General features: G+C 62.8%; 49 protein-coding genes and 2 riboswitches (1 of these 51 cut by a window edge). Of the genes, 17 read left to right on the top strand and 32 right to left on the bottom strand.

Features of this window, described 5'->3' with window-relative positions:
• Positions 1–1,246, top strand: the 3' portion of a protein-coding gene (locus AC0IW7_RS10700) for a PQQ-dependent sugar dehydrogenase (RefSeq protein WP_471817774.1). The gene continues 65 nt to the left of window position 1, outside the view; the window shows 1,246 of its 1,311 coding nt (coding positions 66–1,311); the start codon falls outside the window, past its left edge; it ends in the stop codon at positions 1,244–1,246.
• Here AC0IW7_RS10700 and AC0IW7_RS10695 read toward each other — a convergent pair.
• Positions 1,230–2,519: an MFS transporter gene (locus AC0IW7_RS10695; protein WP_471817772.1), complete on the bottom strand. Its 1,290-nt coding sequence runs from the start codon at positions 2,517–2,519 to the stop codon at positions 1,230–1,232. The two genes, AC0IW7_RS10700 and AC0IW7_RS10695, sit on opposite strands and share 17 nt — an antisense overlap.
• 303 nt (positions 2,520–2,822) lie before the next feature.
• Between AC0IW7_RS10695 and AC0IW7_RS10690 the strand changes: the two genes are divergently transcribed.
• From AC0IW7_RS10690 to AC0IW7_RS10680, 3 genes are all read left to right on the top strand, one after another.
• Positions 2,823–3,221 carry an acyl-CoA thioesterase gene (locus tag AC0IW7_RS10690; protein WP_108095192.1) on the top strand — a complete coding sequence of 133 codons (399 nt, stop codon included), beginning with the start codon at positions 2,823–2,825 and terminating at the stop codon, positions 3,219–3,221.
• Between the two features lie 160 nt (positions 3,222–3,381).
• Positions 3,382–4,284 (top strand): D-hexose-6-phosphate mutarotase, encoded by a 903-nt coding sequence (locus AC0IW7_RS10685; RefSeq protein ID WP_471817770.1) that lies wholly within the window; start codon positions 3,382–3,384, stop codon positions 4,282–4,284.
• Positions 4,285–4,372: 88 nt separating this feature from the next.
• Positions 4,373–5,422 (top strand): GGDEF domain-containing protein, encoded by a 1,050-nt coding sequence (locus AC0IW7_RS10680; protein ID WP_471817769.1) that lies wholly within the window; start codon positions 4,373–4,375, stop codon positions 5,420–5,422.
• A gap of 5 nt (positions 5,423–5,427) precedes the next feature.
• On the opposite strand, the gene AC0IW7_RS10675 is transcribed toward AC0IW7_RS10680, so the two are convergent.
• From AC0IW7_RS10675 to AC0IW7_RS10630, 10 genes are all read right to left on the bottom strand, one after another.
• Positions 5,428–6,348 carry a ZIP family metal transporter gene (locus AC0IW7_RS10675; protein WP_463384381.1) on the bottom strand — a complete coding sequence of 307 codons (921 nt, stop codon included), beginning with the start codon at positions 6,346–6,348 and terminating at the stop codon, positions 5,428–5,430.
• 99 nt (positions 6,349–6,447) lie between these two features.
• On the bottom strand, positions 6,448–6,978 hold the full coding sequence (locus AC0IW7_RS10670; protein ID WP_122492349.1) for a DUF3299 domain-containing protein: 531 nt from the start codon (positions 6,976–6,978) through the stop codon (positions 6,448–6,450).
• Between the two features lie 37 nt (positions 6,979–7,015).
• Positions 7,016–7,780 carry a sulfite exporter TauE/SafE family protein gene (locus AC0IW7_RS10665; protein ID WP_471817766.1) on the bottom strand — a complete coding sequence of 255 codons (765 nt, stop codon included), beginning with the start codon at positions 7,778–7,780 and terminating at the stop codon, positions 7,016–7,018.
• Positions 7,781–7,838: 58 nt separating this feature from the next.
• Positions 7,839–8,084, bottom strand: a complete 246-nt coding sequence (locus AC0IW7_RS10660) for a GlsB/YeaQ/YmgE family stress response membrane protein (protein ID WP_122449990.1) — start codon at positions 8,082–8,084, stop codon at positions 7,839–7,841.
• Between the two features lie 118 nt (positions 8,085–8,202).
• Complete coding sequence (locus AC0IW7_RS10655) at positions 8,203–9,282, bottom strand: 5-(carboxyamino)imidazole ribonucleotide synthase (protein WP_471817764.1); 1,080 nt, start codon at positions 9,280–9,282, stop codon at positions 8,203–8,205.
• A gap of 62 nt (positions 9,283–9,344) precedes the next feature.
• Complete coding sequence (gene purE, locus AC0IW7_RS10650) at positions 9,345–9,836, bottom strand: 5-(carboxyamino)imidazole ribonucleotide mutase (protein ID WP_122449988.1); 492 nt, start codon at positions 9,834–9,836, stop codon at positions 9,345–9,347.
• Between the two features lie 220 nt (positions 9,837–10,056).
• Positions 10,057–10,554, bottom strand: coding sequence for an acyl-CoA thioesterase (locus AC0IW7_RS10645; protein ID WP_122492345.1), 498 nt, complete (start codon positions 10,552–10,554; stop codon positions 10,057–10,059).
• 123 nt (positions 10,555–10,677) lie between these two features.
• Positions 10,678–11,475: a substrate-binding periplasmic protein gene (locus AC0IW7_RS10640; RefSeq protein ID WP_471817762.1), complete on the bottom strand. Its 798-nt coding sequence runs from the start codon at positions 11,473–11,475 to the stop codon at positions 10,678–10,680.
• Between the two features lie 47 nt (positions 11,476–11,522).
• Positions 11,523–12,890: a glutamine synthetase family protein gene (locus AC0IW7_RS10635; RefSeq protein WP_471817760.1), complete on the bottom strand. Its 1,368-nt coding sequence runs from the start codon at positions 12,888–12,890 to the stop codon at positions 11,523–11,525.
• 4 nt (positions 12,891–12,894) lie between these two features.
• A complete protein-coding gene (locus AC0IW7_RS10630; RefSeq protein WP_471817758.1) occupies positions 12,895–14,295 on the bottom strand; it encodes an aspartate aminotransferase family protein in 1,401 nt (466 codons plus the stop codon).
• A 203-nt stretch (positions 14,296–14,498) separates the two neighbouring features.
• Between AC0IW7_RS10630 and AC0IW7_RS10625 the strand changes: the two genes are divergently transcribed.
• Positions 14,499–15,209, top strand: coding sequence for a GntR family transcriptional regulator (locus AC0IW7_RS10625; RefSeq protein ID WP_471817756.1), 711 nt, complete (start codon positions 14,499–14,501; stop codon positions 15,207–15,209).
• A 616-nt stretch (positions 15,210–15,825) separates the two neighbouring features.
• Here AC0IW7_RS10625 and AC0IW7_RS10620 read toward each other — a convergent pair.
• The 4 genes from AC0IW7_RS10620 to uvrD form a co-directional block, all read right to left on the bottom strand.
• A complete protein-coding gene (locus AC0IW7_RS10620; RefSeq protein WP_110615634.1) occupies positions 15,826–16,233 on the bottom strand; it encodes an SMI1/KNR4 family protein in 408 nt (135 codons plus the stop codon).
• Between the two features lie 128 nt (positions 16,234–16,361).
• Positions 16,362–17,231, bottom strand: a complete 870-nt coding sequence (locus AC0IW7_RS10615; RefSeq protein WP_471817754.1) for a Tim44 domain-containing protein — start codon at positions 17,229–17,231, stop codon at positions 16,362–16,364.
• A gap of 96 nt (positions 17,232–17,327) precedes the next feature.
• Positions 17,328–19,151 (bottom strand): hypothetical protein, encoded by a 1,824-nt coding sequence (locus tag AC0IW7_RS10610; protein ID WP_471817751.1) that lies wholly within the window; start codon positions 19,149–19,151, stop codon positions 17,328–17,330.
• 126 nt (positions 19,152–19,277) lie between these two features.
• On the bottom strand, positions 19,278–21,467 hold the full coding sequence (gene uvrD, locus AC0IW7_RS10605; protein ID WP_471817749.1) for a DNA helicase II: 2,190 nt from the start codon (positions 21,465–21,467) through the stop codon (positions 19,278–19,280).
• A 223-nt stretch (positions 21,468–21,690) separates the two neighbouring features.
• Between uvrD and AC0IW7_RS10600 the strand changes: the two genes are divergently transcribed.
• Positions 21,691–24,573, top strand: coding sequence for an EAL domain-containing protein (locus tag AC0IW7_RS10600; protein WP_471817746.1), 2,883 nt, complete (start codon positions 21,691–21,693; stop codon positions 24,571–24,573).
• A 288-nt stretch (positions 24,574–24,861) separates the two neighbouring features.
• Entirely contained in the window at positions 24,862–26,055 is a 1,194-nt protein-coding gene (locus AC0IW7_RS10595) for a type IV pilus assembly protein FimV (protein ID WP_471817744.1), read from the top strand.
• Between the two features lie 364 nt (positions 26,056–26,419).
• On the opposite strand, the gene AC0IW7_RS10590 is transcribed toward AC0IW7_RS10595, so the two are convergent.
• From AC0IW7_RS10590 to AC0IW7_RS10575, 4 genes are all read right to left on the bottom strand, one after another.
• Positions 26,420–29,569: an autotransporter outer membrane beta-barrel domain-containing protein gene (locus AC0IW7_RS10590; RefSeq protein ID WP_471817741.1), complete on the bottom strand. Its 3,150-nt coding sequence runs from the start codon at positions 29,567–29,569 to the stop codon at positions 26,420–26,422.
• Positions 29,570–29,872: 303 nt separating this feature from the next.
• The gene (locus AC0IW7_RS10585; RefSeq protein WP_471817739.1) at positions 29,873–30,553 is read right to left on the bottom strand and encodes a GNAT family N-acetyltransferase; all 681 of its coding nucleotides are present in this window, start codon (positions 30,551–30,553) and stop codon (positions 29,873–29,875) included.
• A gap of 17 nt (positions 30,554–30,570) precedes the next feature.
• Complete coding sequence (locus AC0IW7_RS10580; protein ID WP_471817737.1) at positions 30,571–31,017, bottom strand: GNAT family N-acetyltransferase; 447 nt, start codon at positions 31,015–31,017, stop codon at positions 30,571–30,573.
• Between the two features lie 10 nt (positions 31,018–31,027).
• Positions 31,028–31,666, bottom strand: a complete 639-nt coding sequence (locus AC0IW7_RS10575; protein ID WP_471817734.1) for an FMN-binding negative transcriptional regulator — start codon at positions 31,664–31,666, stop codon at positions 31,028–31,030.
• A gap of 123 nt (positions 31,667–31,789) precedes the next feature.
• Between AC0IW7_RS10575 and pdxR the strand changes: the two genes are divergently transcribed.
• Both pdxR and glsB read left to right on the top strand, forming a co-directional pair.
• Complete coding sequence (pdxR, locus tag AC0IW7_RS10570; protein WP_471817731.1) at positions 31,790–33,265, top strand: MocR-like pyridoxine biosynthesis transcription factor PdxR; 1,476 nt, start codon at positions 31,790–31,792, stop codon at positions 33,263–33,265.
• 65 nt (positions 33,266–33,330) lie between these two features.
• Positions 33,331–34,239 (top strand): glutaminase B, encoded by a 909-nt coding sequence (gene glsB / locus AC0IW7_RS10565; protein ID WP_463384364.1) that lies wholly within the window; start codon positions 33,331–33,333, stop codon positions 34,237–34,239.
• Between the two features lie 239 nt (positions 34,240–34,478).
• On the opposite strand, the gene aspA is transcribed toward glsB, so the two are convergent.
• Entirely contained in the window at positions 34,479–35,909 is a 1,431-nt protein-coding gene (aspA, locus tag AC0IW7_RS10560) for an aspartate ammonia-lyase (RefSeq protein WP_122450102.1), read from the bottom strand.
• 172 nt (positions 35,910–36,081) lie between these two features.
• Between aspA and AC0IW7_RS10555 the strand changes: the two genes are divergently transcribed.
• The 3 genes from AC0IW7_RS10555 (at position 36,082) to AC0IW7_RS10545 (ending at position 39,464) form a co-directional block, all read left to right on the top strand.
• Positions 36,082–37,002, top strand: a complete 921-nt coding sequence (locus AC0IW7_RS10555; protein ID WP_471817729.1) for a LysR substrate-binding domain-containing protein — start codon at positions 36,082–36,084, stop codon at positions 37,000–37,002.
• 216 nt (positions 37,003–37,218) lie between these two features.
• On the top strand, positions 37,219–38,898 hold the full coding sequence (gene ybaL / locus AC0IW7_RS10550) for a YbaL family putative K(+) efflux transporter (RefSeq protein WP_471817726.1): 1,680 nt from the start codon (positions 37,219–37,221) through the stop codon (positions 38,896–38,898).
• Positions 38,899–38,987: 89 nt separating this feature from the next.
• Positions 38,988–39,464: a DUF3301 domain-containing protein gene (locus AC0IW7_RS10545; RefSeq protein WP_463540652.1), complete on the top strand. Its 477-nt coding sequence runs from the start codon at positions 38,988–38,990 to the stop codon at positions 39,462–39,464.
• Between the two features lie 10 nt (positions 39,465–39,474).
• On the opposite strand, the gene AC0IW7_RS10540 is transcribed toward AC0IW7_RS10545, so the two are convergent.
• Both AC0IW7_RS10540 and AC0IW7_RS10535 read right to left on the bottom strand, forming a co-directional pair.
• On the bottom strand, positions 39,475–40,359 hold the full coding sequence (locus AC0IW7_RS10540) for an alpha/beta fold hydrolase (RefSeq protein ID WP_471817724.1): 885 nt from the start codon (positions 40,357–40,359) through the stop codon (positions 39,475–39,477).
• 65 nt (positions 40,360–40,424) lie between these two features.
• Entirely contained in the window at positions 40,425–41,387 is a 963-nt protein-coding gene (locus tag AC0IW7_RS10535; RefSeq protein ID WP_471817722.1) for a CobW family GTP-binding protein, read from the bottom strand.
• Between the two features lie 120 nt (positions 41,388–41,507).
• Here AC0IW7_RS10535 and AC0IW7_RS10530 point away from each other — a divergent pair, with 120 nt between their 5' ends.
• Positions 41,508–41,861: an NADH:ubiquinone oxidoreductase gene (locus tag AC0IW7_RS10530; protein WP_471817721.1), complete on the top strand. Its 354-nt coding sequence runs from the start codon at positions 41,508–41,510 to the stop codon at positions 41,859–41,861.
• A gap of 7 nt (positions 41,862–41,868) precedes the next feature.
• Here the strand turns inward: AC0IW7_RS10530 and zigA are convergent, their stop codons facing one another.
• Positions 41,869–43,074: a zinc metallochaperone GTPase ZigA gene (gene zigA, locus AC0IW7_RS10525; protein ID WP_471817719.1), complete on the bottom strand. Its 1,206-nt coding sequence runs from the start codon at positions 43,072–43,074 to the stop codon at positions 41,869–41,871.
• A 201-nt stretch (positions 43,075–43,275) separates the two neighbouring features.
• Positions 43,276–43,797 (bottom strand): DUF3617 domain-containing protein, encoded by a 522-nt coding sequence (locus tag AC0IW7_RS10520; protein WP_471817717.1) that lies wholly within the window; start codon positions 43,795–43,797, stop codon positions 43,276–43,278.
• Between the two features lie 135 nt (positions 43,798–43,932).
• Between AC0IW7_RS10520 and cls the strand changes: the two genes are divergently transcribed.
• Positions 43,933–45,372 (top strand): cardiolipin synthase, encoded by a 1,440-nt coding sequence (gene cls / locus AC0IW7_RS10515; protein WP_471817715.1) that lies wholly within the window; start codon positions 43,933–43,935, stop codon positions 45,370–45,372.
• A 180-nt stretch (positions 45,373–45,552) separates the two neighbouring features.
• On the opposite strand, the gene AC0IW7_RS10510 is transcribed toward cls, so the two are convergent.
• From AC0IW7_RS10510 to AC0IW7_RS10475, 8 genes are all read right to left on the bottom strand, one after another.
• The gene (locus AC0IW7_RS10510; protein ID WP_471817713.1) at positions 45,553–46,053 is read right to left on the bottom strand and encodes a GNAT family N-acetyltransferase; all 501 of its coding nucleotides are present in this window, start codon (positions 46,051–46,053) and stop codon (positions 45,553–45,555) included.
• A gap of 76 nt (positions 46,054–46,129) precedes the next feature.
• Entirely contained in the window at positions 46,130–47,311 is a 1,182-nt protein-coding gene (gene cfaB, locus AC0IW7_RS10505; protein WP_471817711.1) for a C17 cyclopropane fatty acid synthase CfaB, read from the bottom strand.
• Between the two features lie 124 nt (positions 47,312–47,435).
• On the bottom strand, positions 47,436–48,191 hold the full coding sequence (gene cobM, locus AC0IW7_RS10500) for a precorrin-4 C(11)-methyltransferase (RefSeq protein WP_471817709.1): 756 nt from the start codon (positions 48,189–48,191) through the stop codon (positions 47,436–47,438).
• The gene (locus tag AC0IW7_RS10495) at positions 48,188–48,601 is read right to left on the bottom strand and encodes a cobalamin biosynthesis protein (RefSeq protein WP_471817706.1); all 414 of its coding nucleotides are present in this window, start codon (positions 48,599–48,601) and stop codon (positions 48,188–48,190) included. Before AC0IW7_RS10495 ends, cobM begins: the two co-directional genes overlap by 4 nt.
• 82 nt (positions 48,602–48,683) lie before the next feature.
• Positions 48,684–49,403, bottom strand: coding sequence for a CbtA family protein (locus AC0IW7_RS10490; RefSeq protein WP_471817704.1), 720 nt, complete (start codon positions 49,401–49,403; stop codon positions 48,684–48,686).
• Between the two features lie 43 nt (positions 49,404–49,446).
• A complete protein-coding gene (locus tag AC0IW7_RS10485; RefSeq protein ID WP_122492316.1) occupies positions 49,447–49,632 on the bottom strand; it encodes a CbtB domain-containing protein in 186 nt (61 codons plus the stop codon).
• Positions 49,633–49,742: 110 nt separating this feature from the next.
• Positions 49,743–49,920: riboswitch (cobalamin riboswitch) on the bottom strand.
• 59 nt (positions 49,921–49,979) lie between these two features.
• Entirely contained in the window at positions 49,980–50,258 is a 279-nt protein-coding gene (locus tag AC0IW7_RS10480) for a helix-turn-helix domain-containing protein (protein WP_471817701.1), read from the bottom strand.
• Positions 50,255–50,722 carry a HipA domain-containing protein gene (locus AC0IW7_RS10475; RefSeq protein ID WP_471817699.1) on the bottom strand — a complete coding sequence of 156 codons (468 nt, stop codon included), beginning with the start codon at positions 50,720–50,722 and terminating at the stop codon, positions 50,255–50,257. The genes AC0IW7_RS10480 and AC0IW7_RS10475 overlap by 4 nt, the downstream gene beginning before the upstream one ends.
• A gap of 293 nt (positions 50,723–51,015) precedes the next feature.
• Positions 51,016–51,224: riboswitch (cobalamin riboswitch) on the top strand.
• A 111-nt stretch (positions 51,225–51,335) separates the two neighbouring features.
• On the opposite strand from AC0IW7_RS10475, the gene cobW reads away from it, so the two are divergent.
• The 3 genes from cobW to AC0IW7_RS10460 form a co-directional block, all read left to right on the top strand.
• Positions 51,336–52,388, top strand: a complete 1,053-nt coding sequence (cobW, locus tag AC0IW7_RS10470; protein WP_471817697.1) for a cobalamin biosynthesis protein CobW — start codon at positions 51,336–51,338, stop codon at positions 52,386–52,388.
• Between the two features lie 142 nt (positions 52,389–52,530).
• On the top strand, positions 52,531–56,274 hold the full coding sequence (cobN, locus tag AC0IW7_RS10465) for a cobaltochelatase subunit CobN (RefSeq protein ID WP_471817694.1): 3,744 nt from the start codon (positions 52,531–52,533) through the stop codon (positions 56,272–56,274).
• Between the two features lie 594 nt (positions 56,275–56,868).
• A partial coding sequence (locus AC0IW7_RS10460; RefSeq protein ID WP_471817692.1) for a beta strand repeat-containing protein occupies positions 56,869–57,671 on the top strand: 803 nt, incomplete at its 3' end.

The raw sequence follows: 57,671 nt of genomic DNA, 5'->3' as shown, positions 1-57,671 counted from the left end.
GCCAACCGCCGATGCGCTAAAGGGCTACGGGCCGAAGCCGACCCTGCCGGAACCCGAGTCGGGCCTGCTGCCGACGGTGAACATTGCCAACGCGGTCGGCTGGCCCGTCGGCGGCACACCGGAGGCGGCGCCGGGCACCAAGGTCAATCTGTTTGCCGAAGGGCTGGACCATCCGCGCTGGCTGCACGTGTTGCCCAACGGCGACGTGCTGGTGGCCGAGAGCAACGCGCCGAAGCCCGAAGATGAAGGCGATTTCAAAATCAAGGAATGGGTGGCCAAGAAGATCATGGCCAAGGCCGGTGCCGGCGTGCCGAGTGCCGACCGCATCACCTTGCTGCGCGACGCCGACCACGACGGCATCGCCGAAGTGCGCACCACCTTTTTGAAAAACCTGCACTCGCCCTTCGGCATGGCCCTGGTTGGCAACGACTTGTATATCGCCAACGCCGACGCCGTGGTGCGTGTGCCGTACGTGACGGGTCAGACCGAAATTAGCGCCGAGCCGACCAAAATCACCGCGCTGCCGGCCGGCCTGAACCATCACTGGACGAAAAACCTGATCGCCAGCCAGGACGGTAAAAAGCTGTACGTCACTGTCGGCTCCAACAGCAACGTCGGCGAAAACGGCCTGGATATAGAAGAAGGCCGCGCCGCCATCTGGGAGCTGGACCCCAGCAGCGGCGACAAACGCCTGTTCGCCACCGGTCTGCGCAACCCCAACGGCCTGGCCTGGGAACCCACCACCGGTGCGCTGTGGGTGGCGGTGAATGAGCGCGACGAAATCGGCAATGACCTGGTGCCGGACTACATCACCTCGGTGAAGGAAGACGGTTTTTATGGCTGGCCCTACAGCTACTACGGCCAGCACGTCGACGAACGCGTAGAGCCGCAGCAGCCGGACCTGGTCGCCAAAGCCTTGGTGCCCGATTACGCGCTGGGCTCGCACACCGCGTCGCTGGGCATCACCTTTGGCGACAAAAGCGCACTGCCGGACTACAAGGAAGGGCTGCTGGTGGCGCAACACGGCTCATGGAACCGCGAGCCGCGCGCGGGCTACAAGGTGATCTTCGTGCCGTTCAGCGGCGGCAAACCCAACGGCATGCCGCAAGACGTGCTCACCGGTTTCCTCAACCCTGAAGGCGAAGCGCAAGGCCGGCCGGTGGATGTCGCCATCGACAGCCAGGGCGCCCTGCTGGTGACGGACGACGTCGGCAACAAAGTGTGGCGGGTCAGCGCTTCGAAATAAGCAGGTACAGCCCCACGCAAAACCCCAGGCCGCATAACGCGGCCACGTAATAGGCCGGCCCGAGGGGGTCGGTCTTGAGCAGCAGGGTGACGAGCATCGGTGTCAGCCCGCCGAAAATGGCGTAGGCCAGGTTGTAGGAAAACGACAACCCGGAAAAACGCACCACCGGCGGGAAGGCATTGACCATCACAAACGGCACCGCGCCGATGGTGCCCACGAACAGGCCTGTTAGCGCGTAGAGCGGGAACAGCCATTCGGGATGAGCGCTGACCTGCGTGTAGAACGTCCACGAACTGGCCAACAGCAGCAAGCTGCCGACGATAAACACACGGCCCGCGCCGAAGCGATCGGCCAAGGCACCAGCCGCTACGCATCCAATACTCAAAAACACGATGGCCAGGCTATTGGCCTGCAGCGCCGTGGCCGCGTTGAAGTGGTAGAGGGTTTGCAACAGCGTGGGCGTCATCAGGATGACCACGATAATGCCGGCCGACAGCACCCAGGTGAGCAGCATCGACAGCAGAATCGCGCCCCGGTGATCGCGCACCACGGCCTTGAGCGGCACCTCTTCGGCCAAGGCTTTGCGTTGCTGCAGCTCGGCGAACACCGGCGTTTCGTGCAGCCAGCGGCGCAGGTACACCGAGAACAACCCAAACACGCCGCCAAGCAGGAACGGCCCGCGCCAGCCGTAGGCCAGCAGTTCTTCGGGCGTGAAAATGCTGTTGAACAAGGTGGCCACCAGCGAGCCCAGCAGAATGCCGGCGGTCAGCCCCGAGGTCAGCGTGCCGCAGGCATAACCGATGTGCCGTGGCGGCACGTGCTCGGCGACAAACACCCAGGCGCCGGGCACTTCACCGCCAATGGCGGCCCCCTGAATCACCCGCAGCACCAGCAAGGCGATGGGCGCCCAGATACCGATCTGCGCGTAAGTGGGCAGCAAGCCCATCAGCAAGGTGGGCACGGCCATCATGAAAATGCTCAGGGTGAACATTTTCTTGCGCCCGAGCAGATCGCCGAAGTGCGCCATGACGATGCCGCCCAGCGGGCGGGCCAGATAGCCGGCGGCGAAGATGCCGAAGGTTTGCATCTGCCGCAGCCATTCGGGCATTTCGGCCGGGAAGAACAGCTTGCCGACCACGGCCGCGAAGAACACGAAAATGATGAAGTCGTAAAACTCCAGCGCACCGCCCAAGGCAGACAGCGAGAGGGTTTTGTAATCGCTGCGAGTCAGCGGTCGGGTCGGGACAGGAGCGGGCGATGCGGCGGTGGACATAAAAGAGGGCTTCTCAATCGGCTGAAAGCGCAGCCACAGCGGGCGCGAAGCCCCGCGCGGCAGGGCGGCACGATAGCAAATTGCGACAGTTCGACACAGCAATGTAATCATCTCGGTCAATTCTGGAACCCGGCAGTCGTGCTAGGACAAAACCCCCGATATACTGCGGCCTGTCCGCGTCTGGCCCCAGCTAGAGCGGCCGGGTCTCCTGCGAACCCAACTTGCGGCCTGTTAGCCGAGTGAGCAGTCAAGCCCGAGACTGACCACAACCAATAAGAGTGACGGGTAAGAGGCACCCTAGGCATGATCGAACTCGAACAAGAAGACCCAACGCCGCAAGGCGATCTGGCGCTGCAAATTACCGCCCTCCCCCGCGAAACCAATGGCTTCGGCGACATTTACGGCGGCTGGCTGGTCTCGCAGATGGACCTCGCCGGCACGGCCATGGCGAGCAAAGTCGCTGGCGGCCGGGTATCGACTGTCGCCATCGACCGCATGGCGTTTCTGGTGCCGGTGGCCGTAGGCGCGCAGCTTTCCTTCTACAGCCAAACCCTGGAAATCGGCCGCAGCTCGATTCAGATGCTGGTCGAGGTGTGGAGCGATGACCCGCTCTCCAGCGAATGGCGCAAGGTCACCGAGGCGGTGTTTGTGTTCGTGGCTATCGATGGCAGCGGACGTACGCGGCCCGTGCCACGGCGTTAAGCATTGCTGCATTGAACTCCCCTCGCCCACTTGTGGGAGAGGGGCTGGGGGAGAGGGCCGGCCGTCACGCCATGTTCAATCGAGTCGCCTGCTGCCCTCTCCCTAACCCTCTCCCATACACGGGAGAGGGGACTGATCTTCGTACGTCAGGAGTTCCCGAATGTCTCTCGCCACCACCGCCCCCCACGTTGAACGCATCGAACTGGACGAACTGGTGTGCTGGCGCATTCGCACCGCCCACGCCAATTTGCTGATCGCCCAACAGGGCGCGCAGGTGCTGACTTACCAGCCCCACGATCAACAACCGGTCATTTGGCTGAGCGAGCAAGCCGCCTATAAAAAAGGCCAATCGGTGCGTGGCGGTGTGCCGGTGTGCTGGCCCTGGTTTGGCGACCTGGCGCGCAACCCCGAACCGATTCAGCAGCAACACGCCGGCGCGCCGGCACCCGCTCACGGCCCAGTTCGCGGCCTAGACTGGCAGTTGCAAGGCATCGACAACGATGACCAGCGCGTGACCCTGCGTTTCACCCTGCCGGCCAACAGCCTGCCCGCGCTGCCCGCCGGCATCGAACTGAGCCTGGACGTTCAGTTGGACGAACGCCTGACCCTCAGCCTGACCACCCGAAACGGCAGCGATCAGCCGTTGGCGCTGAGCCAGGCGTTGCATACCTATTTTGCTGTGGGTGACATCCACCAGACGCGCCTCGAAGGCTTCGACCAGACCCGCTACATCGAAACACTGGCGAACTGGGAGCAGCGCACCCAGCACGGCGACATCACGTTTACTGGCGAAACCGACCGCATCTATCTCGATGTGCCGGCGCAGGTGAGCATCTTTGATCCGCTGTGGAACCGACGCATTCACCTGGCCAGCAGCGGCTCGCGTTCGGCGGTGGTGTGGAACCCGTGGACCGATAAAGCCCAGCGCTTGAGCCAGTTCGCCGACGACGCCTGGCCCGGCATGTTGTGCATCGAAACCGCCAACGTGCTGGACGACCACCTCACCCTCGCGCCCGGCGCCGCGCACACCATGGCCGTCACGCTCTGGGCTGAATCCGCCTAAATACGGGGGCTCCCGCTCAAGCGCCCCTTGCCAATCGCCCGGCACTGTATTGCAATGCGCCATCACTCTTCGCCAGTGCCCGGCTCCCATGCTCAGAAAATTCAGCGCTTCGGCGGGTAAGAACGGCCTGGAAGACACCGGTAAGCGCACGCTGATGCGCCTGATTCTGGTGAGCACGGGCGTCACGCTGAGTTGCTTCGCCGTGCTGCAGTTTCTGGCTTCGCATCCCGCCATCGCCGTGTTCGAGCTGGTCACCAGCGCGCTGCTGGTTTGGGGTGGCTGGAAGATTGTGGCGGTGCGCAACCTGGTGCCGTGGATTTACCTGTACCTGATCCCGACCTTCTTTTTTCTTCTGTACATCATCGTCATGCCCGAGGCGTCGAGCGCCGCCTACGTGTGGATTTACATCATTCCGCTGCTCTCGTATTTGCTGCTGGGCCGGGTGCGCGGGTTCCTGTTGACCATGCCGTTCACGCTCACCGCCATTGCCCTGTATTTCGACAAATACCCGCTGCCGGCCGATTCCGCCGCGCTCATCGATGTGCTCAACGCCGTGCTGTGCGGGGTGATGATCATCATCTTTGTGCACCTGTACGAATTCCGCCGCGCCGTTGCCTACGACCAGCTCGAACGCCAGGCGCAAACCGATGCGCTGACCGGGGTGGCCAGTCGCGGCAGTTTTCAGCAGGCGCTGGAGCGCAGCATTCTGGAAGCGGAACGCAGCAGCTTGCCGGTGGTGTTGGTGATCATGGATGTCGACCATTTCAAACGGGTCAACGACACCTGGGGCCACGACGCGGGCGATCAGGCGCTCCAACATATCTGCAACGGTTTGCGGCTAAGGCTGCGGGCCACCGACAGCCTGGGCCGACTGGGTGGCGAAGAGTTTGGGCTGATTTTGCCCAACACCGAGCTGGCGGCGGCGACGCCGTTGGTGGAAAACCTGCGTGAGCACATCGCCAGCCATCCGCTGTGCTATGGCGACGAGGTTATCGCCCTGTCGGCCACCTTCGGCCTGGCCCAGTGGCCGATCGATGGCCTCAGCGCGGCCGAACTCTACCGCTGCGCTGACCAGCGCTTGTACAGCGGCAAAGCGCTGGGGCGTAACCGCCTGGTAGATACCGACACCAGCACCTGAACCCGTTAGCCCAGCGCTGTATCGAGGAACATCATTACCGCGAAGCCCGCCATCAAGCCCAGCGTGGCCGGGGTCTGGTGGCCGTTGCGGTGGGTTTCCGGAATCACTTCGTGGGACACCACAAAAATCATCGCGCCAGCGGCCAGGCCCATGCTGATCGGATACGCCAAGGCGAAGCCGCTGGAAACGCCAATGCCGATCAACGCGCCCAACGGCTCCATGGCACCGCTCAGAACGGCCAGCAGCGCGGCTTTCATCGACGACATACCGGTGGCCCGCAGCGCCATGGCCACGGCGAGGCCTTCGGGAATGTCTTGGATGGCGATGGCGGTGGTCAACGGCAGGCCCACGCTCATGTCGCCACCGGAAAAGCTCACGCCAATCGCCATGCCTTCGGGGATGTTGTGCAGCGTCACGGCCAATACAAACAGCCACACGCGGTTAATGCGCTCGGCTTCCGGGCCGCAGGGGCCGGTGCTGTCGTGTTCGTGCGGGGTAAAACGGTCGAGGCCGAGCATCAGCAACACGCCCAGGCCGAGGCCGACAACCACCGTTAAGGCGGCCATCGGGCCGTTGCCGGTAATTTCTTTGGCGGCGGCCAGGCCCGGCAAAATCAGCGAGAAGGAACTGGCGGCGAGCATCATGCCGGCGGCGAAGCCGAGCATGGTGTCTTGGGTGCGGGCTTTGATCGAGCCCAAGGTCAGGGCGAAAATCGCGCCCAACGCCGTAGCGCCGAAACCGGCCATGCCGCCGTAGAAGGCGATGTGCAAGTGCCCGGAGCCGTCGCCCTGAAAGGCGTTGTAGATGCTCATCACCAGCAACACCAGCACCGCGACGGCAGCGGCGCCGAAACCCAGGGTGGTGAACGGGTGGTTGTGCGCCTGGTTAACCCAGGCGTTTCGCATGGCAAGAATGGAAGTCGGCATAGCAGTGAACCGGCGCTGAAAAATGTAAACGCAGATTAAAAGCTATCGCCGCTTGATGGCCATAAGAAAAAATCTATCGTGACGCACCGGCTACGGCCATTACAGGTCGGCCTCGGTCACCGCTCGCACGTTGCTGGCATCCAGTGCATAGGCGGCGTCGGCCAGGTCGTTGCTGACCTTTTCCACTTTCAAGGTGCCGGTCACCCAGAGTGGGTTATAGATGTCGTCGAGCTTCAGGCCTTTGGGATAACGCACCAGCACCATTTGGTTCGGCGGTGGTGGCGGCACGTGGATGCAGGCGCCGGGGTACGGGACGAGGAAGAACAAGGTGCTGCGGCCTTTGGCGTCGGTTTCCAGCGGCACCGGGTAGCCGCCGATGCGGATGGTCTTGTTGTTCATCGCCGCCACGGTGTGGGTGGAATACATCACCGCTGGCAGGCCTTTCTCCTGCTTCAAGCCGCCTTTACTGGTGAACGTACCGTCGCCTTCGGGAGTGTTGTGGCTAATTTCCGGCATGGCCTCCAACGCCTTTTGATCGGCTTTGGGCATCAGCGACAGCCAGTCGGTTTCGGGCAATTGTGCGTGGGCAAAACCACTGAGTAGCAACAAGCTGAACAGTAAGCGGCGCATGGAGAAACTCGGGGGAAGTCGGAAGCCGGCGAGTCTATCAGCCGCTAATTGCCAGGTGCAGACCGAGCAGCGCCAAGCCGATAAAGAACAGGCGCTTGAACAGCTGCGCGCTGATGCGCTGCCGCAACCATTGGCCCAACGCCATGCCCAGTAGCGCAGGCAGCAGCGCCAACAGCGAGGCGCCCAACTCAGCGCTGCCCAGCTCGCCACGCCAAAACAGCGCCGCGCCGAGCGCCAACGTGGACACCGTAAACGACAGCCCCAACGCCTGCACCAGCGCATCGCGCTGCAACCCCAGGGCTTGCAGATATGGCACAGCGGGAATCACGAACACGCCGGTGGCGGCAGTGACCACGCCGGTCAGCAGACCGCAAACCGGACCCAACCAAGGCTCCCATGCGGCAGGCACGCGCAGGGTCGGCAGCAGCAAACCGCTCAAGGCATACACCAGCAACGCAGCGCCCAACGCATGGGTCATCCACTGACCCGAGCCCAGCCCTAGCCACCAGGACCCCAACGCCGTGCCGATGACGATCGTCAGCAGCAATGGCCACAAGCGCAGCCACAACGGACGCAACGCGCCGCCGATTGCCAGCTGCCAGATATTGGTGACGGTGGAAGGAATGAAAAGCAGAGCCGCAGCTTGCGGGGGCAGCATCGCCAGCCCCAGCAAGCCCATGGCCACGGTGGGCAGGCCAAGGCCGATTACGCCTTTGACGGTGCCGGCCAATACGAACGTGGCCAGTCCCAGCAAGGTAAGGGCCACGCCAAGGTGCTGATAAAACGCGAAGAAGTCAGTCATCGCGCCATGCTGCGCGAATCATGGGCGGCGAATCAACCGACCGTTGCGGCAATACGGCTTAGCGCTTCTTAACCATGCCGTAGATGACCAGCAGAATGATCGCGCCGACTACCGCGCCGACAAAGCCCGCCGCTTCGCCCGCCTGATACAGGCCCAGCGCCTGGCCGCCGTAGGTGGCTGCCAACGAACCGGCGATACCCAGCAGGATGGTCATGATCCAACCCATGCTGTCGTCGCCCGGCTTGAGGAAGCGCGCGATCAGGCCTGCGAAGAAACCAATAATGATGGTGCCGATAATGCCCATGGAATTCCCCTCTCAATGGCAAAGGTGCCAACGCTGGCACCTGAAATCAGAGAGTACGCGAACGGGGAGGTTCCATGTTTCAGGTCCAGGCACAAACGGCCCGGGCGAAAGGCAGCGCTTACTTGATCAGCGCTTGAACCTTGGCCACTTGCGCATCCAGCGTGGCGCGGTCGACGCTGCGCACGGTGGCGTGGCCTACCTTGCGGCCAGCCTTGAACGCTTTGCCATAGTGGTGCACGTGGCAGTCATCAATGGCGATCACTTGCTCAACCGCCGGCACTTCGCCGATGAAGTTGAGCATGGCGCTCTCGCCCAGCTTGGCGGTCGAGCCCAACGGCAGGCCGGCGACGGCGCGCAGGTGGTTTTCGAACTGGCTGCACTCGGCGCCTTCAATCGTCCAGTGCCCGGAGTTGTGCACACGCGGCGCGATTTCGTTGGCCTTGAGGCCGCCGTCTACTTCAAAGAATTCGAAGGCCAACACACCCACGTAATCGAGCTTTGTCAGCACGCGGCTCACGTAGTCTTCAGCCAGCGCTTGCAGCGGGTGAGCGGTGCTGGCGATGGACAGGCACAAAATGCCGTTCACATGGGTGTTGTGCACCAGCGGGTAGAAACGGGTTTCGCCATCGCGGGCGCGCACGGCCACCAGCGACACTTCGCCGGTGAACGGCACGAAGCCTTCGAGCAAGCACGGCACGCTGCCCAACTCGGCGAAGGTGCCGACTACATCTTCAGGCTTGCGCAGCACTTTCTGGCCTTTACCGTCGTAGCCCAGGGTGCGGGTTTTCAGCACCGCAGGCAGGCCGATGGTGGTGACGGCGGCGTCGAGGTCGGCTTGCGACTGAATGTCGGCGAACGCAGGCGTGGGAATGCCCAGGTCTTTGAACATGCTTTTTTCGAACCAGCGGTCGCGGGCGATGCGCAGGGCGTCGGCGCTGGGATAAACCGGTACGAACTGCGACAGGAAGGCCACGGTTTCGGCCGGTACGCTTTCGAATTCGAACGTCACCAGGTCCACTTCATCGGCCAGTTGGCGCAGGTGGTCCTGGTCGTTGTAATCGGCGCGCAAGTGCTCGCCCAAGGCAGCGGCGCAGGCATCTGGCGCCGGGTCGAGAAAGGCGAAGTTCATGCCCAGCGGCGTGCCCGCCAGCGCCAACATGCGACCCAGTTGGCCGCCACCGATTACACCGATTTTCATCTTTACCGCCCCATTCGAAACTCAGACACAGCGGCACCAGGCCGCATAAAACCGGCGTGGCATCAGGCGATGCGCGGATCCGGGTTATCCAGCACGCTGTCCGTTTGCTCGGTACGGAATTGCTTCAGCGCGGCGTGGAACTGCGGGTGTTGATGGCCAAGAATGCTCGCCGCCAACAAGGCCGCGTTCACCGCGCCGGCCTTGCCGATGGCCAGGGTGGCGACCGGAATGCCGGCTGGCATTTGCACAATCGACAACAGCGAATCGACGCCCGAGAGCATCGACGACTGCACCGGCACGCCCAGCACCGGCAGGTGCGTTTTGGCCGCGCACATACCTGGCAAATGGGCCGCGCCGCCAGCGCCGGCGATGATCACCTGAATGCCACGGCCTTCGGCTTCTTCGGCGTACTGGAAAAGCAAATCCGGGGTGCGGTGAGCGGACACAACCTTCACTTCGTAAGGAATGCCCAGCTTCTCCAGCATATCGGCGGTGTGGCTAAGGGTGGACCAATCGGACTTGGAGCCCATGATCACGCCAACCAGTACGCTCATCGTCGTGCCTCTTCTCATTGGCGCCTGGCGGCGCGGCAAAAACTAACAAGCCACGCTGGAAAACCAGGCGTGGCTTGTATGCGAGACCGGAGCGAAGCCGGCCAAAGGCCGCGCAGTATAACGTAAAGATTCGGGAAAACAGTACCCGCCAAAAGCGACCGTTTGGCGGGGCATTCGCGCCACGTTCACGTCATTTGAAAGCGGCGCGGGCACTGGCCTGTCAGGCCTTGGCGGGGTCGCCGTCTTCACGAATCTCTTGGTAGCGACGCTCCAGTTCCTGGCGCAAATCGCGGCGCTGTTGCGCTTGGCGGAAGCGGCGCTTTTCATCGGCGCTTTCCGGCTCCAGCGGCGGCACCACGGTTGGGCTGCCGTTATCGCCCACGGCCACCATGGTGAAAAAGCAGCTGTTGGTGTGGCGCACCGACTTTTCGCGGATGTTTTCGGTGACCACTTTCACGCCGATTTCCATCGACGTGCGCCCGGTGTAATTCACCGAGGCCAGAAAGGTAACCAGCTCACCGACATGCACCGGCTCGCGGAAAATCACCTGATCCACCGACAAGGTCACCACGTAAGTACCGGCATAGCGGCTGGCGCAGGCGAAGGCCACTTCGTCGAGGTATTTGAGCAGCGTGCCGCCGTGCACGTTGCCAGAGAAGTTGGCCATGTCGGGCGTCATCAAGACGGTCATTGTCAGCTGGGAGTTTCCGGGTTCCATGGTCGTCTCGTTTGCCCTGGGAAAGTGAGCGCGCAAGCCTGACGGCAAACGCGCACTGGCGCTGTTTAGCATTGGCTATGGGAACGATGCAACGGCCTTGCGCGTCACGTCCGGGCGAACCGCTTAGCGGCTGCCGGCCAGACTGCGCGCCCGGCAGGCGGGCAGTTCTTCGATCAGGTCGCTGGCGCTGCAAGCCAGGCCATAGCGTTCGCGCAACGCCGCCAGTTCGCCAGCGTGTTGCTCAAGGAAGCGGTTGAAGCGTTCCAGCAACTGCGGATGCTCGAGCGTGCTCAGGTGAAAACTGGTGCGCGCCAGCGGCAACTGCGGGTCGGCCATCAGGCGCTCACCCGGCTCGCCCATTTCCTGCAACTGCAGACGCACCACCTCGGCGTTGGCGTACACCGCATCAATGCGCCCGCGCAGCGCCATGCGAATCAGCCCGCCAATGTCGTTGGCTTCGAGCAACTCCACCTCACCGCTGGCCACCTGCTCGGCCCACGCTTGCGCCGTGAACCCGCGCACCGTGCCGAGCCGCTTCACCACTGCGCGGCCCATGCCCAAGCGCTCATGCAGCACCAGCGTGGCGTCCACCACATTGATGGCGGCATGGCTGTAATACATGCGCCGGTCGCCCTTTAACTCGCGCGACCACTGCGGGTTGTCGGGAAAGATCACGTCGAGGTTTTCGCTATTGAGCAGATCGTGGTGCAGGCGATTGAGCGGACGCGGCAGCAAGTGCAGCGTCATCTTCTGGTCATCGGCAAAGCGCTGCAAAAGCTCCACCGCATAGCCCTCCACCGGCTGCCCAGGCTGGGCGCGGAAGTACGGCATGTAGTCGTGGCTCTCGATGCCCACACGCAGGGTTTCGGCTTGCGCCGAGCCCACCGTCAACACCATTGCCAGCCACCAACACCACCGCATACGCCTGCTCCGAAACGACTGATTAAAACGTAGCAGCTAACACGCCGTCAGGCATGCACCAGATACCAGCGCCAATCCTGCTCGCCGACCTCGCCCATGAACTCGCGGTATTCGGTGTACTTGATGGCCAGATACACCTTCAGGTACGCCTCGCCGAACGCCTCTTTGGCCCAGTCGGATTGCTCCAGCGCTTTCAACGCCGTCAGCCAGTCGGTGGGCAAAAACTCCGTGGCCTGGGCGTAACCGTTGCCGGTAATCGGCGCGCCGGGGTCGATTTGCTGGCGAATGCCGTGCTGCATGCCCGCAAGAATCGCCGCTGCCGCCAGATACGGGTTGGCGTCGGCGCCGCAAATACGATGCTCGATATGCCGACTCACCGCCGGCCCGCCTGGAACCCGCAGCGACACGGTGCGGTTATTAATGCCCCACGTCAGCGCCAGCGGCGCATAGCTGTTGGCCTGGAAGCGGCGGAACGAGTTGGCGTTCGGGCAGAACAGGGCCAACGAATCGAGCAGCGTGTGCATCATGCCGCCGATGGAATGGCGCAACAGCGGCGTGCCGGCCGGGTCTTCGCTGGCGAACAGGTTATTGCCCTCGGCATCGGCGAGGCTCACGTGCATATGCATGCCGGTGCCGGCCAGATCGCCAAACGGTTTGGCCATAAAGCACGCCTGCAAACCGTGTTTATTGGCCACGCCTTTGACCAGCCGCTTATAGCGCACGCCTTCATCAATGGCTTGCAGCGCGTCGAAGCGGTGTTCGAGGGTGATTTCCACCTGCCCGGGCGCGTACTCCGAAATGGCCGTGCGCGCCGGCAAGCCCTGGGCTTCGCAGGCGTCGTACAGATCGTTAAGAAACGGCTGCAACTGCTCCAGCTCGTAGACGCCATACACCTGAGTGGCGTGGGGACGCGCGCCGTTGGCCTGACGCACCGGCAACGGTCGACCGTTCTCGCCACGCTCGCGGTCGAGCAAATAAAATTCCAGCTCCACCGCCATCACCGGATAAAAGCCGTCCGCTTTCAGGCGTTCGATCACGTTCACCAGCACGTGACGCGGGTCGGCCACCGCAGCCGGCAACCCCTGCTGCGGATGCATGCTCACCTGCACCTGACCGGTGGGCGGTGTGCGCCACGGTTGCAAGGTCAGGCTGCTGGGCAGCGGATAGGTCCAGCAATCGGCATCGCCCACTTCCCAGACCAGACCGGTGTCTTCAACGTCGTCGCCATTAATGGTCAGGCCAAGAATGGTGCTCGGCAGCGGTCGGCCGTTGGCGTACATCGCCAGCAGTTCGTCGCGGTGCAACAGCTTGCCGCGCGGCACGCCGTTGCTGTCGATAAGGAACACTTCGATGCTGCGCACCTGCGGGTTGGCGGCGAGAAAATCGTGGGCTTCCTGAATGTTGGCAAAGTCCATGGGGTTACTCGCTCTGTTCGCGGGCGCCGGGCAGAGCCAGCAATTCGGTGAGTGCCTGATCGAGGGTGGCGAGCAGGCGGTCGACGTCAGCGGCCGTGGTGTCCGGGCAGCACAAGGTCATGTTGTGGAACGGCGTGATCAGAATGCCGCGGTTGATCAGGTACAGGTGCAGAGCCATTTGCAGCGCATCGTGGAACGCCGCCTCGGCTTCAGCCCCGGTGGCCGGCAGCCGCGTGCAGAACTGGAACTCGCAGCGCGCGCCCAATTGCGTCACCGACCAGGCCAACTGGTGCTTGCCGATCAGCGCCGCGAAGCCCTGCGCCAGGCGTTCGGCCAGCGGCAACATGTGGGCGTAGGCGCGTTCAGTCATCACGTCTTCAAGGTTCACGCGCATGCAGTGCATCGCCAGTGCGTTGGCCGACAACGTGGTGCCCATGCCGCTGTGGCCGTGGCTTTGCCCATGGCTGCTGGCACGGCTGCGCGCTTCGATCATGGCCTGGGCCATGGCGGCGGTGCAGCCATACACCGAACACGGCACGCCGCCGGCAATCGGTTTGCCGAGGGTGATGAAATCCGGCTCCAGGTTCCACACGCGGGTGCAACCGCCAGGGCCGGTGGAGATGGTGTGGGTTTCGTCGATGATCAGCAGCGTGCCGTAACGGCGCGTGAGTTCACGCAGCTTCGCCAGGTAACCGGGCGCGGGCAGCACCATGCCGATGTTGGTCATCGCCGGTTCGCACAACACGGCGGCGACGTCTTCGGTTTGCAGCGCCGCCTCCAGCGCGGCCAGGTCGTTGAACGGCACGCTGCGGCTGTGTTCGGTGAGGTCGTAGGCCTGGCCGAGCAAACCAGGGCGGTGCACGGTGCGGCCGTCCTGGCAGCGCACCATCACGTCATCGACGGTGCCGTGGTAGCAGCCGTCGAACACCAACAAGGTGTTGCGCTGGGTGATCGCGCGTGCCCAGCGCACCACAAAACGGTTGGCGTCGGTGGCGGTGGTCGCCACCTGCCAATAGGGCAAACCGAAACGCTCGGCGAGCAATTCGCCCACCACCACGGCGTCTTCGCCGGGCAACATGGTGGTCAGGCCATTGGCGCCCTGCTCGGCCAGCGCGCGAGCAATCGGCGCGGGGGAATGGCCGAACATACTGCCGGTATCGCCGAGGCAAAAATCGACGTACTCATGGCCGTCGACATCGTAAAACCGAGCGCCTTGCGCGCGGCTGACAAACAGCGGCGAGGGCGTCGACCAATCGCTCATCCAGTGCATCGGCACACCGCCAAACAACGAGCCGCGCGCTCGTTCGGCAAGGGCAACGGATTTCGGATTAGCGGCGAGAAAACGCGCCCGCTCGTGGGCGGCAAATTGTTCGATTACGCGGTCACTGATGCCACTGGCAGTCATGGGAAACGTCTCGTTAGAAAGTTGCCACATGCTGATTTGTGATCACAGCTGTGTCAAGCAAACTCCGTATTGCGTATTTCTGGCTAAATTCTTAAAGTCTGTGATCACAAACATCAGCCATAGAGCGACCGTCATGACCCACGAATGCAGCCTGACCCTGAACCAACTGCCGGCGCCGCCGGTTCTGGCCGAGTAACGCACCCATGGCCGAGAACCTCCAGGACCTGCTCTATCAGCAACTGCGTGCCGGCCTACTGGCCGGGCAATTCAAACCCGGCGAACGCCTGAAAATCCGCGACCTCGCCGCCGCGCTCGGCACCAGCCCCATGCCTGTGCGTGCTGCGTTGCAACGGCTGGTCGCCGAAGGCGCCCTGGAGGGCGAACCGCAACGCTCGCTGCGGGTTCCGGCCATGACCCGCGAACGCTTTCTGCATATTTTCCAGGTGCGTTTGGCCCTGGAAGGCCTGGCCGTGGAACTCGCCGCTAGCCAACTGAGCGCCGATGACATGGCCGTGCTGCAAGGCTGCGTCGAGCGCATGGAAGAAGCGCTGGAACGGCGCGATGTGCAGGGTTATCTGAACGACAACAGCCAGTTTCACCTAACGCTGTACACCGCCTGCCGCAACCCGATTCTGCTGCGCCAGATCGAAAGCCTGTGGCTGCAAGTGGGGCCGTTCTTTAACCGGCTGTTTACCGAAGCGGATCTGTCGCTGCGCCTGAATGACTTCCACGACGACACGCTGAAGGCGCTACAGGCTGGCGACGGCAAGGCCGCGCGGGCGGCGATGGAGCAGGATTTGACGTATTTCGGGAATTTTTTGCTGAATTTGCTGGAGTTGGAGGGGGTTCAGGCGGGGACATCCGTCATTCCCGCGAAGGCGGCGGTCCGACGACTCGGAATCCAGAATCTTTAGTCAGGCGCTATCTTGGACGCGCCACGGAAATAGCCGCCAGGTCCGAAATACTAATCCCGAATCGTCGGACCGCGGCCTGCGCGGGAATGACGGATGTAGTGGTTAAAACTTCTTCATCCTCGCGCACGCGGCGGTCCGACGATTCGGGATCCAGAATTTCGGACCTTGCCTGAAATTTTGACTGCGGCTTCCAGAGACGCGCCCGGCTGAAAACTCTGGATCCCCGCTTTCGCGAGGATGACGGATGTATGTCCTGGAATCGTCGTCATGCTCGCGAAAGCAGCGGACCGCCACCTGGGCGGGAATGACGGATGCAGTGGTTAAAACCTCCGTCATCCTCGCGTACGCGGGGATCCAGAATTTCGGACCTTGCCTGAAATTTTGACTGCGGCTTCCAGAGACGCGCCCGGCTGAAAACTCTGGATCCCCGCTTTCGCGAGGATGACGGATGTATGTGCTGGAATCGTCGTCATGCTCGCGAAAGCAGCGGACCGCCGCCTTCGCCGGAATGACGGATGTCGTGGTTAAAACCTCCGTCATCCTCGCGCACGCGGCGGTCCGACGATTCGGGATCCAGAGTATCCAGCCGAGCGCATCTCCCAACCCAAGCAACGGATCAACTCTCCAGCCACACCTCACGGGCCCACTTCCACACCGAGTCCCAGCTTTCGTCGGTGAGGTCTTCTTCATCGCCGTCCCACAGCAACACGGTGCCGTCGAGTTCGACGCAGTAGTAGTTGCCGTTGTCTTCGCACAGTGGAATCAGTTCGCGCGGCACGCCGAGCGACCAGGCTACCGAGGCCACTTCCGGCAGATAGGTGTGCGATTGCGGGTCGGTGACGGTTACTGGCTCCAGGCGCCCGTACACCACGTCGCTGACTTTGAGCAGAAACTCGCGGAATTCGAATGGAATATTGATCAGCAACTGCTCTTCAATTTCCACCAGCAGCTCTTCATCCGGCAGCTCCAGGGGCACTGGCACCTTCTCGTTGAGCTCACGCAGCTCGTCGATCACTTCTTCCATGGCGGGCTCTCCTCGGGCAATGGGGATGGGCTTTATACAGTAGCTGGCGCGTAGAAAAAAACTATCTGGCCGTAAACGAAAAAACCCGGGCAAGCCCGGGTTTTTCAGTGTCGCAGTGAAGCGAGGTATCAGGTGTTCTGACGGATACCCGCCACCAGCCAAGGCGCGTTTTCGCTGTTGGCCCGCTCCATGCGCCAGCTTTCGCTGAAGGCTTCGCCTTGGTCGAAGCGCGAGGTTTTGACGATGCCGCGGAAGGTGAGCGTGGCGACGGTTTTGTCTGCCAGTTCATCGATACCGTCGAGCTGGGCCTGCAGTTCTTCCACGTAGGTGGACTGGAAACCATCACCCAGATCAGCCCGCTCGGTTTTCAGGAAGCTGAGCATCTGCGGGGTCACGAATTCGGCGATCTTGTCCATCTCCGCCGCGTCCCAGTGCTGCTGCAGGGCCATGAAGTGCTCTTTCCCGGCTTCGACAAAACGCTGCTCGTTGAACCAGCTCGGCGCATTGATCACCGGCGCTGGCGCAGCGGAACTGCCGCCACCGAAGATCGAGTTGCTGGCAGGCGCCACGGGTTGATTTACCGGCATTTCACGTTGCATCGGCGCATAACCGCCCACAGCAGCCGGCTGGCCAGCGTTCTGCTGACGGCGACGGGCGGCGATGAAGCGGAAGATCACAAAGGCGATCAGGGCAATGATCAGGAAGTCGAAAATCTGCATGCCCTGGAAGCCGTCGCCCATAAACATCGAGGCCAACAGGCCGCCAGCGGCCAGACCGGCCAACGGGCCCAACCAACGGGACGCGCCACTGGTGGCGGCAGCAGCCGGAGCGGCTTTGCCCGGTGCGGCGGCCTGGTTGGCCGGCGGGGTGGCTTGGCGGGTTTGGTGGGTTGGCGCGGAGCCGAACGATTTACCGCCGCCCATGCGCTTTGCATTGGCGTCGAGGCTGAGCGTCAACGCGACGCAGAGCATCATGGCCAGGCTGATGAAACGTTTCATGGTTCGCAACTCTCTTTAATAAGGACTCAACGCGCGCCATGTTGCACACGCTTCCGGGTGATGACCAGCAGCAGAATGTTTCCGGATTTATGCCGTTTAGTTCTGTCCGCCATCAGAAGCGCAGCCGTGTTTGACGCGTAGCTGATGATCTTTACGTAGGACAATGCTGCCAGCCTTGCCGTTCGTGTAATCGAAATTGCGACTGAACCACTCGGCCGATTGCGCCAAGGTGGCCTTGACAGGCGGAACGGCAAATTCCCAATACGGGTCGTCATCCATACGGCACTTGCCGCTCAGGGTTAAACGTGGCGCATCGTCGCCGGTTTCACGTTGCTGCGGCTCTGGCTGGAAATCCTTGGCGAGCAGCACCAGCGCTTCGTTGTCGTAGTCGGTGTAGTAATAAAGCAGCTCGGTGCCGCGCACATCGAGCAAGCCCTTGCCGATGCGCTCGAATCCAAACGGCTGCGCCTTCATCAGAAAGCCCGCGCTGCGCTGGTACACCCAGCCCGGCTTGCTGGTGTCGAATGGGGTGGCCGGGAACGGCACGGTGTCGAGAAATTCCAGCAGCAGTTTGCCGTCAGCGCCGGACGACAAGCGGAACAGCTCATACGCCCCATCGCCACGCCCCTTGATCAGCGCCTGGCCCTCGCCGGTTATCGCCACTTCACGCAAGCGCAGGCCTTCGCCCAAGGCGCCGGCAATGGCGCGGTGCACCTGCTTGCCCTCGCGTAGCTGGTAAACCACCTGCTCAACCTGGGCCTTGCCACCTTGCGGGCGATAGGCGAAGCGCACCTCTTCCAACTGCCACTGCGGCCCTTTGGTGATCACTTTTGTGGTGGCCGGAAGTACGCAGCGCTGCTTGCGCATGGCATCGGTGATGCCGGGCATGTCGTCGCCCAGGCACAAGTCTTCGGCCATGATCGACTGCGTCGGGTACGGCGCCTTGCCGGCATTGATGCCCGGGTTGGGGTTGATGCTCGCGCAGGCGACAGGCTCGGGGTCGATGGTGTCGCTGCTTTCTTCAAACGACGGCGTGGAGGCGTAACCCACCTCTTCCGGCGTGCGTGGCGCGCGCCCCAGGTCCGGCTCGCGAACCGTCACAGCCCAGCGCTCCACAGGCGGCTTGGGTAATTGCTGGGTGCTTTTGAGCTGTAGCTGCGGTGTGGCGCCGGTGGTCAGGGTGAAATTCGTGTCGAACCAGGGCGGGCCATCTTTAAATAGCAGGGTTTCGAGCGTGGACGTATCCATGTCGCCGTAGACGGCCGGGTGCGTGAATTCAAAACGCGGCAGTGCAAAGCAGGCGGTGGGCAGCGACAGCTCGGCTACTTGTTTGGCCTGGCCGATGCTGACGGCACGGATGGTCGATTGGGGTTCGCGATAACCCTCCTTGGCCAACAGGGCGATATCGCCGCGCACATCGAGCAACACGCCCGGACCAACATCCACCATTTTCAACGGACTGAGTTGCACCAGGTGCAAATGACCTTCCTGCTGCACCGACACCCAGCCGTCCATGCGCGCATCGGTAAACCAGTTTTGCGTCACCTCGTTGAGCAGCGTTTTGCCGGTCAGCGCTTTGCCTTCAACGTGCAGCGTGGCCAGGCTGTACAGCCCGTTTGAGCCGTATAGCACCAAGGCATCGTTAGGCCCGGCGCTGATGGCGGCGAAAATATTGGTGGCATAGAGGTTGTCTTCTTTAGCGCCTACGGCCTTGGTGAAGTCTTCGTCGCTGAGCTTGCGGCCGTTCACCCGCAGGATGTACGTCACCCGTTCGCGCTGCATGCCGGTGTTCCAGTCGCGGTACTGGCTAACGTCGCGCTCCACACTCAGCGGCGGGCCGTCTTTGCCAAACAGGCCGGCGACGGCATGCAACGGCACCAGCAAGGAGGTGAGCAAGGCGACAAGCGGAGAGAGGCGCACGGTGAAATCCTTTCAGCCGAAAATAGGGGCGGGAAATGCATCGCGGCTAAAGCCGCTCCTACAGCAAACACACAGTCCTGTGGGAGCGGCTTTAGCCGCGATTGGTTCTAACAGAAAACGAAACCCTCAGAGCGGTTCTAACTTCGCATAACCCATCATCAACCACTTGGTGCCCTCAGCCGCGAAGTTCACCTGCACCCGCGCCTGGGCGCCGGCACCTTCGAAGTTGAGAATCACCCCTTCGCCAAACAGCGCGTGTTTAACGGCCTGGCCCAAGCGGAATTCGGTGTCGGGCACTTCAGCGTTGGCAAACATGCTGCCGGTGTTGGCGCCGCGATTGCTGTTGCCGTAAGGCCGGCTGACGCTGTTGGACAGCCGCACTTCCTGAATCAACGCGGGCGGCACTTCGCGCACAAAGCGCGAGACTTTGTTGTAGGTCTCGCTGCCATACAACCGGCGCGTTTCGGCGTAGGTGAGCACCAGGTTCTGCATGGCGCGGGTAATGCCCACGTAAGCCAGGCGCCGCTCTTCTTCCAAGCGACCCGGTTCCTCCAGGCTCATCTTGTGCGGGAACAGCCCTTCTTCCATGCCCACCAAAAACACCAGCGGGAATTCCAGGCCTTTGGCGCTGTGCAAGGTCATCAGCTGCACGCTGTCTTCGTGTTCGTCGGCTTGCGAGTCGCCGGCTTCCAGCGAGGCGTGGCCAAGGAAGGCGGCCAATGGCGTCTGGTCGTCTTCTTCGCTGTTCTCGAAATTGCGCGCGGCGCTGACCAATTCCTCAAGGTTTTCCACCCGAGCCTGGCCTTTCTCGCCTTTTTCTTCTTTGTGGTAGGTGATGAGGCCGGACTGCTCGATCACCGTTTGGGTCATCAGGTGCAGCGGCATTTCCATGACCTTGGCAGCCAGGTTTTCGATCAGCTCGATAAACCCGCCCAGCGCACTGGCCGCACGGCCGGTCACGCCTTTGTTGGCCACCAACTGGCGCATGGCTTCCCACATCGACAGATCGCTGTGACGCGCATGTTCGCGGATTGCTTCGACGGTTTTCTCGCCAATACCACGCGCCGGCACGTTGATGATCCGCTCCAGCGCCGCATCGTTCCCGCGCCCTTCCAGCAGGCGCAGATAAGCCATGGCGTTCTTGATTTCGGCGCGCTCGAAGAAGCGCTGGCCGCCGTAGATGCGGTACGGAATACGCTCGCGCAGCAGCGCCTCTTCCAGCACCCGCGACTGGGCGTTGGAGCGGTAAAGAATGGCGATTTCGCTGCGCAACAAGCCGTTTTTACGCAACGCGTCTTCGATGGTTTCGACCACGTAACGCGCTTCGTCGTGTTCGTTGAACGCGGCATACAGGCTGATGGCGTCACCGTCGCCGCCGTCGGTCCACAGCTCTTTGCCCAGGCGCCCGCTGTTGTTGACGATCAGCGCGTTGGCGGCCTTGAGAATGCTGGCCGTGGAGCGGTAGTTCTGCTCCAGACGAATGGTCTCGGCATCCGGGAAATCGCTGGAGTACTGATGAATGTTCTCGATTTTGGCGCCGCGCCAGCCGTAAATCGACTGGTCGTCATCGCCCACCACCATCAGGCTGTCGCCGCCTTTGCCGAGCAGACGCAGCCAGGCGTACTGCACGGCGTTGGTGTCTTGGAATTCGTCGACCAGAATGTGGCGGAAGCGGCGCTGGTAATGCTCCAGCAGGCCCGGGTTGTCGCGCCACAGGTCCAGGGCGCGCAGCAGCAATTCCGAGAAATCGATCACCCCGGCGCGCAAACACGCCGCTTCGTAGGCTTCATAAATGGAGCGCATGGTGGCGAGGAACATGTCGCCGCCCGGCTGAATATGTTTGGGCCGCAGGCCTTCGTCTTTCTGGCCGTTGATAAACCACTGCGCCTGACGCGCCGGCCAGCGTTGTTCATCCAGGCCCAGCTCGCGGATCACGCGCTTGACCAGGCGCTGCTGGTCGTCGCTGTCGAGAATCTGGAAATTCTGGTTCAGCCCCGCTTCCTGCCAATGCGCCCGCAACAGGCGATGGGCCAGGCCGTGGAACGTGCCCACCCACATGCCGGCCGGGTTCAGCCCCAGCAGTTGCTGAATGCGGTGGCGCATTTCGGCGGCGGCTTTGTTGGTGAAGGTCACCGACAGAATCGAATGCGGCGAAGCGCCTTCAACCTGGATCAACCAGGCGATGCGGTGCACCAGCACGCGGGTTTTGCCGGAACCAGCGCCGGCCAGAACCAACTGACGCCCCACCGGGGCCGCTACGGCCTGGCGTTGAGCATCGTTGAGGGAATTAAGCAGAAGGGAGAGATCGTCGCGCATCGCGGCATTCTAGGGGGCCGGGGTAGTCAGGGCAAACGCCGCACGACCGATGCACGGGGCAACGCCTAACCGACGACCGGCAGGTCAACGCAGCGGCACTGGGCGCGCTATCGAAAGTACGGGGTATTCACGGTGAAAATGCCGAGATTGAGCCTTGGGCCAACGGCTTCGGTTGTGTATGCTCCGGCCACGACTAGGCATAACCATTACAAGAAAAGGGCCTATGACCGCACATTCCAGGCGTCCTCTCGAACTGCCACTGGCAGAGACCGATCGAGACATTCGCCAGCTGTTCGCTACCGACATCGCCGTTGAACGCACTCGTTTGCTGTACGAGGGCTCACGCATTCCCACCCTGTTCATGCTGCTTTGCGGCCTGGCCTGCGCCTACCTGTTATGGGAGCCGCGCGGCGACCTGCTGCTCGCCGGCTGGCTGGTGGGCGTGGTGACGCTGGCGGTGCTGCGCCTGATTCAGGTAGCCGCGTTCAATGCCGCGCTGCCGTCGCGCCAAGCCAAACCCCACTGGCGGCAAATGTTTTTGCTCGGCGCGTTTGCTTCGGGCGTAGCGCTGGCCATTGGCGCCATCGCGTTGGTGCCGCCGAACGCCTTCTTCCAGCAAGTGCTGATGTTTGGCCTGATCAGCGCGGCCATTTTGTCCGCCAGCGTCGCCTACGCCGTCAGCCTCACGGCCTTTCTGACCTTCGCCCTGCCCTGCCTGGTGCCGGCGGTGGGCTATCTGCTGCTGTCCGGCGACGACACGCAAAAAGGCTGGGGTTTGCTCGGCCTGATCTTGTTCTGCGCCCTGCTGGTGGTGGCCTGGCAGATCAACCGGCTGGTGCAGCGCAGCCTGGTGCAACGCTTCCATAACCAGGCGCTGATCAGCCGCCTGGAACATGCCAAAGGCCAGGCCGAAGGCCTGAACGGCGAGCTGGCGCGGGAAATTGAACAGCGCCGCCGCGCCGAACGCGAACTGCGCGATGCCCACAATGAGCTGGAAATACGCGTGGCCCAGCGCACCCTGGAGCTGGATGCTGCCAGCCATGCCCTGAGCAAAAGCGAAGCGCGCCTGGCCATGGCCCTGGAAGCCAGCGAGTTGGGCATGTGGGACTGGAACCTGGAAACCGACGAGGTGCACCACTCGCGCCTCAAAGAATTGTTCGGCCTCGACCCCAACGCCGTGACCGCCATGCTGCGCGACCTTAAACCGCGCCTGCACCCCGAAGACTTGCCCTTGCTGCGCCGCACCTTGGTGGAGCACATGAAAGGCCTCACCGACGGCTACGAAATCGAATACCGCGTCCGCCGCGCCGACAACCAATGGCTGTGGGTAGAAGACCGTGGCCGCGCCGTGGAGCGCGACGCCAGCGGCCGGGTCACGCGCATGCTCGGCACCCGCCGCGACATCACCGCCTGGAAAAGCCGCGACGAAGAACAGCGCCTGGCCGCCATCGTGTTTGAGGCCGCCAGCGAAGGCATCATCATTCTCGACCCCGACTACAAGGTGCTCGCCGTCAACCAGGCCTACAGCGACGTCACCGGCTACGGCGCCGAGGAAGTGCACGGCCAAAGCGTGACGCGCATGATCGGCAGCCGCGACAACCGTGGCCAATACGAAGTAATCCGCCAAGAGCTGGAGCAGCACGGCAAATGGCAGGGCGAGCTGGTGGAAACGCGCAAGAACGGCGAGCTGTACCCGCAATGGCTGCAAATGAACGTGGTGCACGACAACCGTGGCCGGGTCAGCCATATCGTCGGCTTCTTCGCCGACCTCACCTCGCGCCGCGAAGCCGAGGAACGCCTGCGTTACCTCTCGCACTACGACGAACTCACCGGCCTGGCCAACCGCACGCTCTTCAAAGCGCGCCTGCACGAAGCCAGCGAACGGGCCCGCCAAGGCGAGCGCACGCTGGCGCTGCTGCACATCGACCTCGACCGTTTCAAACTGCTCAACGATAGCCTGGGTCACGAAGTGGCCGACCAACTGCTGCGGCAAATGAGCCGCCGCCTGACCCAATCCATGCCGGAAGCCGACACCCTGGCGCGACTCTCGGGCGATGAATTTGCCGTAATTCTCGACAGCTACGGCAGCCTGTCGAACCTGGCCCGTCTGGCCAGCCGCTTGCTCGCCAAACTGCGCACGCCCATGACCGTGGGCGGCCAGGAGCTGGTAGTCAGCGCTTCCATCGGCATCAGTCTGCTGCCGGAAAACGCGCGGGAAATGAGCGCGCTGATCAGCCAGGCCAACATGGCCATGCAGCACGCCAAGCACCTGGGCGGCAACACCTTCCAGTTCTTCACCGACAACCTGCAAGCCTGCACGCTGGAGCGCCTACAACTGGAAAACCAACTGCGCAAAGGCATCGAGCTGGGCCAGCTGGAAGTCTTCTACCAACCGAAACTGTGCATGGTCACCGACACCCTCAGCTCCGCCGAAGCGCTGGTGCGCTGGCGTCACCCGGAACACGGCCTGGTGCCGCCCGGCGACTTTATCGGCCTGGCCGAAGAAACCGGCTTAATCGCGCCCATCGGTGAATTCGTGCTGCGCCAAGCCTGCCGTCAGGCGCGCGAATGGCAAACCATGGGCCTGGCCGATATTCGCGTGTCGGTGAATCTTTCGGTGCACCAATTGCGCCAAGGCAACCTCACCGCGCTGGTGCGCCAGGTGCTCGACGAAACCGGGTTGGCACCGCACCTGCTGGAACTGGAACTGACCGAAAGCCAGTTGCTCGACAACGTCGAAAACGTGATCAGCACCTTCCACCAACTGCGGCAGATGGGCGTGAAACTGGCCATCGACGACTTCGGCACCGGCTATTCCTCGCTGAGCTACCTCAAGCGCTTCCCGGTGGACTACGTGAAGATCGACCAATCCTTCATCCGCGACCTGTCGGCCAACGGCGAAGACGCCGCCATCACCCGCGCCATCATCGCCATGGCCCACAGCCTGGAACTGAAAGTGGTGGCCGAAGGCGTCGAAACCCAAGCGCAGATGAACTTCCTCAAAGCCCAGCAATGCGACGAGATTCAGGGCTTCCTAATCAGCCGGCCGTTGGCGGCGGAGCATTTCGTTAAATTGTTGCTGGAGCAGAGCAGCATCGCGTCTTAAAGAAGCCGGGCCCGTAGGAGCTAGCTTGCTAGCGAACCCTGGAAACTCCAGGTTTTGCCGCTGCCCCATTCGCTAGCAAGCTAGCGCCTACAAAAAAGCCGAGGCGCCGGCAGGACGCAGGTAAATGCGACCGTCTCGAGGTTTTTTCCGTACCTGCTGCACAGTTTCAACCTCTCCTCGCCACGCCTTCGTCAGCCTGTGGCGAACCTCGCAAATGCTCATCGCCAACCTCGCCATCATGCGCGGCCGCACGCGCCCTGCGTGGTCTTAACGATGAGGAGAGCCGACATGCTCAAGAAGTATCCCCGCCTGCTGACGGCTCTGGCCCTGGCCTCGGCATCGCTGTTGCCGACAACCGCCATGGCGCTGAGCGTGGGCGAAGCCCAGGTGCTCTCAAGCCTCAGCCAACCGCTGCGTGCGCAAATCGAATTGCAGGGTGTGCGTGATCTCGGTCCGGAAGAACTGAAAGTGCGCCTGGCCTCTCCCGAGGCGTTCAAAAAAGCCGGCATCGACCGTGACAGCGCCGTACTGGCGCTGAAATTCGAGACCACGCTGAACGCCAAAGGTCAGAGCATGATCCGCGTGACCACTAGCCGCCCGATCACCGAGCCGTATTTGAATTTCCTGGTTGAAGTGGTTTCCCCGGATGGTCTGCAGCTGCGTGAATACAGCCTGCTGATCGACCCGCCCAACTATGCCTTCACCGCGCCAGCACCCGTGAGCGCTCCGGTGGCAGCTGCCGCGCCGGTTGCCAAACCAAAAGCCCCGGTCGCCGCGCCAGCCGTTGCACCGGTGGCCTCTGCGCCGGCCGTAGCCAGCACTGCTGCCGCTGCCGACGCGCCTGTTGCCGGCGGCCAGTACCGCACGCGCAGCAATGACCGACTCTGGGACATCGCCCAGCGCATTCGCGGCGACGCCTCGCCGCAGCAGGCCATGCTGGCCATCCAGCGCCTGAACCCGGACGCCTTCAGCAACGGCAACATCAACCGCATGAAGAGCGCGCAAACCCTGCAACTGCCCAACCGCGAACAACTGCACGCCACCGACCGCAACGACGCCCTGGCGCAAACCCAGCAGCAACAACAAAGCTGGAAAGGCGAAGGCGTGGCCCAGCTGGACGCGCGCAAACGCACCGAAGCTGGCAGCGCGCCGGCTACCCAGGCCGCCAGCGACACCCTGAGCCTGGTGGGCGAACAAGGCAGCGGTCGCGCCGAACACAAAGACGGCGCCAAAGGCAGCAAGGCCGCCGCCAAGCATGAAGCCGACAACCGCTTGGCACTGGCCCAGGAAGAACTGGCCCAGGCGCGACGCGAAGGCGAAGAGCTGTCCAGCCGCGTGGCGGATTTGCAGTCGCAGCTGGATAAATTGCAGCGCTTGATCGTGTTGAAGGATGGGCAACTGGCCGAGTTGACGGCTCGGTTGGCTAAGTTGGATCGCGAGGGGCAGGAAGGCGGGGAATTGGCGCAGGTGCAGGGGCACTGAGGTAGGGGGGCACGGTGGTCTGTGCAAAAACTTCCGTCATTCCCGCGCAGGCGGGAATCCAGAATTTCACGTGAACGAACATCCCCGTAGCGCCACCAATCGCACTTCGGTCCGAAACTCTGGATCCCCGCGTTCGCGAGGATGACGGGAGTTTGTACAAAAACCTCCGTCATTCCCGCGAAGGCGGCGGTTCGACGATTCGAAATCCAGAATTTCATGTCCGGCAAACATCCTCGCAGCGCCACCAATCGCACTCCGGCGAGAGACTCTGGATCCCGATCGTCGGACCACCGCCTACGCGAGGATGACGGTGGTCTGTGCAAAAACCTCCGTCATCCCCACGCTTCCTGAGATGCACCTAACCTCAAAACCCCATCTGCCACTGCGCCACCACCCCATGATTCTGCGCGTTATCCCCCATCTCCCCGACATACCCCAGCCCCAAACTCTGGGTAGCCGTAATCCCCACATCAAACCCCGCCTCCACCAGCAACGTATTGCGATCCAGGGCCGTACCCTGGGCGCTGAAGCTGGTGCCGCCGCTGACAAACGCCTGGCGCGTTTCGCTGTCGACGTTGCCGTAGGTGTGGCGCCAGCCCACGCTCATGCGCGGGGTGAAGCTCATGCCGTTGTCGAGGTGGTTGAGGCCGGCAAGGCGCAGGCCCAAGGTGGTGCTGAGGTTGTCTTGGTCTTGCGACTCCACGCGTAGGGCCGAGTCGCCGCCTTTTTCGCTGTAAGCGTCGCGGTCGTAGCGTTGGTAGCCGACGGCGGCGAACGGCTCGGCGAGCAGACGGCCGCTGGCGTAGGGGTACGCCAATTCGGCAAAGGCTTGCTGGCTGTCGGCGTCGTAGTCGCCGTGCAGTTTGTCGTCCACGCCGGCGAAGCGAACCCGGCGTTTGTTCTCGCCTTCATGGCTGCTGTAGGCCGCGCCAAGGCGCAGGGCCAATTGGTCGAGCTGGGTCATGGCGTAGACACCGACGTGGTAGCTGTCGACATCACCCGAGGCGCCCTGCCCGGCATCGATGTCGGTGCGCGAATAACCGCCGACCACGCCCAGGCGCCAGTCCGGGCTCAGCGCCCAATCCGCACCGAACAGCGTGCCGCCGGTGTTCTGGTCGACGTCGCTGCTGCCGTGCTCGCCATCTACCGTGCCGTGGCTACCCAATGCCTGCACCCACAAACGGCCAGCGGCTTTCGGATCGTGCAGGCCACGGGCTTCATTCGGTACGCCGACGGCCACCAGTTGCGGGCCGTCCTCGCGCAGCACCGAGGCCTGCAAGCTGCTGCCGAAACCACCAAGCTGGGCCATGGCGCCTTGCATCACGCTGCTCACTTGGCTGGAACCGGCCAGGGTGGCGGCTGCCATGCTGGCGTTGCTGGTGCCGGCCAGCTGTTCAAGCGCTTGGCTGGCGGTGGCTTTATCGGTGGTCAGCAGTGCGTTGTACACGCTGCTGTCGCGCTGGGCGGCGAGATTGTCCGCCAGGTTGCGCGCGTTTTCGCTGCTGGCGAGCGCGGCGAAGGCGGTGTCGTTGCGGGTCAGTTGCAGTTCGACCGTGTTGGCGGTGTAGGTGACGGTTGGGGACAGGAAGGCAAAGTTGTGGGTCACGCTGCCGAACTGCCCGTTAACGCCACCGGCTGCCGTCAGCAGGCTGCTGCGCTCGGCGTAACCGCTGCCGTTGGCGGTCAGGTTCAGGGCGGCGTTGCCCAGCGTGGCGCTGCCGCTCAGTTGCACCGGAGCGCCGCTGGCGCTGAGGGAATACTCGAACGTGGCGCCGCTGCCCAATTGCAAGCTGCCCAGGCGACCGGTGCCGCCGTAATGGGCGCCGTTGGCGACGTTTAGCACACCGCCAATGCTGCCCTGATTGATCAGCGTCGCGCCGCTGGCCACGTTGCCGCCAGCGCTGAAGTCGTTGCTGCTGAGGGTCCACTTGCCGCCCGTGACGGCCAGGGTTTCGAAATTCTGGCTGTTGCCAAACTGGCCGACACCGCTGCCGCTGAGGGTCAGGGCGTCAGTGCCGGCGCCGCCGTCTACCAGGCCGCCAAAGGTGCCGCCGGTGAGTACAGTGAGGCTGTCGTCACCGATGCCCATGTCCACGGCCAGGCCGTTCAGGCCGACGATGGAGCCGGCGTTGCTCAGGGTGTCGTTGCCCGCGCCCATTTGCACGGCGGCGGCTGCCGTGGTGCTGCTCAATTGGTCAACGCGCACCGACCGGGCGCCGCCGCGAATCACGCCGCCGGCCAGGTTGGTCAGGCTGTCAGCAAAGTTGCCGACCAGGCCGATGGCCGTGCTGTCGGCACCGATGATGCTGCCGCCGTTGGTGATCGTCGCCACGCCGCCGACCGCTGTCGCCGTGCCGCGTTGCGCGGGGATGGAAGAACCGTTGGCGCCGTCGTCGATGAGGATGCCCTTGGACTGGCCAAAAATTTCAGCGCCCGCGTGGTTGATGATCGTGCCGCCGCCCGCCGCGATGCCATCGGCACCATTGGGGAAGCCGCTGGAATCCACACCGCCGGCGCCCACGCCTTCGATACGGCCGTAGTTGGTGATGGTGGCGATGCCGTCGATGTCCACGCCGTCGCCATCACCGTTGTTCGCCGTGCTGTAACCGGTGTTGCCGCCCAGGTGCTCGAACACCTTGCCGGCTCCGGCGTAGCGGCCGCTGATCAAGCCGTAGTTAAGCACCGTGCCCACGCCATCACTGCCGACGCCGGAGCCGTTGCGACCGATGATTTGGCCGCCTTGGTAGTTGGTAACGGTGACGCCAGCGTCGGAGGTCACGCCATGGCGCGGGCCGGAAATGGTGCCCCAGTTGTTGACGGTGACGGCCAGCTTGGAATCGATGGCGTCCATGGCGCTGGCAGCGCCGCTGCAGGCGCTGATGTAGTCCGGGCATTTGGTGTTGACGGTGCCCGTGCTGATGATGCTGCCGTAGTTGTTGATGGTGGTGTTGCTGCCGGGGCGCAGGGCGTCGTCGTTGCTGGATTCGATCAGCGCGTTGCGGTTGGTGGCGGAGCCGTTGTTGATGATTTTGCTGCCGGTGCCGGTGGCGTCGCGCATATCAATCGCCTGGCCGCCGCTGGTTCCGCTGCCCGTCACTTTGATGGTGCCGTTGTTGTTCAGCACCAGCGTGGAGTTGGCCTTTTTAACTCGGATGGCGTCGGCGTTGAGGGTGGAAATCGTGCCGTTGTTGGTAATAGCGATAGCGACACCGTTGGTGTTGTTATCAATCGCGCGGGCATCACTGCCGCTGTTGGCGTTGGCCAGGGTTCCGTTGTTTATGAGCGTGACTGTGCCGCTGGTACCGGTGATGTCCACTGCCGCCGCGTTGACGTTGGGTTGCAGCGTGCCGCCGTTGGCGACGGTGCCGGTATTGCCGCTGGTGAGAGTTTTGGCGGAGTTGTCGGTGGTGCCGGCGCCAACACTGAAGTCGGCGGCCTGGGCCGTGGCCAGGGTGATGGCCTGCACAGCCAGAATCAGGGGGAGAAGCCGGAATTTGGGGGTGTGGGAATGCATGGGGTCACCGCTCTTATTTGAAGTGCGGGGGACTATGCGTTGGGGTTGTTACAAACAGTTGACGACGGAATCGGGGCCCCAGGGTGGGGCGATGCGATGCCAACGCTGCACTTCGGCGCGAAACTCTGGATTCCGAATCGTCGGACCGCCGCCTGCGCGGGAATGACGGAGTTTTTGCCCACACCGCCGTCATCCTCGCGGACGCGGGGATCCAGAGTTTTGCGTCGAACACGATCGAAAAGCATCGCGGCTAAAGCCGCTCCTACAGGATCGGCGCTGAGTTGCTGGAACAGGGTGCCGCTCTTATCCGTTACGCAACACTTCCAACCCCTGAATCTGCTGCCCATTCCCATCGAAATTGCTCGATTCCAGCCACCGTTCATACCCCTTGGCAATCGCTGCCCATTCGCTGTCGATGATGGAGTACCAGGCGGTGTCGCGGTTGCGGTCTTTGATGACGAGGTGTTGGCGGAACAGCCCTTCGTAGGTGAAGCCGAAGCGTTCGGCGGCGCGTTTGGAGCGGGCGTTGCCGTTGTTGCATTTCCATTCGAGGCGGCGGTAGCCGAGGTCGAAGGCGTTTTTGGCGAGCAGGTGGATCACTTCGGTGGCTTGCACGCTGCGTTGCATCACGCGGCCGTAGCAGATGTGGCCAATTTCGATGCTGCCGTGGGCCGGGGCGATATTCAGGTAGGCAAGCAGGCCTTGAACCTGGCCGCTGGTCTGTTCGATGACGGCATAAAACTGCGGGTCTTTGCTCGCGGCGTTAGCGCTCAGCCAAGCGTCGAAGGCGGCGCGCTCGGGGAAGGGACCGTAGGGCAAGTAGTCCCATAGCAGCGGGTCGGAGTCGGGGCCTTGCAGGGCCAGCCATAGGTCATCGCCATGGCGCGCCGTGTCGAGCGCTTCAAGGCGCACGGTGCGGCCTTGCAGGGTGTCGCGACTCGGGGCGGCGACCGGTTTCCAGTTCAGGTGCGGGGTGAGGCTCATGGGCGATTCCTGGCGAATTAGTTGAAGAGTTTGCGGTATTGCACGAAGCCCGAGCGGGTGGCGATGTTGTCGTACAGGTGCATGGCGTCGGTGTTGGTTTCGTGGGTCAGCCAGTGCACGCGAGAGGCGCCAGCGGCTTCGGCGCAGGTGTACGCGTGTTCGATCAACTGACGGCCGATGCCGCCGCCGCGAATGCCCGGCTCCACATACAAATCTTGCAGGTAACAGTAGTTGCCGGCAGTCCAGGTGGAGCGGTGGTAGATGAAGTGCACCAGCCCCACGGCGACGCCGTCTTGCCAGGCCAGAGCGGCGTTCATTGGCTCGCTGCGGTCGAGGAAACGTTGCCAGGTGATGGCGCTCGTTTCGTCGCTGATCACGGTGTTGTAGAAGCGCTGATAGCCCTGCCACAACGGCAGCCAGGCGGCGTGGTCGGCGGCGGTGATGGCGCGGATGGTGATGCTCATGTCTTCTCCTTTATTGCGAGCCGTGGGGCGGCATGCGGGCGGCGAGTTCGGCTTCGTTGGCCAAGCCGCTGCCGGCCAGGTTGGCGCGCACATTGTCGTAGTCGGTCTTGTCGCGGTTCTGGCCCAGTTTCCACTTGCCTTCGATGCGCTCGATGGGCAGCTCGAAGCCGACGATGGCGCGCAGCATGCTGTCGATGTACGCCGGCGGCGCGTCGTCAATCGTCCACGGTTGGGCGCGACCTTGTTCGTGACGGTGGGTCAGTTCGGTGAGCAACTGGCGCAAACGCTCAGGGTCATCGAACGTTTCGGCGCGGCCGTAGGCGTGAATGGCGATGTAGTTCCAGGTGGGCACAGCCTTGCCGTGTTCGGCTTTGCTGGGGTAGTAACCGGGACTGATATAGGCCTGCTCGCCGGGGAAAATAACCAGCACCTCGGCGCCGGTCTGCAAGGTTTGCCACTGCGGGTTGGCTTTGGCGAAGTGGCCTTTGAGCGTGCCGAAGCGGCCCTCGCCGGGCACCAGCAGCAAGGGCAAATGGCTGGCTTGCAGGCCGCTTTCATCATGGCTGAGCACAATCGCCAGCGGCGTTTGAACCATTTGCTGGTGCAGCGTGGGCAGGTCTTCTTGGCGGAAGGAAGCGGGCGTGTACATGGTGAATCCCCCTGTGGATGAGCCGATCCTAGGGCAGGCATTGGACTTGTGTAAGAGCCATTTATGGCAAATCTCATAGGGCCAATGTTAGGTTGGGCTTCGCTCCGCGCATTCGAGTCCGTTATGTCGCCTTCACCTCTACCGTTCGACCCGTCCGGCATTCAGCTGGACCGCAGCAAAGGCTTGTCGCGCCAGCTGTATGAAGCCCTGCGCGAACGCATTCTCGCTGGCCAGCTTGGCAGCCGAGTGCGGATGCCGGCCACGCGCGATTTAGCCGACGCGCTGGGCGTGTCGCGAAATACCGTGGTGCGCGCGTACGACCAACTCTACGCCGAGGGTTATCTGGAAGGCCGCGTGGGCGATGGCACGTATGTCGCGCAGCTGGCGACCAAAGCCCGCAAGGCCGTCAAAGCCCCGGCCGGCCCGCCCCTGCAACGCGCCGATAGCGCTGCACTGGAGCGCCTGGAAACCGAGCACTTGCCCGCCCCGCGCCTGGACGCGCCACGCGCCTTTCGCGTGGGCATTCCCGCGTTCGACCTTTTCCCGTTCGACATTTGGGCGCGTCTGCACGCCAACTTCTGGCGCCGCCCGCCGATGGCCAGCCTGGGTTATGGCGCGGCGGCGGGCGATCCGCAATTGCGCGAGTTGATTGCCGCGTACTTGCGCAACAGCCGCGGCCTGGTCTGCGATCCGGCCCACGTGATCATCACCAGCGGCGCGCAGCAGGCCATCAGCCTCTGTGCGCAGGTACTGCTGAACGTCGGTGACGGCGTGGCGATTGAAAATCCCGGTTATCGCGCTGCCGGCAAGGCCTTTGCGTTGGCGGGCGCCCAGCTGCACGGCGTGGCGGTGGATGAAGACGGCTTCGACACCACGGCGCTGGCCACGCTGAAAACCTGCCGCCTGGCCTATGTGACGCCGTCGCACCAGTACCCCACCGGCGTGACGCTGTCGTTGCCGCGCCGCCTGCAATTGCTGGAATGGGCCGCGCGCGAAAACGCCTGGATTGTTGAGGACGATTACGACGGCGAGTACCGCTATCGCGGCACGCCGTTGTCACCCTTGGCCGCGCTCGATCAGCGTGGCCGCGTGCTGTATGTCGGCACCTTTTCCAAAATCGCCTTTCCGGCCCTGCGTCTGGGTTACTTGGTCGTGCCGCCGTCACTCACCGACGCCTTCAGCCAGGCGCGGGCGCTGGCGGTTCGTCACTCGGAAATCGGCACCCAGGCGGTGATGGCCGAGTTCATCGCTGCCGGCCATTTCCAGCGCCACATCCGCCGTATGCGCCGCGCCGGGCAAGCACGCCGCGACGCCTTGATCGAAGGCTGGCCCAGCGACGTGCCGGGCTGTCAGCCGATGCCGCAGGTCGACGCCGGCCTGCACCTGAGCGTGCGCGTCAGCAGCCGCGCGCGCGAGCAGGAGCTGGTGGAAAAAGCGGCCGCCGTGGGCGTTGAACTGAATGCCCTCAGCGACTATTGGTTGCCGAATTCTTCGATCAGCGAGGATGACCGCGCCGGCTTGGTACTCGGCTTCGCGGGGGTGAGCGAGGCGCATATCGCCACAGCGTTGAGCGCACTGAAAAAAGCGTGGCAGGTATGAGCCCGTTTTAGGTGATGCCGCCAGGAAAACCATCGTCTAGCACTGGTCGCCACGGAGCCCAACCCATGCAAGCGCTGTTGACCGAAATTCTCGATGAAGTCCGCCCGTTGATTGGCCAGGGCAAAGTGGCCAGTTACATCCCCGCGTTGGCCGAGGTGCCTGCCGCGCAGTTGGGCATTGCCGTGTATGGCAACGACGGCGAGCTGTTTTGCGCCGGCGATGCCGACACGCCGTTTTCGGTGCAGAGCATTTCCAAGGTGTTCAGCCTGGTGCAGGCCATCGAGCATTCCGGCGAGGCGATTTGGGAGCGCCTTGGTCACGAACCGTCGGGGCAGCCGTTCAATTCGCTGGTGCAGTTGGAGTTCGAGCGCGGTAAGCCGCGTAATCCGTTTATCAACGCCGGGGCGCTGGTGATTTGTGACATCAACCAGTCGCGCTTTGCCGCGCCGGTGTTGTCGATGCGCGATTTTGTGCGACGGCTGTCGGGCAATGCCGAGGTCACGGTGGATCGCCATGTGGCGGAGTCGGAGTACCAGCACCGCGCGCGCAATGCGGCGATGGCGTACCTGATGCAGTCGTTCGGCAATTTCCATAACGATGTCGAGGCCGTGCTGCGCAGTTATTTCAGCTACTGCGCGCTGCGCATGAGCTGCGTCGACCTGGCCCGCGCCTTTTGTTTTCTCGCCAACGATGGCTTCTGCAAACACAGCGGTGAGCAGATTCTGACGGCGCGACAAACCCAGCAGGTGAACTCGATCATGGCCACCAGCGGGCTGTATGACGAAGCCGGGAATTTCGCCTATCGGGTGGGCTTGCCGGGCAAGAGCGGCGTGGGCGGCGGCATCGTTGCGGTGGTGCCGGGGCGGTTTACCGTGTGCGTGTGGTCGCCGGAATTGAACGCGGCGGGTAATTCGCTGGTGGGCATGGCGGCGTTGGAGTTGTTGAGTCAGCGGATTGGGTGGTCGGTGTTTTAACTGGGCTTGGTGGCGTTTGCGGCCCTCACCCCTAGCCCCTCTCCCGCCAGCGGGAGAGGGGAATCCATCGCCTATCTCGCCTCAACCTCGGTTAGGCCCCCTCGCCCGCGAGCGGGAGAGGGCGGGGGGTGAGGGTCGGCGCCACGCACAAAAAAAAGGAGACACAGCGTTCGCTGTATCTCCTTGAAGGGCTTGGGAAGAGTGGCCCCAAAGCCTGGTGACTGTGAAACGGTGGCGCGTTACACCGCTGCTTTGAGCGGCACCAAACGCGGGGCGATCATGTTTTCCGGGCGCAGAATCTCGGCCAGGCTGGCGTCGTCCAGCAGCTTCTCTTCACGCACCAGTTCCAGTACGCCACGACCGCTTTCCAGCGCTTGCTTGGCGATGCGCGTGGCATTCTCGTAGCCGATGTAGGGGTTCAGCGCGGTGATCAGGCCGATGGAGCTTTCCACCAGTTCGCGGCAGCGCGCTTCGTTGGCGGTGATGCCGACGATGCAGTGCTCGCGCAGCATGTCCATGGCGCGTTGCAGCAGGCGGATCGAGTCGAAAATCTTGTAGGCGATCAGCGGCTCCATCACGTTCAGTTGCAGTTGGCCGCCCTCGGCCGCCATGGTCAGGGCCAGGTCGTTGCCGATCACTTCGAAGGCCACTTGGTTGACCGCTTCCGGAATCACCGGGTTGACCTTGCCGGGCATGATCGAGCTGCCGGGCTGGCGCGCCGGCAGGTTGATTTCGTTGATGCCGGTGCGCGGGCCGCTCGAAAGCAAGCGCAGGTCGTTGCAGATCTTCGACAGCTTCACGGCGGTGCGTTTGAGCATGCCGGAGAACAGCACGAAGGCGCCCATGTCGGAGGTCGCTTCAATCAGGTCGGCCGCCGGCACCAGCGGTTGACCGCTGATCAATGCCAAACGCTCGACAGCCAGCGCCTGGTAGCGCGGGTCGGCGTTGATGCCGGTGCCAATCGCGGTGCCGCCCAGGTTCACTTCGGTGAGCAGCTCGGGCGCCAGGCTTTTCAGGCGCGCCAGGTCTTCGCCCAAGGTAGTGGCGAAGGCGCGGAATTCCTGGCCGAGGGTCATCGGCACGGCGTCTTGCAACTGGGTGCGACCCATCTTCAATACGTGACCGAATTCTTCACCTTTAGCGGCGAATGCCTGAATCAGGCTGTCGAGGCTGGCGAGCAACGTGTCGTGGCCGAGCAACAGACCCAGGCGAATAGCGGTCGGGTAGGCGTCGTTGGTGGACTGCGCCATGTTCACGTCGTTGTTGGGGTGCAGGTACTGATATTCGCCTTTCTTGTGGCCCATGGCTTCGAGGGCGATGTTGGCGATCACTTCGTTGGCGTTCATGTTGGTGGAGGTGCCGGCGCCGCCCTGGATCATGTCGACCACGAACTGGTCATGGAACTCGCCGCGCACCAGACGGGCACAGGCTTCGCTAATCGCCGCATGTTTGGCCGGGCTCAGGTGGCCCAGCTCGCGGTTCGCGTCGGCCGCCGCTTGCTTCACCATCGCCAGGGCAACCACCAATTTCGGGTAGTGCGACAGCGTCACGCCAGACAGGCGGAAGTTGTGCACAGCCCGCAGGGTCTGGATGCCGTAGTAAGCGTCGGAAGAAACTTCGAGGGTGCCGAGCAGATCTTTTTCGATGCGCGATGATGCAACAGGGGACATGATGAGGTTCATCTCAGGGTAGGCACGGGCTTGGCCGCGATGCAGGCTAGACTAGGCCTGAGCCATTTTTAAGGCCAATGCTGTTAAACGCTGGGGTATGCACAAACGGCATAATGTCGGTGTGACTGCCGCTTGTCGGCGAGCGTAATAAGCGGTATTGAACGGAGCCCACATGAACCTCGAAAGCAAATGGCTGGAAGACTTCGTCACCCTGGCCGGCACCCGCAGTTTTTCCCAGGCGGCGCAGAAGCGCTTTGTCACGCAGCCGGCGTTCAGCCGACGGATTCGCAGTTTGGAAGAGTCTTTGGGCCTGACGTTGGTGAACCGCGCGCGCACGCCTGTGGAGCTCACAGAGGCCGGCCAACTGTTTTTGGTGACCGCCCGCAGCGTGATCGAGCAACTGGGCGAAGTGGTGCGCCACCTCCATCACCTGGAAGGCCAACAAGGCGAAGTGCTGCAATTTGCGGCGGCGCATTCCCTGGCGTTGAGTTACTTCCCGGCGTGGATTGCGCGCTTGCGTCAGGACGGTTTGAACATTGCCAGTCGCCTGGTCGCCACCAACGTCGGCGAGGCGGTGCACGCGCTGCGCGAGGGCGCTTGCGATTTGATTTTGGCTTTCTACGACCCCGACGCGGCGTTGCAGATGGACCCGGAAATCTTCCCCTCAATGCTGCTGGGGCGCAGTGAAATGCTGCCGGTGTGTGGCGTAAACGCCGACGGCAAGGCGCTGTTCGATTTGGAAGGCGGGCAAAGCGTGCCGTTGCTGGCCTACAGTGCCGGCGCCTTTCTCGGCCGCTCGGTCAACGCCTTGCTCCGTCAACGCGGCTTGCGCTCCACCACGGTGTACGAAACGGCCATGGCCGACAGTTTGAAAAGCATGGCGCTGCAAGGGTTGGGCGTGGCCTGGGTGCCGCGCCTGAGCATCGAGCCGGAGCTGGCCCGTGGCGAGTTGGTGGAGTGCGGCGGCGCGCATTGGCAGTTGCCGTTGGAGATTCGCCTGTATCGCTGCGCGCTGGTGCGCAAAGCGGCCATTCGTTTGCTCTGGCGCAAACTGGAAGCGGGCGCGGGCAGCGCGTCGGCGAGCGCGGGTTGATCCTACGCAGCGCACAAACATCTTGTTTAACAATGCCTTGAAACGCCCGCCCGGCTTGGCACGTTCGCTGCGCTAGACTGAGGCCCGCATCGCGTTACCGGCCCCGCCTTGCCGAACTGCCTCCCCTCCGGTTCAGGCTCCGGCGGCGCAATGTTTCATCGTGACCCACACTGCACTGCACCTTTGCCAGCCCTTCGCGCCAATTCGGGAGAATTCATGGTTCATCACACCCCTCTAATCGCGGCCCTGGCGACCGGCTTTGTGCTGGCCTTCGTGCTCGGCACGCTGGCCAACCGCTTGCGCCTGTCGCCCCTGGTCGGCTACCTGCTCGCCGGCGTATTGGTCGGCCCTTTTACACCGGGTTTCGTCGCCGATCAGGACCTTTCCAACGAGCTGTCGGAAATCGGCGTCATCCTGCTGATGTTCGGGGTGGGCCTGCACTTCTCGCTTAAAGACTTGATGTCGGTTAAGAACATCGCTATCCCCGGCGCCTTGGTGCAAATCACTGTCGCCACGCTGATGGGCATGGGCCTGTCGTGGCTGACGGGGTGGTCGTGGGGCGCCGGCTTGATCTTTGGTCTGGCGCTCTCGGTGGCCAGTACGGTGGTGCTGCTGCGGGCTCTGGAGGCGCGGCAGTTAATCGACAGCCGACGCGGCAAAATCGCCGTGGGCTGGTTGATCGTCGAAGACTTGGTGATGGTGCTGGCGCTGGTGCTGATTCCGGCGCTGGCCGGTGTGCTGGGCGGCAGCGAAGCGGCGCCGGGCGAAGGTATCTGGCTGCAGTTGGGCATTACCCTGGCGAAAGTCGCGGCGTTTGTGGCGCTGATGATTGTGGTGGGCGGCAAGGTGATTCCGTGGCTGCTGGAGAAAAGCGCCGGCACCGGCTCGCGGGAACTGTTCACCCTTGCAGTGCTGGCGATTGCCATGGGCGTGGCGTATGGCTCGGCGGTGTTGTTCGGGGTGTCGTTTGCCCTGGGCGCGTTTTTCGCCGGCATGATTCTCAACGAGTCGGAATACAGCCATAAAGCCGCCGACGATTCGCTGCCCCTGCGCGATGCTTTTGCGGTGTTGTTCTTCGTATCGGTGGGCATGCTGTTCAACCCGATGGTGCTGATTAACGAGCCCCTGATGGTGCTCGCCACGCTACTGGTCATCGTGTTCGGCAAGTCGCTGGCGGCCTTGCTGATCGTGCTGGCGTTCGGCAAATCACTGAGCACGGCGCTGACCATTTCCGCCAGCCTGGCGCAGATCGGTGAGTTCTCGTTCATTCTCGCCGGTCTCGGCGTGGGCTTGGGCCTGATGCCCGAAGCCGGGCGCGATTACATTCTGGCCGGCGCCATTTTGTCGATCGTCATCAACCCCATGCTATTCACCCTCATCGACCGCATTCAGCCCTGGCTGGATGGGCGCGAAAAAACGGCGCCAGCGGCCACGGTGGAAGAACAGACGCCTGAAGAATTCCAACCGATCACCGAAACCGGTCACGCCATTCTGATCGGCCACGGCCGCGTCGGCAGTCGCATCAGCGCGCGGCTGCGCGAGGAAGGCGTGCCGTTGGTCATCATCGAAGACAACCGCACCCAGGCCCAGGATTTGCGCGAGGTCGGCCACAGCGTGGTGCACGGCAATGCCGCCAGTACCCGCGTGCTGGAGCTGGCCAATGTGGCGAATGCGCGTTGGCTGCTGATCGCCATTCCTAATGGTCTGGAGGCTGGGGCGATCGCCATTCATGCGCGCGCCGCCAATGCCAATCTCGACATCATCGCCCGCGCCCATTTCGACGACGAAGTGGATTACCTGCAGCAACACGGTGCGGACCTGGTGGTGATGGGCGAACGGGAAATCGCCCGCATCATGTTCGAACGCCTCGGCCTGCACAGCGCAACGACAAGCTGAGCCGGCCACCCGCCTGACGGTCATAACCGACGCTGGAGTTGGTCACGAAGACGCGAGTAAGCTTGGCCCTCTTGTAGGAGTGCGTCGCGATGTTGACCCTGGGCAATATGTTCGTGCTGATGTTGCTGGCTGCCGGCGCCGCCTGGCTGTGGCATGCCCATGGCCTGCGCGAGCGCGCGTTGGAGCGGGTGAAGCAGCACTGTCAGCGCATGGAAGTGATTCTGCTCGACGACAACGTCGCGCTCCGCCGCATCGCGCTGCTGCCAGACGCTCGCGGCCGCCGTCGCCTGGCCCGGGTGTATGGCTTTGAATTCACCGTCACCAGCGAGCAGCGCCACGCCGGCACCATCACCATGTTTGGCCAGCACGTTGGCACCATCGAACTGGCGCCCCATCCGTTCGTGGAAAAGCCGGGGCAACCGGTGGCGCAGCCCAACGTGGTGGGCGACAGCGTGGTGATGGACAACGCCGCGCCCCATGCCGTGATTGACGTGGTGCCAGAACGTGTCAGCGGCAACGTGGTGCAGCTCAGCGACTGGCGGCGCAAGCACGACAAGCTGCACTAAGCCCCACGCCTTACTCCTTCAGCAAAAAACCGCGAACCCGCTCGGCGCTGTCCAGCGGGGTCTGCTGCATAAAACAATGCCCGCCTGCCACCACTTGCCCGCGCACATGGCTGTTAAGTGCGCTGACACGCGCCACCGCTTTGGCCACGAACGGGTAACTGTCCTGGCCGTGCACGATCAGCGTCGGTGTGACGATTTTGCTTAGCGAACTCCAGAGCCGGCGCGGGTAGGAGCTGAAAATCTCGGCCTCGCGGCTGGGCCGGCATTTCAGCTCGACGCCGTTTTCCACGTCCTTCAACGCGTGCTCCACATACGCCCATAGCGCCGCGTCTTCCCACCCTTTGAACGTGCCCCGGCCATGCAAGCCGGCATAGGCCGCCGCGCGGTCTGGCCACTGCTTGCGCCGCGCGGCGGATTTGCGCGCCATGCTGTGCTGACGCTGCAAGCCGAGCACTTCCGACACCGCCATCACGCCGATCAGCGTCGGCGGAAACAACACCGGGTCGAGCAGCACCGCGCGCTGAAACAGCTCGGGGTTTTTTGCCAGGATCAGGCTGGTGAGCACTCCGCCGAAACTGTGGCCGAGGGCGAAACGGGGCACGTCGCCGAACACGCCACGGCTAGCGTCGAAAGCTTCTACCGCCAGCTCGGCACTGCGATTCCAGCCATGGAAACGGCCGCCGTGGTCGCTGTCGCCATGGCCTTGAACGTCACACAGCCAGAGGTCGAAATCCGCGGCGAGGTGTTTGAGCATCGGCTCGTACGTGCGCCCGCAAAAGCCGTTGCCGTGGATGAAGTGCAGCAAGGGTTTTCCGCTGGGCTCGCTGTGCCAGCCGCGCAAAGTGAAGTGGGCGGAGCTGGCGTGGGACCAGGTTTGCAGGGTGAAAGCGGTCATAAGGGACGGACTTCTAGGGAAACGTGAGCGCAAGTTTAATGGTTTTGCGTTGGGGTTCGCTGCGCTTAACCCAACCTACAGGCCGCCATTCCAGCGTTGAGCTGCTGCTCGTTTTGCGGTTCGCTGAAGATCAATTCCAGGCGCGAGTCTTTGCGCCATTCGCTGCTTTGCCAGTGCAGCGATTCACCGTTCAGGGCGTTGGCCGACAGCCAGCCGGCGTTGCTGTGCATCACTAACTTGGCGCGCCGCCAGGGCAGGCTCGCCAGCCAGATTTGCAGGCGCATGAGTTCGAATTGCTGGCTCGGGTGCCAGCGCCAGCCGATGCTCCACCCTTCGGCTTGACCGCCGCTCTGGCAGATAGGCTGCGTGGCATCGAGCCAGACGCTGGCCCGGTTGCCGGCCTCGCTGTTTGGCAGTTCCGGCGCGCCGTCTGCGGCCTGCACGGTGGCGCCGGGGAGCTCGGCCAGCGGCACGGCGCCCTGGCTGGTCCAGAAAATCGGGCGCGCTGGCAGGCGGTTGACGATGGCGGCGCGGGCGTCGGCGTCAAGCTGTTCGGCTTTGTTCAGCACCAGCAAACCGGCCTCGTCCAGGGCCGCTTGCTGGCTGTCCGGCAGCGGCAAGCCGGCGGCCAGCGCTTGGGCGTCCAGCACCAGCACGCTCGGCTGCACCGCCAGCGCGCCTTCCCAGGGCGGATCACGCAACTGCGCCAGCAGTGCCGCCGGATGGCCCAGGCCTGACGGCTCGATAAACAGGCGATGGGGTTTGGCTTTGCGCAGCAACCGGGCGAGGCCGATTTGAAACGGCGCGCCATTGACGCAGCACAGGCAGCCGCCGGCCACTTCGCTCAGGGCGATGCCATCGTCGCCGGTGGTCAGCAACGCAGCGTCGATGCCAATCTGGCCGAATTCATTAATCAGCACGGCCCAGCGCTCATCGGCAGGGCGCTGCGCCAGCAGATGACGAATCACGCTGGTTTTCCCGGCGCCCAGCGGGCCGGCGATCAAATGGGTAGGGATATCGCTGAGCACGTGGGTCTCGGGGTGTGATTTCAGGGGTGGATAACCATCGGTGAAAAGCGCCACAGGCACAAGCACGGGGCTCGCCGTGCTAGAGTCGCCGGCACATTTTTTCGGCGCCGGAGACCCACGATGCGCGTACTGCTGTTGCCTTTGCTGCTTCTTCTATCCGGCCAGGTGATGGCCGAGGCTTGCGTGGTGCACAGCCAGGCTGAACGCCTGGATGTAAAGGTCTGTCAGCAGAACCGCAGCATTCCGCCCAACTTGTTCCACAGCGGCTTTTGCCAGCCGACGATGAAGGGCCAGCAAGTGACGGTGGATTACGTTGAGCAGTGCCCGCAGGGCTCGTTCGGCGTGTGCCGCTCGGCCAAAGTGCCGGGCACACCGTATCAGCAAGACATTCACTATTACGGCGTGGCCAGCGATGCCGCCTACCTCAAGCCGGCCTGCGAAAAGCAGAACCGTGGCGTGTGGATGGATCGCTGATCGGCCCTCACGCGGCCTCGTGCCACGGGCCGAACGGGTCGGCGTAGTGCGCCCAGCCTTCGCTACCGGTGGCCATTTCAGCGTCGCTTAGCAGGCAGTCGTCCAACTCGCGGCTGAGTTGGGCGAAGTCGATGTTCTGACCGATAAACACCAACTCCTGACGGCAATCGCCCACCTCCGCGCTCCAGTGGCGCATCACGGTGGCAACCCCTTCGTCGTCTTGTGGCCACTGCTCTTTCGGCACGTGCCGCCACCAGCGGCCGGCAAAGCCATAGCGCATCAAACCGCCGGCTTGCGACCAACTGCCGGCGTCCTGATGTTTGCTCGCCAACCAGAAGAAACCTTTGGAGCGCAGCAGCCGGCCGTTGCTCCATTCGCGGTTGATGAACGCGTAAAAGCGCTGCGGATGAAACGGCCGCCGCGCCCGATAAGCAAACGAGGCAATGCCGTATTCCTCGCTTTCCGGCAGATGCTCGCCGCGTAGCTCCTGGAGCCAGCCGGGTGCTTGTGCGGCGCGCTCGAAATCAAAGCGGCCGGTGTCGAGAATTTTGCCCAACGGCACCTGGCCCATCACCATCGGCAGAATTTCGGCGTGGGTGTTCAGGCTGGCCAGGATGCTCATCAGCTCGCGGCGCTCGTCGCGGGAGATCAGATCAATTTTGCTCACCAGAATTACGTCAGCGAACTCGACCTGCTCGATCAGCAAATCGGTAATCGAGCGTTCGTCGTCTTCGTCCACCACTTCGCCACGGCTCGCCAGGCTGTCGGCTTGTTGGTAATCGCGCAGGAAGTTGAGGCCGTCGACCACGGTAACCATGGTGTCCAGGCGCGCTACGTCGCTGAGGCATTGGCCGTCTTCACCGCGAAAGGTGAAGGTTTCGGCCACGGGCAAGGGTTCGGCAATGCCGGTGGATTCGATTAGCAGATAGTCGAATCGGCCATCGCGGGCGAGGCGGTTCACTTCTTCGAGCAAGTCTTCGCGCAGGGTGCAGCAAATGCAGCCGTTGCTCATTTCGACGAGCTTTTCTTCGGCGCGATTTAGGCTGACGTCACGCTGCACTTCGCTGCCGTCGATGTTGATTTGACTCATGTCGTTGACGATCACGGCGACGCGCAAATTGTCGCGGTTACGCAGGATGTGATTGAGCAACGTGCTCTTGCCCGCGCCAAGAAAGCCGGACAAAACAGTGACGGGTAAACGGGGCGCTTGCATGGCGGATTCTCATAAGAACAGGAGCCGGTTTAGCTCAACGATTGTTATAGTATTACACGTTATACAATAACAAAACGTCGGACTTTAACGACCGTCCCGATTTTTCCGAATGCCATAAAAAACCCCTGCGCCGCGCTGTAAGCCAGCAGGGCTAGGGGTTTCACGTGGAACTGGCTGTTTAATTGCGCCGCGCCACTGCGCTTAACGGGTATTGGCAGGCAAACCTGAGCAATCAGCACCGACCCAGCGGCCGGTCGATTCGAGGCGGCCTTGCTGCTTCTGTCCGCCCATCAAAAACGTGCCGTTAACGGTGGTGGCGAACTCACGAGAGCTAAGGAAAGTGGTCTGCCCTTGCCCTTGTCCCTGTGGGCAACTGACGGTGAATTTCATCATTTGCGGTGTGCGTTCGGTGATCTGCTGCTTGCAGCCGGAATGGGCGCCTTGGGTTGGGAAGTTGTCGGTTTGCGCCTGCTCCGGGGTGATGCACATGCGCACGCCGTTGCCCGCCATCGCCACGCCTTGTTTGGCCATGGCCTGCTCAGCCATTTTGCGTTGCTCGGGCGGCAGGCTGCCCATCAGCAGTTGCAGGTCGGGCATCTGCTGGCCATTGACCTGCATGTTTTTCGACTGGATTTCCCACAGCCCGGGTTGCAGCTTCTCAGCCTGCGCCAAGGACGACGCTCCGAGCGCGGCGGTGCAGGCAAGAACAAGGCGAATCTTCATAAATCACGGTCCTTCTGGCAGGTGGGGAAGCGGCGCAACTATGGCGCGGCCAGCCATGTAGACGCCAGCTACAGTCGACAGTTGCACCGGCACACGGCACATTGCGTGTCAGCACATTGCCCAAGCGACCCCGGCATGGACGTGATCATCCCACCGCTGTTCGGCTACCTGATAGCCCTCACCCACCTGCTCGGCATCTGCGCCGCGCTGCACGCCATCCTCACGGTACGCACCGCCCAGGGTTCCATCGCCTGGGCGTTGTCGCTGCTGTTTATTCCGTACCTGACGCTGATTCCCTACCTGGTGTTTGGCCGCAGCACGTTCGACGCGTACATCCGCGCGCGCCGCCACGCCGACCGAGAAATGCGCACCGCCATGAGCACCCTGAACTGGCGACCCTGGGCCGAGGAGGCCCTGGCCGCGCAAGACACCGACGCCTACCGCACCCTCGGCGCCCTGCCCTCGTTGGGCCACATGCCGTGCCTGGCGAATAATCAGGTGCGGTTGTTGATCGATGGCAACGCCACGTTCGAAGCCATTTTCGCCGCCGTCGCCAGCGCCCGGCAGGTGGTGCTGGTGCAGTTTTTCATCATCCACGACGACGACCTCGGCCGCCGTTTACACGCCCTGCTGCTGGAGCGCGCAGCGGCCGGCGTGGCGGTTTATTTGCTGTACGACAGCATCGGCAGCCACGCCCTGCCGCGCCGCTACATCCAGACGCTGCGCAACGGCGACGTCAATGTGCGCGCCTTTAGCACGCGCCGTGGGCTGATCAATCGCTTCCAGCTGAACTTCCGTAACCACCGCAAAATCGTGGTGGTCGATGGCGACTTCGGTTTTGTCGGCGGCCTCAACGTAGGCGACGAGTACCTGGGTTTGAAAGCGCCGCTGGCGCCCTGGCGCGACACCCACGTGGAGCTGCGCGGGCCGGCGGTGGCGTGTTTGCAGGAATCGTTTGCTGAAGATTGGTTTTGGGCCACCCGTCAGTTGCCTCCGCTCATGCTGCCCGAGGCCTACGGCGGCGAAGGCAAGCTGTGTCAGGTGCTCACCAGCGGCCCGGCCGATGCGCAGGAAACCTGCTCGCTGTTTTTTGTCGAAGCGGCCAACTGCGCCCGCGAGCGCCTGTGGATAACCAGCCCGTATTTCATCCCGGACGAATCGGTGTCCGCCGCCCTGCGGCTGGCCGTGCTGCGCGGCGTGGACGTGCGCATCTTGCTGCCGTCACGCCCCGACCACCGCACGGTGTACGCCGCCTCCAGCCTGTACGCCTTCGCGGCGTTGCACAGCGGCGTGCGAGTGTTTCGCTATCAGCCGGGGTTTGTGCACCAGAAAGTGGTGCTGATTGACCACAAAATCGCCGCAATCGGCAGCGCCAATCTCGACAACCGCTCGTTTCGCCTGAACTTCGAAATCATGTTGATCACCGTCGATGAAGCGTTCGCCGTGGAGGTGGAACGCATGCTCGACAATGACTTCGGCCTGGCGATTGAACTGGCGGCGGGCGATGACCAAAACATTCACCGCCTGCGCCAGTTGGGCATGCGCATCGCCCGGCTGATTTCACCGATTTTGTGACCGCCGTTGGCAGCAGTTCACGCCAGAAGTCACACGCCTCGGCTTCGTAGGAGCCAGCTTGCTGGCGAACCCTGCAAACGCCGATCGGTAAGCTGGGCGCAACCTCCGTTTGCCGGAATTCGCGACCAAGGTCGCTCCTACACAAACATCCATCGGTTGCGTAAAACCGGCAGACGCCATTCAGGCTTCAACTTCTTCCTTGTAAACCTGCAACCCGCGCGCCTGGTAATTGCCCAGCGCGCTAGGGTGATCCAGCGTGCAGGTATGCACCCACACCCGCTTGGTGCCCGGCCAGGCCCAGGCCGACTCCAGCGCGTGCGTCAGCATCGGGCCGCCAAAGCCTTTGCCGAAAAATTCCTGCACCAAGCCGAAGTACAGAATCTCCACATCGCCCTCGGCGCTGCGTTGCAGCTCGTAGTAGCCGGCGATAGCACCCTGCTCGTAAGCCACGAAGGTGCGGTGGTTGTCTTGCTCAACCAGCTCGCGCCATTGCGCGTCGGTCCACACCAGCTTGTCAGTCCATTCCCACGGACCGCCCACCAGCTGGTACAGGAAACGGTTAAGCGGGAACTGCTTGATCACGCACTCGACAATGCTTAGCGCCGCCGGCAGCGGTTTGCCGCGCACCTGCTCGGGGCTTTGCATGTCCAGGTAATAGGTAATGTTTTCAATGGCTGCCATGGCCGGCCCCAACAGGAAATGTGCGCCGAGGCTACTGCACCGGCGCGCTCAGGGGCATACGCAGCTAACGGGTTTTTTATCCGTACAGATCGGCGCGCGACCACGGCAGGCTATGGCTGCCATCGGCCAGTGGTTTTACCGCGAGAATCTGATGCAAGTTCATCCAACCGCGGGCAAACCCATAAGCGCAGCCGGCCAGGTACAAGCGCCAGATGCGCAACGCCTGCTCCGGCACCAGCGCCCTGGCTTCGCTGAGCCGGCTTTCCAGGTTGGCACTCCACATGTCCAAGGTGCGCGCGTAGTGCAACCGCAGGCTTTCCACATCCACCACTTCCAAACCGGCTTCGCTGAGATGGGCCGTCATGCGGCTCACGTGCGGCAGCTCGCCGTGGGGAAACACGTAACGGCCAATGAATTCGCCCGCGCCGCGCCCAACCGGGCGGCCATCGGTGTACCGCGAGGTGATGCCGTGGTTCATCACCAGGCCGCCTTCGCGCACTGCACCGAATAGCTGCTGGCAGTACAGCGGCAGATTGGCGTGACCGACATGTTCGAACATGCCCACGCTGACCACTTTGTCGAAACGGCCGTCCTGCGGCACGTCGCGATAGTCCATCAGCTTAAGCTGCACCGCGTCTTGCAGGCCGTCGGCCGCCACCCGCCCACGAGCGAGGTCCAGCTGCGCCTGGCTCAGGGTGATGCCGGTGACCTGCACGCCGAACTCACGGGCGGCAAAGCGCGCCAAACCACCCCAACCGCAGCCGACGTCGAGCAGGTGCTCGCCGGGTTGCAGCCGTAACTTGCGGCACAAGTGGCGCAGCTTGGCCTGCTGCGCGGTGGCCAGGCCTTCTTTTCCGGTAGGAAAGTAGGCGCAGGAATAGACCATGTCCGGGTCGAGCCACAGTTCGTAGAAGCCGTTCGACAGGTCGTAGTGATAGGAAATCGCCTCGGCATCGGTGGCCTTGTCGTGCGCTTCGCGCGGCAACGCCCGTTGCTCGTCATCGCTTAACGCTTCGCTCAGGGCATCGCCCAGGCGGATCACCTCCGAAATCGGCCCTTCCAGCTCCAGCCGACCTTCCACATAAGCGCCGCCGAGTGCATCCAGGCTCGGATGACTGAGCTGACTGATCAGGCCAGGGTCCTTGATCACCATGGTCACCTGCGGCTGCGGCCCCAGGTCGAGTTCGTAGCCGTTCCATAAGCGCAGGCGCAACGGCAGTTGCAGATTGCGCAGGGTCGGTGGAAGTTGCGCCAACATAAAAAGCCCCCCGTACAGACGTCACGCAGCGGCTCTGACGAGCCCAAAACTACTGACCGAGGGAAGCGGCGCGCAGTTGCAACACTTTACCGGGCCGGCGATATGCGGCCGTTTCGCCGCGTCGTCAGTCGCTGGCGGGACGGAACAAATGGGCGTGCCCAGCGCGGTAAAGGTTGGAGTCAGCGAAGGCATCGGCGCTGAGCACCCGACCGACCACAATCAAGGCCGTGCGCTGAAAGCCTTTGGCCGCCACCGCCGCTTCGATATCCGCCAGGGTGCCTCGCACCCAGTCCTGATCGGGCCAACTGGCGCGGTGCACCACGGCGATGGGGCAATCGGCGCCGTAATGCGGCACCAGCGCCTCGACGATTTTGCCCAGATGCTGCACGCCCAAATGGATGGCCATGGTGGTGCCGTGGCGCGCCAAGTCGGCTAGCTCCTCGCCTTCCGGCATTTTCGAGCGGCTGCCGTAACGCGTGAGAATCACCGTTTGCGCAATGCCTGGGAGCGTCAGCTCGCTTTCCAGCAAGGCCGCGCAGGCTGCCGTGGCGGTGACGCCGGGCACGATTTCGAAGGGAATGTTCAGGCGGCGTAAATGGCGAATCTGCTCGCCGATTGCGCCGTATAACGACGGATCACCCGAGTGCACGCGGGCGACGTCCTGCCCCTGGCTGTGGGCGGTCTCGATCAGGCGGATGATTTCATCCAGATGCAGCTCGGCGGTGTTCACCACGGTTTCGGCGCGGTGGCCCTCCAGCACCGCTTCCGGCACCAGCGAACCGGCGTACAGCAACACCGGGCAATGGCGAATCAGGCGTTGGCCTTTCACCGTGATGAGCTCGGGGTCGCCGGGGCCGGCGCCGATGAAATACACCGTCATACGCATTCCTCCACGCCGGCGATGGCCACGGTGGCGCTCGCGCTGGTGTGTTTTTCGATTAACAGAGCGGCGCGTTTTCCCGTCACCGCTTCCACCTGCGCCAGAGCGCTTGCCTCGGCGACGCTGACTGCGCCAGTTGCGCGCAGGGCGATCGCCGACACGCTGCTGACGCGATCACTGGCGGCGTCCAACTGAGCCGGTGGCAGCCACGCGAGCGGCAAGCGCAACGTTGCGGCGAGCGCGCGAAGGCCAGCCTCGTCACGTTTGTGTTCAACGCTGGCGAGGCCGGCGAGGTCAGCGACACCCAACCCGTGTGCGCTCAGCGTGTGTTCCAGCAACTGACGAAGTTCAGCCTCGCTGCAACCCGCGCGGCATCCGATTCCAGCAATAAAAGGCGCAACGATCGGCACAGAGAAAACGCCTGAATAAGTAAGAAAAAACCCGCTGAGAGCATGCCCTTCAGCGGGTTCTTGCGCGGCATGAACGAGGGGGTTACACCGCGCTCTTGCCCGCAAACCGGCGATACAGCCAGGCGCTCAGCAAGCCCAGGGCCGACCAGAACAGCGCGTTGGTAATCAACGAGGCCCAGATGAACTGATGCTCCAGCGCCTCGGGCGCCAGGCTCGAATGCACCTCAGGCTGCGGCGCGCCGATGACATGCGGCACCACCAGCAACACAGCGCCGATCACTTTTACCGCCCAGTGGCGGGCGAACACCAGAAAGGCCAGGCCCACCGCGGTTGCGGTTGCGGTGCCGATCCACCAGTACTGACGCAGCTGCAAATCAGCGGCGGCGGTGCCAGGCAATTCAGGCGGCAGACCGAGCGAAGGCGCCAACGAAAAGGTAGCGAAACCGGCCAGGCCCCAGAACAGACCGTCACGGGTACGCCCCGGCGCCCGCAGGGTAAACAAGCCCGCCAACATCAGCGCGAAACCAACGGCCACCACCAGATTGGCGCCCGTGGTCGACGCGACGCGTTGCCAGCCATCTTCCGGCGACCACGCTTCGCTGCTGTGTTCGTGGCTATGGGCGGCGGCGCCCGGCTCATGGCTGTGCTCAGCCGGCGCCACTTGCACGGCGGCGGGCTCGGCGTTTTCAAAGGTTTCGCCCTGCAGAATCAGCGGCGCCACCCAGAAGCTTTGCAACAGGGTCAAAAACAGGGCACCCAGCAGCCCGGCAAACCCGGCGGTTTGCGCAATACGCTTAATCATTTCGCGGTCTCTTCAGTCGCACGCACACTTAGTGGCACAGAAATTAGTGGCACGGAAACGCGGCACTGTGGCGGGTGTCGTGGGCAGCGTTGTGTACCGCCTCGACATGGGAGAAACCGGCGAAATACACCAGCAACGCGCCCAACAGGCCGGCGCCGATGGCGACCACGAGACGCTGAGAAAGCGAGGCGCTGGCCTCGGCAGAATGAGTAAGGGTGCTACTGGACATGACCGTTCCCTCTGAACTGGAAATGAAAACGTAGCAGAAGGGAACGCACGAGGAGCCGAATGCGAGCGCATTCAGACTTCCGGCTTGCGCCCGCCCACCGCGGGTTTTGCCTACTGGTATGAATTCAGGCCGGTCTCCGGGCTCGCATGGCTGAAGGGTTTCAACACACGCCTACCGTTGCGGGGGCAGCGTCGGACTAACTGCTCCAGAAACCACCCAGAGCGCGCACCGACTTCCCGTTTCACCTTGCGCACGACGACGCAAGACACCTGAAACAGCGCGCTAGAACACCATTTTCATCGGCAAAGGTCAACGCTGCGCTGGTGGGCAGATCACTCAGGCGGCCCTCACACCGTGCGCTTGAGGGCCACAATGCCGACCGTCAAGCCGAACGGGCGCATCACCTTGTTCAGCGATTTCACTGTCGGATTGCCCGCGTCCTGCTCCAACTGCAACAGGCTGCGCTCGGACATTTTGCACAGCTTGGCGAATTTGGCCTGGCTAAGGCCGGTGACCTCTTGGCGTAGCCGGCTCACGGCCTGACCCAGCGTAAGGCTGCCTTCGCTGAGCGCCTCGTGAATCTCCCGGATCAGCCTGCCGCGCTCCTCGATATCCAGGTTTTTCACAGCAAATCTCCTTTGCCCAAATACGCCGTCAAATCGCTCAGATGCACGGCCGGGTGGCGCCAGGTCGCGGGCGGCAGCGGCTGGCTCGCCAGAATGTCTGGCAAGGCGAGCAGCGTTTGGGCCTGGGCGCGCAAACGATCAAACGCGTCATCGGCGTTGACCCAGCGGCTTAGCGAAGCGCACGCCATGCGCCAGTTCACTTCACCGGCCTGTTCAATCGGCGGCGCCCACTTGGTGGTGCGACTGATGGCCTCGTCATCCATGACCATGGGCGCCAAGTCATAAATGGGCGCCAGACGTAGCGAAGCATCGCCACGAATAATTGCCGTGTTGCGCCCGTGGTTGTCCGAGTTACCGAGAATTTTGTTGAGTAGGTCGCGGCGCAGGTATTCGCCGATTAACGCGTCCAGTTGGTCGCGCTGGCCGGTGTCGATCCACAGTCCGGCCAGTAGCTCGATTACCAAAGTGGCAGCCGCCTGAAAAGCCCTTCTGCGCGTCGAGGAAACGCACCTGCATCGCGTCGTGCCAGACGCCATCGGTAAACAACTGGAAGGTCAGGTTCATAGGGGCTCACCGCACTATAGTGCGGAAAACTATAGCGTTAGCCCTGCAAAACCGCAATTTAGTGCGGTAAAACAAGCGAAATCAGGACTTATTCCGCACTATATTGCGGTTTTATCAGGGTGATTTAACCGATTGCCGCAATGTAATACGGTAGGCCACCCACGGCGAATTTGACCCATCCCCCACCACTGCGTAGCCTTGCTCGCTTCGAGGTCTCGGCGCATTTGCGCCAGAGCTAAGAGGGAACGCGGTGCGCTGAACAGCCAGGCCGCGGCTGCCCCCGCAACTGTAAACGACCGGCTTTCTTCCAGTGCCACTGCCACGCGCGGGAAGGCGAGGAAAGCGGCCCGCATCAAGGGCCATGTCGTGAGCCAGGAGACCTGCCTCGAACCTATTCACGACAACCGGGCGGGGTGATCCGGTGGCGAATTCTGCGGTGAGCGCTCTGCTCGCTGCAGCCGTCGCAGCCGCCCGCCGATCCGATTTCGCGCGTATCCAACAGGGCTGCATTCGATGAAAAGCTTGGCCAAACTCCCCGTCACCATCGTCACCGGCTTTCTCGGCGCCGGCAAAACCACGCTGCTGCGCCATATGCTCGACAACGCCGAAGGCCGCCGCATTGCGGTGATCGTCAATGAGTTTGGCGAGCTGGGTATCGACGGTGAAATCCTCAAGCAATGCACCATCGGCTGCACCGAAGAAGAAGCCAACGGCCGCGTCTACGAGCTGGCCAACGGCTGCTTGTGCTGCACAGTGCAAGAGGAGTTCTTCCCGGTAATGCGCGAGCTGGTGGCGCGTCGCGGCGACCTTGACCAAATTCTTATCGAAACCTCGGGCCTGGCCTTGCCCAAGCCGTTGGTACAAGCCTTCAACTGGCCGGAAATTCGCAATGCCTGCACCGTCGATGCGGTGATCACCGTGGTCGACAGCCCTGCCGTTGCCGCCGGCACGTTTGCCGCGTTTCCAGACCAAGTCGACGCACAGCGCCGCGAAGACCCGAACCTGGACCACGAATCGCCGCTGCACGAGCTGTTCGCCGACCAACTGGCCAGCGCCGACCTGGTGATTCTCAACAAAGCCGACCTGCTCAGCCCTGAAGCGCTGGCGGCCGTGCGTGCCGAAGTGGCCGAGGAACTGCCGCCAGCGGTGAAGGTGATCGAAGCGCGCAGTGGCGTGTTGCCTCTGTCGGTGCTGCTGGGCCTGAACTCGGAAACCGAACTGCACATCGACAGCCGCAAAACACACCACGATCTGGAAGACCACGAAGAACACGACCACGACGAGTTCGACTCTTTCTCCGTGGAACTGCCGGAAGTCGAAGAAGCGCAATTGCTGGCCGCGCTCAATGGCCTGGTAGAGCGTCACGGCGTGCTGCGCGTCAAAGGCTTCGCCGCCATTCCCGGCAAACCGATGCGCCTGCTGATTCAGGGCGTAGGCAAGCGTTTCGACAAACACTTCGACCGCGCCTGGCGTAGCGATGAAGCGCGCAGCAGCCACTTGGTGATCATTGGCCAGGAGTTGGACGAGGCGGTGATTAGTAATGAATTACGCCAGGCATTGGTGTGACGAACGCGCGTTTGCCTTTTGCCCCCTCTCCCGCTTGCGGGAGAGGGTTGGGGTGAGGGCAGCGGACTTGCGTTAGCCCCGGCCCTCACCCTCGGTCCCTCTCCCACAAGCGGGAGAGGGAAGCACAGCACCTGAGTTTTTTATGCATTTACTCCGCACCCAACCCGGTGGTTTCGTCCCCGCTGATGGCATCGCCCATCTGGCGCAAACCCCTGCGGATGTGGTGATTCTGTGCACCGGTGACTCGCACCTTTCGCTGCTCGCCGCCGCTGCCCAAACCCTGCCAGACGATTACCCAAGCCTGCGCCTGGCCAGCCCCGCGCAGTTGCAGAATCACGCCTCGGTGGACCTCTACGTCGAGGAGGTGCTGCAACACGCCAAGGTAATTCTGGTGTCCGTGCACGGCGGGCTGAGTTATTGGCGCTACGGCATTGAGCGGCTGGTGGAACTGGCGCAACGCGGCGCGCAGCTGATTCTGGTGCCCGGCGATGACAGCCCCGACCCTGAACTTACCGCCCTCGGCACCGTCGCCCCCGAGCAGGCTGACCGCCTGTGGCAGTACCTGCGCCAAGGCGGCGTCGACAACGCTCGTCAGCTGTTTCAGTACCTGGCGGCCACTTGGCTCAATGGCGATTACCCCTGGGTCGAGCCGCAGCCGTTGCCGCGTGTGGGCGTGTATCACCCCAGCGCGGCCAATGCCGGACTGGCAGATTGGCAAGCGACCTGGGCAGCCGGGCAGCCGGTGGTCGGCCTGCTGTTTTATCGCACTCACGTGCAGTCGGCGAACACCGCCTTTATCCACAGCTTCTGCGAGCGCTTGAGCGCGCAAGGGCTGAACCCGCTGCCCATCGCCGTCGCCAGTTTGAAAGAAGCCGCGTGCCTGGCCGTGGTCGAAGACCTGCTCGACGAAAGCAATGCCAGCCTGATCATCAACACCACCGGCTTCGCCCAATCCAACCCCGAGCAGCCCAACTTGCGCCCGTTCCGCCGCAATGTGCCCGTGCTGCAAGCCATCTGCGCCCTGGACAACCAGCCGCTATGGCAAGCCAACCCGCAGGGCCTGGGCTCGCGCGACCTGGCCATGCACATCGCCTTGCCGGAGCTTGATGGCCGGCTGATTACCCGCCCCATCAGTTTTAAGGGCCTGGCGTGGCGCAGCGAGCGCAGCCAGAGCGACGTGGTGTGTTACGAAGCCGACCTGGAGCGCATGAACTTCGTCGCCGAGCTGGCGCGCCGCTGGGTCGACCTGGCGCGAGTGGCCAATGCCGACAAACGCATCGCCCTGGTGCTCGCCAACTACCCGACCCGCGACGGCCGCATCGGCAACGGCGTGGGCCTTGATACGCCCGCTGCCGCGCTGAATATTCTTCGCGCCCTGCAGGACGAGGGCTATCCGGTCGAAGGCTTGCCGGACACCGGCACCGCGTTGATTCATCAATTGCTCGGAGGCGTGACTAACGATCTTGACGGCTTGGACCTGCGACCTTGCGCGCAAAGTCTGGCGCTGGCCGACTACCACCGCCTGTTTGCGCGCCTGCCACTGGCTAACCAACAAGCCGTGCGCGAGCGCTGGGGCGAGCCGGAGCAAGACCCTATGTTCCGAGGCGGTCGCATGATGATCGCCGGGCTGCGCTACGGCCTGACGTTTGTCGGTATTCAGCCGGCGCGCGGCTACCAGCTCGACGCCAGCGCCGTGTACCACGACCCCGATCTGGTGCCGCCTCACGGCTACCTGGCGTTTTACTTCTGGTTGCGCGACACCTTTGCCATGAACGCTGTGGTGCATGTGGGCAAGCACGGCAATCTGGAATGGCTGCCGGGCAAAAGCGTGGGCTTGTCGCAGCAGTGCTGGCCGGACGCGATTCTTGGCCCAACGCCGAACGTGTACCCGTTTATCGTCAACGACCCCGGCGAAGGCGCGCAGGCCAAGCGCCGCACCCAGGCCGTGATCATCGACCACCTGATGCCGCCGCTCACCCGCGCCGAAAGCTACGGCCCGCTGCGCGACATTGAGCGCCTGGCCGACGAGTACTACGACGCCTCGCTGCTCGACGAGCGGCGCGCGACCGAGTTGCGCGGCGAAATTCTGGCCCTGGTGCGCGCCACCCAGCTCGACCGCGAGTTGCAGCTACAGATCAACGACGACCCCAATTCCTGGCTGCCCCAGTTGGACGCCTATCTGTGCGACTTAAAGGAATCGCAGATTCGCGACGGCCTGCATGTGTTCGGCGAATCCCCGGCCGGGCGCCTGCGCCTGGACACATTGCTGGCCTTGCTGCGCATTCCCCGTGGCGACGGCAAAGGCCGCAACGCCAGCCTGTTGCAGGCGCTGGCTAAAGATTTCGAGCTGGGTTTCAACCCGCTGAATTGCGAAATGGCCGCGCCGTGGAGCGGGCCGCGTCCGGCTGCGCTGCACGCGATTAGCAATGATACCTGGCGCACTGAAGGCGACACCCGTGAACGGCTTGAGCTGTTCGCCGTGCAACTGATTGCCGCCAGCTTGAATGGCGACCAACCGGCATGTGGCGAACACACCCGCGCCGTGCTGGCGGCGTTGCGCGAGCACGTGGCGCCGACACTGGACGCCTGCGGGCCGGCGGAAATGCACGGCCTGCTCGCCGCCCTGCGCGGCGCCTTCGTGCCCGCCGGCCCGAGCGGTGCGCCCAGTCGCGGGCGCTTGGACGTGCTGCCCACCGGGCGCAATTTCTATTCGGTAGACGTACGCAACCTGCCAACCCCGACCGCCTGGCGCATCGGCTTCCAGTCCGCAAACTTGTTGCTCGAACGCCACCTGCAAGACCACGGTGACCACCTGCGCCAACTGGGCCTGTCGGTATGGGGCACGGCCACCATGCGCACCGGCGGTGACGACATGGCGCAGGCCATGGCGCTGATGGGTGTGCGCCCGGTGTGGCAGTCGGGCAGCCAGCGTGTGGAAGACTTTGAAATTCTGCCGTTGTCGCTGCTCGACCGGCCGCGCGTGGACGTGACCTTGCGGGTGTCCGGCTTCTTTCGCGACGCCTTCAGCAACCTGATTCGCCTGTTCGACGCCGCCGTGCAAGCGGTCGCCGAGCTGGACGAACCGGACGACATGAACGCCCTCGCCGCCCGCGTTCGTGAAGAGCGCCAGCGTCTGCAACAGCACGGCGTGCCCGCCGAGCAGGCTCGGCGCGAAGCGGGCTGGCGGGTGTTTGGCAGCAAGCCGGGGGCGTACGGCGCCGGCATTCAGAACGCTATCGAAGAGCGTCTATGGCAAACCCGCGCCGACCTGGCCGAGGTCTACCTGAACTGGGGCAGCTATGCCTATGGCGCGGGGGACGCGGGCACGCCGGCGCGGGAACAATTTATCCAGCGCCTGGAGCGCGTGCAGGCGGTGCTGCACAACCAGGACAACCGCGAGCACGACATCCTCGACTCCAACGACTACTACCAATTCCAGGGCGGCATGTTGGCGGCGGTGGAAACCTTGCGCGGCAGTTCGGTCGCCAGCTACCACGGCGACCACAGCCAGGCCGACAACCCACGCATTCGCACGCTGAAAGAAGAACTCAACCGTGTGGTGCGCGCCCGGGCGGCCAACCCGAAATGGATCGCCGGCATGAAACGCCACGGCTACAAAGGCGCCTTCGAATTGGCCGCCACGGTGGACTACTTGTGCGCGTTCGACGCCACCAGCGAGTTGATCGACGACCACCAATACCAATTGCTCACCGACGCCTATCTGCTCGACCCCGACACCCGAGACTTTATTCAGCAGCACAACCCCGGAGCGCTGCGCGACATCACCGAACGCTTGCTCGAAGCCCAGCAACGTGGACTCTGGCAGGAACCGGGCGAGTACCGGGAAGCGTTGGAAAACTTACTGATCGACAGCGAAGAAGCGTAGCGGTAATAGCGTTGCGCTAGCTTTCTGGTATTTCGTTTCCAAAACTCTTTCTTAATGTCGTAATTGTTGCGCGGCTCAACTTTAAATCTCCTACAGGCGCGCTTGAGGGATGGGACTTTACCCGTATAGCGTGCCCACTATTACACCCATCGAAACACACTTTTTAGTATTTATGACAGCTACGCTAGCCGTCGCTTTAACCGGAGCATCACCGCTAATTAGGAAACCTCTTTGCTTAGAATGTTTTTGCTTTATTCTATAAGTTCAAAGTTTCCTATAGCTGCCGGTAAATTATCTTAATAAACAATAGCATTTTTCATCGCCAAGTTAGAAAACGGCCGGCTTCATTATTCTGCCAATATCCGAAGACTACCGAGCAATCTTAACCGACCGCTTGGAGCTTTAATCGTGTCAACATTTCGCTTATGCAAGATCACAATCGCCATAACAATGGCGATCTCCGCCAATGCTTATGCTGCGCCTGCTGTGGATGTCGTTGGGTCATTGGCGGATTCAATTATGGGTCCGAATATCACTATCGGTAACGCCAACAACAGCTCCACAGTCATAGGGGGCTCGCTTGATGTAACTGGCGTGACTAACACCAATGGCATTATGAATAATGGTGCCATTCAAACCGGCACCGTTACGTCAACTGGCAACGCCACCGTAGGCGGCGCCCTCGGTGTTACTGGCGCCACTTCCACTAACGGCATCACCAACACCGGCGCCATCCAAAGCGGCACCATCACCTCGACTGGCAACGCCACTGTTGGCGGCACTCTCGGTGTTACTGGCGCAACTACCACTAACGGCATCACCAATACCGGCGCCATTCAAACCGGCACCGTCACCTCCACAGGCAATGCCGCTGTGGGCGGCGATCTCAGCGTTACTGGCGCAACTACCACTAACGGCATCACCAATACCGGCGCCATTCAAACCGGCACCGTCACCTCCACCGGCAATGCCGCTGTGGGTGGCGATCTCAGTATTACTGGCGCAACTACCACTAATGGCATCACCAACACCGGCGCTATCCAAACCGGCACCGTCACCTCGACTGGCAACGCCACTGTTGGCGGCGATCTCGGTGTCACCGGCGCAACGTCTACCAATGGCATCACCAACACCGGCGCCATTCAAACCGGCACCGTCACCTCCACCGGCAATGCCGCTGTGGGTGGCGATCTCAGCGTTACTGGCGCGACTACCACTAATGGCATCACCAACACCGGCGCCATCCAAACCGGCACCGTCACCTCGACTGGCAACGCCACGGTCGGTGGCGCGCTCGGGGTCACCGGCGCAACGTCTACCAATGGCATCACCAACACCGGCGCCATCCAAACCGGCACCGTCACCTCGACTGGCAACGCCACGGTCGGTGGCGCGCT

The sequence above is a fragment of the Pseudomonas sp. AC229 genome (genome assembly GCF_979254655.1).
Note: the sequence above shows the minus strand (reverse complement) of the source record. Positions and strands in the feature narration are given on the sequence as shown.

Bases quoted from the DNA above. Each gene is read 5' to 3' on its own strand.
- AC0IW7_RS10695 (WP_471817772.1), bottom strand. From the start codon at position 2,519: ATGTCCACCGCCGCATCGCCCGCTCCTGTCCCGACCCGACCGCTGACT.
- AC0IW7_RS10690 (WP_108095192.1), top strand. From the start codon at position 2,823: ATGATCGAACTCGAACAAGAAGACCCAACGCCGCAAGGCGATCTGGCG.
- AC0IW7_RS10685 (WP_471817770.1), top strand. From the start codon at position 3,382: ATGTCTCTCGCCACCACCGCCCCCCACGTTGAACGCATCGAACTGGAC.
- AC0IW7_RS10680 (WP_471817769.1), top strand. From the start codon at position 4,373: ATGCTCAGAAAATTCAGCGCTTCGGCGGGTAAGAACGGCCTGGAAGAC.
- AC0IW7_RS10675 (WP_463384381.1), bottom strand. From the start codon at position 6,348: ATGCCGACTTCCATTCTTGCCATGCGAAACGCCTGGGTTAACCAGGCG.
- AC0IW7_RS10670 (WP_122492349.1), bottom strand. From the start codon at position 6,978: ATGCGCCGCTTACTGTTCAGCTTGTTGCTACTCAGTGGTTTTGCCCAC.
- AC0IW7_RS10665 (WP_471817766.1), bottom strand. From the start codon at position 7,780: ATGACTGACTTCTTCGCGTTTTATCAGCACCTTGGCGTGGCCCTTACC.
- AC0IW7_RS10660 (WP_122449990.1), bottom strand. From the start codon at position 8,084: ATGGGCATTATCGGCACCATCATTATTGGTTTCTTCGCAGGCCTGATC.
- AC0IW7_RS10655 (WP_471817764.1), bottom strand. From the start codon at position 9,282: ATGAAAATCGGTGTAATCGGTGGCGGCCAACTGGGTCGCATGTTGGCG.
- purE (WP_122449988.1), bottom strand. From the start codon at position 9,836: ATGAGCGTACTGGTTGGCGTGATCATGGGCTCCAAGTCCGATTGGTCC.
- AC0IW7_RS10645 (WP_122492345.1), bottom strand. From the start codon at position 10,554: ATGGAACCCGGAAACTCCCAGCTGACAATGACCGTCTTGATGACGCCC.
- AC0IW7_RS10640 (WP_471817762.1), bottom strand. From the start codon at position 11,475: ATGCGGTGGTGTTGGTGGCTGGCAATGGTGTTGACGGTGGGCTCGGCG.
- AC0IW7_RS10635 (WP_471817760.1), bottom strand. From the start codon at position 12,890: ATGGACTTTGCCAACATTCAGGAAGCCCACGATTTTCTCGCCGCCAAC.
- AC0IW7_RS10630 (WP_471817758.1), bottom strand. From the start codon at position 14,295: ATGACTGCCAGTGGCATCAGTGACCGCGTAATCGAACAATTTGCCGCC.
- AC0IW7_RS10625 (WP_471817756.1), top strand. From the start codon at position 14,499: ATGGCCGAGAACCTCCAGGACCTGCTCTATCAGCAACTGCGTGCCGGC.
- AC0IW7_RS10620 (WP_110615634.1), bottom strand. From the start codon at position 16,233: ATGGAAGAAGTGATCGACGAGCTGCGTGAGCTCAACGAGAAGGTGCCA.
- AC0IW7_RS10615 (WP_471817754.1), bottom strand. From the start codon at position 17,231: ATGAAACGTTTCATCAGCCTGGCCATGATGCTCTGCGTCGCGTTGACG.
- uvrD (WP_471817749.1), bottom strand. From the start codon at position 21,467: ATGCGCGACGATCTCTCCCTTCTGCTTAATTCCCTCAACGATGCTCAA.
- AC0IW7_RS10600 (WP_471817746.1), top strand. From the start codon at position 21,691: ATGACCGCACATTCCAGGCGTCCTCTCGAACTGCCACTGGCAGAGACC.
- AC0IW7_RS10595 (WP_471817744.1), top strand. From the start codon at position 24,862: ATGCTCAAGAAGTATCCCCGCCTGCTGACGGCTCTGGCCCTGGCCTCG.
- AC0IW7_RS10590 (WP_471817741.1), bottom strand. From the start codon at position 29,569: ATGCATTCCCACACCCCCAAATTCCGGCTTCTCCCCCTGATTCTGGCT.
- AC0IW7_RS10585 (WP_471817739.1), bottom strand. From the start codon at position 30,553: ATGAGCCTCACCCCGCACCTGAACTGGAAACCGGTCGCCGCCCCGAGT.
- AC0IW7_RS10580 (WP_471817737.1), bottom strand. From the start codon at position 31,017: ATGAGCATCACCATCCGCGCCATCACCGCCGCCGACCACGCCGCCTGG.
- AC0IW7_RS10575 (WP_471817734.1), bottom strand. From the start codon at position 31,666: ATGTACACGCCCGCTTCCTTCCGCCAAGAAGACCTGCCCACGCTGCAC.
- pdxR (WP_471817731.1), top strand. From the start codon at position 31,790: ATGTCGCCTTCACCTCTACCGTTCGACCCGTCCGGCATTCAGCTGGAC.
- glsB (WP_463384364.1), top strand. From the start codon at position 33,331: ATGCAAGCGCTGTTGACCGAAATTCTCGATGAAGTCCGCCCGTTGATT.
- aspA (WP_122450102.1), bottom strand. From the start codon at position 35,909: ATGTCCCCTGTTGCATCATCGCGCATCGAAAAAGATCTGCTCGGCACC.
- AC0IW7_RS10555 (WP_471817729.1), top strand. From the start codon at position 36,082: ATGAACCTCGAAAGCAAATGGCTGGAAGACTTCGTCACCCTGGCCGGC.
- ybaL (WP_471817726.1), top strand. From the start codon at position 37,219: ATGGTTCATCACACCCCTCTAATCGCGGCCCTGGCGACCGGCTTTGTG.
- AC0IW7_RS10545 (WP_463540652.1), top strand. From the start codon at position 38,988: ATGTTGACCCTGGGCAATATGTTCGTGCTGATGTTGCTGGCTGCCGGC.
- AC0IW7_RS10540 (WP_471817724.1), bottom strand. From the start codon at position 40,359: ATGACCGCTTTCACCCTGCAAACCTGGTCCCACGCCAGCTCCGCCCAC.
- AC0IW7_RS10530 (WP_471817721.1), top strand. From the start codon at position 41,508: ATGCGCGTACTGCTGTTGCCTTTGCTGCTTCTTCTATCCGGCCAGGTG.
- zigA (WP_471817719.1), bottom strand. From the start codon at position 43,074: ATGCAAGCGCCCCGTTTACCCGTCACTGTTTTGTCCGGCTTTCTTGGC.
- AC0IW7_RS10520 (WP_471817717.1), bottom strand. From the start codon at position 43,797: ATGAAGATTCGCCTTGTTCTTGCCTGCACCGCCGCGCTCGGAGCGTCG.
- cls (WP_471817715.1), top strand. From the start codon at position 43,933: ATGGACGTGATCATCCCACCGCTGTTCGGCTACCTGATAGCCCTCACC.
- AC0IW7_RS10510 (WP_471817713.1), bottom strand. From the start codon at position 46,053: ATGGCAGCCATTGAAAACATTACCTATTACCTGGACATGCAAAGCCCC.
- cfaB (WP_471817711.1), bottom strand. From the start codon at position 47,311: ATGTTGGCGCAACTTCCACCGACCCTGCGCAATCTGCAACTGCCGTTG.
- cobM (WP_471817709.1), bottom strand. From the start codon at position 48,191: ATGACGGTGTATTTCATCGGCGCCGGCCCCGGCGACCCCGAGCTCATC.
- AC0IW7_RS10490 (WP_471817704.1), bottom strand. From the start codon at position 49,403: ATGATTAAGCGTATTGCGCAAACCGCCGGGTTTGCCGGGCTGCTGGGT.
- AC0IW7_RS10485 (WP_122492316.1), bottom strand. From the start codon at position 49,632: ATGTCCAGTAGCACCCTTACTCATTCTGCCGAGGCCAGCGCCTCGCTT.
- cobW (WP_471817697.1), top strand. From the start codon at position 51,336: ATGAAAAGCTTGGCCAAACTCCCCGTCACCATCGTCACCGGCTTTCTC.
- cobN (WP_471817694.1), top strand. From the start codon at position 52,531: ATGCATTTACTCCGCACCCAACCCGGTGGTTTCGTCCCCGCTGATGGC.